This is a genomic window from Mycoplana rhizolycopersici, from assembly GCF_013378445.1.
In the GTDB taxonomy this organism is placed as follows: domain Bacteria; phylum Pseudomonadota; class Alphaproteobacteria; order Rhizobiales; family Rhizobiaceae; genus Mycoplana; species Mycoplana rhizolycopersici.
This window is the reverse complement of record NZ_JABXYK010000001.1, coordinates 55848-111723: the sequence shown is the minus strand read 5'-3', so window position 1 is coordinate 111723 and position 55876 is coordinate 55848. Positions and strand designations below refer to the sequence as shown.

Annotated in this window: 53 protein-coding genes, 1 tRNA gene and 1 pseudogene (2 of these 55 only partly in view); 26 read left to right on the top strand and 29 right to left on the bottom strand. The window is 63.8% G+C overall.

The features are described from left to right. On the bottom strand, positions 1 to 536 hold the 5' portion of the coding sequence (gene rocD, locus HV823_RS00555; RefSeq protein ID WP_176947800.1) for an ornithine--oxo-acid transaminase. The gene continues 670 nt to the left of window position 1, outside the view; 536 of the gene's 1206 nt are visible here — the first part of the coding sequence; it begins with the start codon at positions 534 to 536; the stop codon falls past the left edge of the window. 55 nt (positions 537 to 591) lie between these two features. Then, positions 592 to 1527: an arginase gene (gene rocF / locus HV823_RS00550; protein ID WP_176947799.1), complete on the bottom strand. Its 936-nt coding sequence runs from the start codon at positions 1525 to 1527 to the stop codon at positions 592 to 594. Here rocF and HV823_RS00545 point away from each other — a divergent pair. Together HV823_RS00545 and HV823_RS00540 are read left to right on the top strand one after the other, a co-directional pair. Next, positions 1505 to 1678: a hypothetical protein gene (locus HV823_RS00545; protein WP_176947798.1), complete on the top strand. Its 174-nt coding sequence runs from the start codon at positions 1505 to 1507 to the stop codon at positions 1676 to 1678. The two genes, rocF and HV823_RS00545, sit on opposite strands and share 23 nt — an antisense overlap. Continuing rightward, positions 1675 to 2115 (top strand): Lrp/AsnC family transcriptional regulator, encoded by a 441-nt coding sequence (locus HV823_RS00540; RefSeq protein ID WP_176947797.1) that lies wholly within the window; start codon positions 1675 to 1677, stop codon positions 2113 to 2115. The genes HV823_RS00545 and HV823_RS00540 overlap by 4 nt, the downstream gene beginning before the upstream one ends. Positions 2116 to 2151: 36 nt before the next feature. Here HV823_RS00540 and HV823_RS00535 read toward each other — a convergent pair whose 3' ends face one another. The 3 genes from HV823_RS00535 to HV823_RS00525 all read right to left on the bottom strand — a co-directional run bounded on the left by HV823_RS00535 (position 2152) and on the right by HV823_RS00525 (position 10424). Continuing rightward, positions 2152 to 7902 (bottom strand): translocation/assembly module TamB domain-containing protein, encoded by a 5751-nt coding sequence (locus tag HV823_RS00535; RefSeq protein ID WP_176947796.1) that lies wholly within the window; start codon positions 7900 to 7902, stop codon positions 2152 to 2154. A gap of 71 nt (positions 7903 to 7973) precedes the next feature. Next, a complete protein-coding gene (locus tag HV823_RS00530; RefSeq protein WP_176947795.1) occupies positions 7974 to 9896 on the bottom strand; it encodes an autotransporter assembly complex protein TamA in 1923 nt (640 codons plus the stop codon). A 276-nt stretch (positions 9897 to 10172) separates the two neighbouring features. Further along, positions 10173 to 10424 (bottom strand): glycine zipper domain-containing protein, encoded by a 252-nt coding sequence (locus HV823_RS00525; protein ID WP_176947794.1) that lies wholly within the window; start codon positions 10422 to 10424, stop codon positions 10173 to 10175. 427 nt (positions 10425 to 10851) lie between these two features. On the opposite strand from HV823_RS00525, the gene HV823_RS00520 reads away from it, so the two are divergent. The 4 genes from HV823_RS00520 (at position 10852) to hemA (ending at position 16094) form a co-directional block, all read left to right on the top strand. Further along, entirely contained in the window at positions 10852 to 11340 is a 489-nt protein-coding gene (locus HV823_RS00520; protein ID WP_176947793.1) for a (2Fe-2S)-binding protein, read from the top strand. Between the two features lie 134 nt (positions 11341 to 11474). After that, the gene (locus HV823_RS00515; protein WP_176947792.1) at positions 11475 to 13826 is read left to right on the top strand and encodes a xanthine dehydrogenase family protein molybdopterin-binding subunit; all 2352 of its coding nucleotides are present in this window, start codon (positions 11475 to 11477) and stop codon (positions 13824 to 13826) included. A 14-nt stretch (positions 13827 to 13840) separates the two neighbouring features. Next, complete coding sequence (locus tag HV823_RS00510; protein ID WP_176947791.1) at positions 13841 to 14638, top strand: FAD binding domain-containing protein; 798 nt, start codon at positions 13841 to 13843, stop codon at positions 14636 to 14638. A 241-nt stretch (positions 14639 to 14879) separates the two neighbouring features. Next, positions 14880 to 16094: a 5-aminolevulinate synthase gene (gene hemA, locus HV823_RS00505; protein ID WP_176947790.1), complete on the top strand. Its 1215-nt coding sequence runs from the start codon at positions 14880 to 14882 to the stop codon at positions 16092 to 16094. Positions 16095 to 16132: 38 nt separating this feature from the next. Here the strand turns inward: hemA and dxr are convergent, their stop codons facing one another. Next, positions 16133 to 17326 (bottom strand): 1-deoxy-D-xylulose-5-phosphate reductoisomerase, encoded by a 1194-nt coding sequence (dxr, locus tag HV823_RS00500; RefSeq protein WP_176947789.1) that lies wholly within the window; start codon positions 17324 to 17326, stop codon positions 16133 to 16135. A 177-nt stretch (positions 17327 to 17503) separates the two neighbouring features. Here dxr and HV823_RS00495 point away from each other — a divergent pair, with 177 nt between their 5' ends. The 3 genes from HV823_RS00495 (at position 17504) to HV823_RS00485 (ending at position 19961) form a co-directional block, all read left to right on the top strand. Continuing rightward, the gene (locus HV823_RS00495; RefSeq protein WP_246300608.1) at positions 17504 to 18226 is read left to right on the top strand and encodes an META domain-containing protein; all 723 of its coding nucleotides are present in this window, start codon (positions 17504 to 17506) and stop codon (positions 18224 to 18226) included. Between the two features lie 48 nt (positions 18227 to 18274). Beyond that, a complete protein-coding gene (locus tag HV823_RS00490; protein WP_176947787.1) occupies positions 18275 to 18655 on the top strand; it encodes a CAP-Gly domain protein in 381 nt (126 codons plus the stop codon). A gap of 127 nt (positions 18656 to 18782) precedes the next feature. Further along, on the top strand, positions 18783 to 19961 hold the full coding sequence (locus HV823_RS00485) for a GGDEF domain-containing protein (protein ID WP_176947786.1): 1179 nt from the start codon (positions 18783 to 18785) through the stop codon (positions 19959 to 19961). 292 nt (positions 19962 to 20253) lie between these two features. Here HV823_RS00485 and HV823_RS00480 read toward each other — a convergent pair whose 3' ends face one another. The 3 genes from HV823_RS00480 to HV823_RS00470 form a co-directional block, all read right to left on the bottom strand. Continuing rightward, positions 20254 to 21225 carry a calcium-binding protein gene (locus HV823_RS00480; RefSeq protein WP_176947785.1) on the bottom strand — a complete coding sequence of 324 codons (972 nt, stop codon included), beginning with the start codon at positions 21223 to 21225 and terminating at the stop codon, positions 20254 to 20256. A gap of 333 nt (positions 21226 to 21558) precedes the next feature. Next, a tRNA-Arg gene (locus HV823_RS00475) sits at positions 21559 to 21635 on the bottom strand. A 117-nt stretch (positions 21636 to 21752) separates the two neighbouring features. Continuing rightward, the gene (locus HV823_RS00470) at positions 21753 to 22925 is read right to left on the bottom strand and encodes a M20 aminoacylase family protein (RefSeq protein WP_176947784.1); all 1173 of its coding nucleotides are present in this window, start codon (positions 22923 to 22925) and stop codon (positions 21753 to 21755) included. A gap of 148 nt (positions 22926 to 23073) precedes the next feature. Between HV823_RS00470 and HV823_RS00465 the strand changes: the two genes are divergently transcribed. Continuing rightward, positions 23074 to 24168 carry a D-alanyl-D-alanine carboxypeptidase family protein gene (locus HV823_RS00465; RefSeq protein ID WP_176948168.1) on the top strand — a complete coding sequence of 365 codons (1095 nt, stop codon included), beginning with the start codon at positions 23074 to 23076 and terminating at the stop codon, positions 24166 to 24168. A gap of 115 nt (positions 24169 to 24283) precedes the next feature. Further along, positions 24284 to 25486: a CobW family GTP-binding protein gene (locus HV823_RS00460; RefSeq protein WP_176947783.1), complete on the top strand. Its 1203-nt coding sequence runs from the start codon at positions 24284 to 24286 to the stop codon at positions 25484 to 25486. A 48-nt stretch (positions 25487 to 25534) separates the two neighbouring features. Here HV823_RS00460 and HV823_RS00455 read toward each other — a convergent pair whose 3' ends face one another. The 8 genes from HV823_RS00455 to HV823_RS00420 all read right to left on the bottom strand — a co-directional run bounded on the left by HV823_RS00455 (position 25535) and on the right by HV823_RS00420 (position 32713). Next, the gene (locus HV823_RS00455) at positions 25535 to 26575 is read right to left on the bottom strand and encodes a histidine kinase dimerization/phosphoacceptor domain -containing protein (RefSeq protein WP_176947782.1); all 1041 of its coding nucleotides are present in this window, start codon (positions 26573 to 26575) and stop codon (positions 25535 to 25537) included. After that, positions 26572 to 27009, bottom strand: a complete 438-nt coding sequence (locus HV823_RS00450) for a response regulator (RefSeq protein ID WP_176947781.1) — start codon at positions 27007 to 27009, stop codon at positions 26572 to 26574. The genes HV823_RS00455 and HV823_RS00450 overlap by 4 nt, the downstream gene beginning before the upstream one ends. After that, positions 27009 to 28499 (bottom strand): sensor histidine kinase, encoded by a 1491-nt coding sequence (locus HV823_RS00445; RefSeq protein ID WP_246300599.1) that lies wholly within the window; start codon positions 28497 to 28499, stop codon positions 27009 to 27011. The genes HV823_RS00450 and HV823_RS00445 overlap by 1 nt, the downstream gene beginning before the upstream one ends. Positions 28500 to 28586: 87 nt before the next feature. Next, on the bottom strand, positions 28587 to 28838 hold the full coding sequence (locus HV823_RS00440; RefSeq protein ID WP_176947780.1) for a sulfurtransferase TusA family protein: 252 nt from the start codon (positions 28836 to 28838) through the stop codon (positions 28587 to 28589). Then, the gene (locus tag HV823_RS00435; RefSeq protein ID WP_176947779.1) at positions 28835 to 30379 is read right to left on the bottom strand and encodes a L,D-transpeptidase family protein; all 1545 of its coding nucleotides are present in this window, start codon (positions 30377 to 30379) and stop codon (positions 28835 to 28837) included. Before HV823_RS00435 ends, HV823_RS00440 begins: the two co-directional genes overlap by 4 nt. 203 nt (positions 30380 to 30582) lie before the next feature. Beyond that, positions 30583 to 31536: an acetyl-CoA carboxylase carboxyltransferase subunit alpha gene (locus HV823_RS00430; protein ID WP_176947778.1), complete on the bottom strand. Its 954-nt coding sequence runs from the start codon at positions 31534 to 31536 to the stop codon at positions 30583 to 30585. A 77-nt stretch (positions 31537 to 31613) separates the two neighbouring features. Then, positions 31614 to 32567, bottom strand: coding sequence for a site-specific tyrosine recombinase XerD (gene xerD, locus HV823_RS00425; RefSeq protein ID WP_176947777.1), 954 nt, complete (start codon positions 32565 to 32567; stop codon positions 31614 to 31616). Then, positions 32564 to 32713, bottom strand: coding sequence for a hypothetical protein (locus HV823_RS00420; protein WP_176947776.1), 150 nt, complete (start codon positions 32711 to 32713; stop codon positions 32564 to 32566). The genes xerD and HV823_RS00420 overlap by 4 nt, the downstream gene beginning before the upstream one ends. Positions 32714 to 32837: 124 nt before the next feature. Here HV823_RS00420 and HV823_RS00415 point away from each other — a divergent pair, with 124 nt between their 5' ends. The 3 genes and pseudogenes from HV823_RS00415 to HV823_RS00405 form a co-directional block, all read left to right on the top strand. Further along, positions 32838 to 33422, top strand: coding sequence for a shikimate kinase (locus HV823_RS00415; RefSeq protein WP_176947775.1), 585 nt, complete (start codon positions 32838 to 32840; stop codon positions 33420 to 33422). A gap of 8 nt (positions 33423 to 33430) precedes the next feature. Then, entirely contained in the window at positions 33431 to 34564 is a 1134-nt protein-coding gene (aroB, locus tag HV823_RS00410; RefSeq protein ID WP_176947774.1) for a 3-dehydroquinate synthase, read from the top strand. Continuing rightward, positions 34546 to 35415: pseudogene (locus HV823_RS00405) on the top strand (transporter associated domain-containing protein); the annotation flags it as partial. The gene aroB and the pseudogene HV823_RS00405, both read left to right, overlap by 19 nt. A 14-nt stretch (positions 35416 to 35429) precedes the next feature. Here the strand turns inward: HV823_RS00405 and HV823_RS00400 are convergent. Beyond that, positions 35430 to 35711 (bottom strand): BolA family protein, encoded by a 282-nt coding sequence (locus HV823_RS00400; RefSeq protein ID WP_176947772.1) that lies wholly within the window; start codon positions 35709 to 35711, stop codon positions 35430 to 35432. Positions 35712 to 35835: 124 nt separating this feature from the next. Between HV823_RS00400 and HV823_RS00395 the strand changes: the two genes are divergently transcribed. From HV823_RS00395 to HV823_RS00380, 4 genes are read left to right on the top strand one after another with little or no spacing between them, the layout of a single operon-like run. Next, positions 35836 to 36459, top strand: coding sequence for a J domain-containing protein (locus HV823_RS00395; protein WP_210270651.1), 624 nt, complete (start codon positions 35836 to 35838; stop codon positions 36457 to 36459). 60 nt (positions 36460 to 36519) lie between these two features. Continuing rightward, complete coding sequence (gene cobS / locus HV823_RS00390) at positions 36520 to 37518, top strand: cobaltochelatase subunit CobS (RefSeq protein WP_176947771.1); 999 nt, start codon at positions 36520 to 36522, stop codon at positions 37516 to 37518. 18 nt (positions 37519 to 37536) lie between these two features. After that, entirely contained in the window at positions 37537 to 39441 is a 1905-nt protein-coding gene (cobT, locus tag HV823_RS00385) for a cobaltochelatase subunit CobT (RefSeq protein ID WP_176947770.1), read from the top strand. A 52-nt stretch (positions 39442 to 39493) separates the two neighbouring features. Next, the gene (locus HV823_RS00380; RefSeq protein WP_176947769.1) at positions 39494 to 40495 is read left to right on the top strand and encodes an esterase-like activity of phytase family protein; all 1002 of its coding nucleotides are present in this window, start codon (positions 39494 to 39496) and stop codon (positions 40493 to 40495) included. A gap of 56 nt (positions 40496 to 40551) precedes the next feature. Here HV823_RS00380 and HV823_RS00375 read toward each other — a convergent pair whose 3' ends face one another. After that, complete coding sequence (locus HV823_RS00375; RefSeq protein ID WP_176947768.1) at positions 40552 to 41193, bottom strand: queuosine precursor transporter; 642 nt, start codon at positions 41191 to 41193, stop codon at positions 40552 to 40554. 116 nt (positions 41194 to 41309) lie between these two features. Further along, positions 41310 to 41594 (bottom strand): 50S ribosomal protein L28, encoded by a 285-nt coding sequence (gene rpmB / locus HV823_RS00370; protein ID WP_176947767.1) that lies wholly within the window; start codon positions 41592 to 41594, stop codon positions 41310 to 41312. A 280-nt stretch (positions 41595 to 41874) separates the two neighbouring features. On the opposite strand from rpmB, the gene HV823_RS00365 reads away from it, so the two are divergent. Then, the gene (locus HV823_RS00365; protein ID WP_176947766.1) at positions 41875 to 42645 is read left to right on the top strand and encodes a DUF3108 domain-containing protein; all 771 of its coding nucleotides are present in this window, start codon (positions 41875 to 41877) and stop codon (positions 42643 to 42645) included. A gap of 33 nt (positions 42646 to 42678) precedes the next feature. Next, a complete protein-coding gene (gene yddG / locus HV823_RS00360; protein ID WP_176947765.1) occupies positions 42679 to 43569 on the top strand; it encodes an aromatic amino acid exporter YddG in 891 nt (296 codons plus the stop codon). Positions 43570 to 43672: 103 nt separating this feature from the next. On the opposite strand, the gene HV823_RS00355 is transcribed toward yddG, so the two are convergent. Together HV823_RS00355 and gloB are read right to left on the bottom strand one after the other, a co-directional pair. Continuing rightward, entirely contained in the window at positions 43673 to 44098 is a 426-nt protein-coding gene (locus tag HV823_RS00355) for a cupin domain-containing protein (protein ID WP_176947764.1), read from the bottom strand. Next, positions 44098 to 44868, bottom strand: coding sequence for a hydroxyacylglutathione hydrolase (gene gloB, locus HV823_RS00350; RefSeq protein WP_176947763.1), 771 nt, complete (start codon positions 44866 to 44868; stop codon positions 44098 to 44100). The genes HV823_RS00355 and gloB overlap by 1 nt, the downstream gene beginning before the upstream one ends. 88 nt (positions 44869 to 44956) lie before the next feature. Here gloB and HV823_RS00345 point away from each other — a divergent pair, with 88 nt between their 5' ends. Next, positions 44957 to 45736, top strand: a complete 780-nt coding sequence (locus HV823_RS00345) for a class I SAM-dependent methyltransferase (RefSeq protein WP_176947762.1) — start codon at positions 44957 to 44959, stop codon at positions 45734 to 45736. Positions 45737 to 45797: 61 nt separating this feature from the next. Further along, on the top strand, positions 45798 to 46727 hold the full coding sequence (locus HV823_RS00340) for a prephenate/arogenate dehydrogenase family protein (RefSeq protein WP_176947761.1): 930 nt from the start codon (positions 45798 to 45800) through the stop codon (positions 46725 to 46727). Between the two features lie 6 nt (positions 46728 to 46733). Here the strand turns inward: HV823_RS00340 and HV823_RS00335 are convergent, their stop codons facing one another. After that, a complete protein-coding gene (locus tag HV823_RS00335; RefSeq protein ID WP_176947760.1) occupies positions 46734 to 47729 on the bottom strand; it encodes a DUF2125 domain-containing protein in 996 nt (331 codons plus the stop codon). A gap of 200 nt (positions 47730 to 47929) precedes the next feature. Between HV823_RS00335 and HV823_RS00330 the strand changes: the two genes are divergently transcribed. Next, the gene (locus tag HV823_RS00330) at positions 47930 to 48469 is read left to right on the top strand and encodes a gamma-glutamylcyclotransferase (protein WP_343051674.1); all 540 of its coding nucleotides are present in this window, start codon (positions 47930 to 47932) and stop codon (positions 48467 to 48469) included. A 58-nt stretch (positions 48470 to 48527) separates the two neighbouring features. Here the strand turns inward: HV823_RS00330 and HV823_RS00325 are convergent, their stop codons facing one another. The 4 genes from HV823_RS00325 to ftsE all read right to left on the bottom strand — a co-directional run bounded on the left by HV823_RS00325 (position 48528) and on the right by ftsE (position 51835). Beyond that, positions 48528 to 49319: a lysophospholipid acyltransferase family protein gene (locus HV823_RS00325; protein WP_176947759.1), complete on the bottom strand. Its 792-nt coding sequence runs from the start codon at positions 49317 to 49319 to the stop codon at positions 48528 to 48530. Between the two features lie 68 nt (positions 49320 to 49387). Then, positions 49388 to 50110: a YdcF family protein gene (locus HV823_RS00320; RefSeq protein WP_176947758.1), complete on the bottom strand. Its 723-nt coding sequence runs from the start codon at positions 50108 to 50110 to the stop codon at positions 49388 to 49390. 65 nt (positions 50111 to 50175) lie between these two features. After that, positions 50176 to 51183: a cell division protein FtsX gene (locus HV823_RS00315; RefSeq protein ID WP_176947757.1), complete on the bottom strand. Its 1008-nt coding sequence runs from the start codon at positions 51181 to 51183 to the stop codon at positions 50176 to 50178. Continuing rightward, entirely contained in the window at positions 51176 to 51835 is a 660-nt protein-coding gene (gene ftsE, locus HV823_RS00310; RefSeq protein WP_176526802.1) for a cell division ATP-binding protein FtsE, read from the bottom strand. The genes HV823_RS00315 and ftsE overlap by 8 nt, the downstream gene beginning before the upstream one ends. Before the next feature lie 192 nt (positions 51836 to 52027). Between ftsE and HV823_RS00305 the strand changes: the two genes are divergently transcribed. The 3 genes from HV823_RS00305 to HV823_RS00295 all read left to right on the top strand — a co-directional run bounded on the left by HV823_RS00305 (position 52028) and on the right by HV823_RS00295 (position 53828). Next, positions 52028 to 52720, top strand: coding sequence for a hypothetical protein (locus HV823_RS00305; RefSeq protein ID WP_176947756.1), 693 nt, complete (start codon positions 52028 to 52030; stop codon positions 52718 to 52720). A 66-nt stretch (positions 52721 to 52786) separates the two neighbouring features. Beyond that, a complete protein-coding gene (gene hpt / locus HV823_RS00300; RefSeq protein WP_176947755.1) occupies positions 52787 to 53332 on the top strand; it encodes a hypoxanthine phosphoribosyltransferase in 546 nt (181 codons plus the stop codon). Between the two features lie 136 nt (positions 53333 to 53468). Next, positions 53469 to 53828, top strand: coding sequence for a response regulator (locus HV823_RS00295; RefSeq protein WP_176947754.1), 360 nt, complete (start codon positions 53469 to 53471; stop codon positions 53826 to 53828). Positions 53829 to 53830: 2 nt separating this feature from the next. Here the strand turns inward: HV823_RS00295 and HV823_RS00290 are convergent, their stop codons facing one another. Then, positions 53831 to 54403 (bottom strand): DUF1349 domain-containing protein, encoded by a 573-nt coding sequence (locus HV823_RS00290; RefSeq protein WP_246300585.1) that lies wholly within the window; start codon positions 54401 to 54403, stop codon positions 53831 to 53833. Positions 54404 to 54520: 117 nt separating this feature from the next. Beyond that, positions 54521 to 55876 carry the 3' portion of a TIGR02302 family protein gene (locus tag HV823_RS00285; protein ID WP_425487617.1) on the bottom strand. 1272 nt of this gene lie beyond the right edge of the window, so 1356 of the gene's 2628 nt are visible here — the last part of the coding sequence; its start codon lies off the right edge, out of view; its stop codon occupies positions 54521 to 54523.

Sequence of the window (55876 nt, the reverse complement as noted above, 5' to 3'; positions counted from 1 at the left end):
GCTTCGATGTCGCCGAACGGCACATGTCTGAAACCGGGGGCGAACGGGCCGAAGCCCTCGCGCGCATCGGGATCGGTGGAGAAGCCGACGATGCCCATCGTGCGGCCGTGGAAGTTGTTGTTGCAGACGATGATCTCGGCCTTGTCGCGCTCGACCCCCTTGACCTCGTAACCCCATTTGCGCACGGCCTTGATCGCCGTCTCGACCGCCTCGGCGCCGGAGTTCATCGGCAGCACCTTGTGCGAGCCGGTGAGGGCGGCGATCTCTTCGTAGAAGTGGGCGAGCTGGTCGTTGCGGAAAGCGCGCGAGGTCAGCGTCAGCTTCTGGGCCTGCTCCGTCATCGCGGCGAGGATCTTGGGGTGGCAATGACCCTGGTTGACGGCGGAGTAGGCGGAGAGGCAGTCGAGATAGCGGTTGCCGTCGACATCCCAGACATGGACGCCCTCGCCGCGCGACAGGACCACGTCGAGCGGTTTGTAGTTATGGGCGCCGAGGCGGTGTTCGGTCTCGATGAGGCGTTCGGTGGTCGAGGTCATCGTTTTCTCCGGATGTGTCAGGCTCGCGTATCAGGCCCGCGTGCCAGGCTGCATTTCAGGCGCTGCGGGTCGGCCGGTCAAGGATGCGGCGGCCAAACAGGCTCGCCGTCAGTTCCACCAGGATGCGGGCGCTCTTGCCGCGATCGTCGAGGAACGGATTGAGTTCGACGAGGTCGAGCGATGAGACAAGGCCACTGTCGCAGAGCATTTCCATGATCAGGTGTGCTTCCCGGAAGGTCGCGCCGCCGGGTACGGTCGTGCCTACGCCGGGCGCAATTTCGGGGTCGAGGAAATCGACGTCGAAGCTGACATGCAGCAGGCCGTCGGCATGGCTGACGGTATCGAGGATCTCGTGAATGATGCGTGCCATGCCGGTCTCGTCGACGGCGCGCATATCGTAGACGTTGACCCCATGCTCGGCGATCTCCACGCGTTCCCGCTCGTCTACCGAGCGGATGCCAACCTGGAAGACCTTCCTGGGATCCACCAGCGGGCGATCCTTGTTAAGGATCGGGGCAAACTCGGCCTGGCCGCAGAAGAACGCGACCGGCATGCCGTGCATGTTTCCGGACGGAGAGGTGTCGGGCGAATTGAAATCCGCATGCGCATCGAGCCAGAGCACGAACAGCGGCCGGCCGACCTCGGCGGCGTAGCGCGCCATGCCGGAAACGCTGCCCATGGCAAGCGCATGGTCGCCGCCGAGCGTGATCGGCAGGCGGCCTGCGCGCGCGGCTTCGTGTACGGCGCTGTCTAGCGCCCGGGTGAAGGCGGCAACGGCCTGCAGGTTGTTGGCGCGGGGATGATTGGCGAGGTCGCGGGCCGGCGCTGGCCGGAGGTCACCCTCATCCACGACCATGTAGCCGAGGTCGGCCAAGATGGTATCGATGCCGGCGATCCGCAGCGCGGTCGGCCCCATGGCGGCGCCGCGACGTCCGGATCCTTCCTCGATCGGTGCGCCGATCAGCGAGATGGTCTTCCTGCCTGCCTTCATTCTTGTCGGTTTCCCCGCAGAGCGTATTTTCAGGGCGGCTTGCGCCGGTGTTCGTGTGATTATCGTCGGTCTGCCTGTTGGCAAAAAGATGAAATACTGGCAATTAGCTTCATCAATTGCGCAAAATGATAAATTGGATTTTGCAAAATGATAACTCTGGACGATCTCGATCACGCGCTTATCGGCGCGCTTCGCCACAATGCGCGTATGCCCGTATCGTCGCTGGCGGCAATGACCGGGGCGGCGCGCGCTACCGTTTCGGCGCGCATCGATCGGCTTGTGCAAACGGGGACGATCGCTGCTTTCACGATCCGGACCGGCGCCGAACTCAGCGGCAGTGGCGTGCGCGCCATTGTCATGATCGAGGTTCTGGGCAGGATGGCCGACCGCGTGGCCCTGCAACTGCGAGGGTTGCCTCAGGTGCGCGCGCTTCACTCCACCAATGGCAGGTGGGATTTCATCGCCGAGCTGGAGGACAAGGATCTCGCCACCTTCGACGAGACGCTCCGCCGCATCCGTCTGATCGATGGAATCAACTCGACCGAGACGAACATCTTGCTGAAGACCACGAAGAACGTGCTTGCCTGAAGGCGGTGCGCTTCGGGAACGCGAACGCTCGCGGCCTCAGTATTCCTTTTCGTAGAAGATGCCCGCAGCGCCGGCGCCATTGCTGCCGGCTTCGCCACGCAGCTTGACGCCGCGCCCGATGTCCAGGTTGATCGCCGCCTTGCCGCCGCCGGTCTCCGGGTCTTGCTTCAGTTCGAGGTAGGTGCGGTCGTTCAAGTACTTGCCTGCCGACACGGCCGCACGCCCCTGCGAATCGGTGGTGATGTCGAGATCGTCGATGCCGAGCTTGCTGCGCAGGCTGTTCAGCAGCGAGCCACCGCCGCCGCCCGCCAGATCGGCCACTGCGGATGCGAGCTGGGCGATCTGGAACGCAGACAGGTTGTTCATCGAGCGGCCGAAGATCAGGCGCGCCAGGATTTCGTCCTGGGGCAGGGACGGGGAGGAGGTGAAGCTGACCGCAGGGTTGTTGGCGGGGCCCGCGATCGTGATGTTGATCGTGGTCGCATTGGCGCTCGTCGTCGCCACGAAATTGATCGTCGGTATCAGATCGCCGGTGAAGCCGATGCGGCCGCTCGTGAAGTCGAGCCGTTTGGCAAGGATTTCAACGCGGCCGCGACGAAGGTCAAAACCACCGGATATCACAGGGTTCATCGACGTGCCGCGCAGGGTAAGTTCGCCACCCAGCTCGGCGTTGATCCCGCGGCCGCGCACGAAGATGCGGCTGGGCGCCTGGATCTGCAGATCGAGGCCGATGCCGCGGGCATTGCCGCTCGTGCCGGTACTCTCGTCGGCCTGCAGGATGGCGGCCATTTCCTTCACGTCGGCCGGGGCATTCCTGTGCTTGATGTCGATTTCGGCGAGCGACCCCGGCAATTTCTGCGGAATGGTGATGTTGGCGTTGCGAATGTCGATCCGGCCGCCGAGCACGGGACCCGCAAGAAGGGGGCCTCTTACGGTCAGGTTGCCGCCGACTTTGGCATTCACCAGCCGGCCGTCGACATAGGTGACTTCATTCAGGCGGATCGAGATGTCGGCGGGGAAATTAGATCCTGGGACGATGCCGATGGTTCCGGTCGCCGTAACCTCCCCACCCGTGGCCACGCGGCCGCTGAACTGCTGGATCACCGCCTGGCGGCCGTCCAGCGAAATGCGTGCCGTCAGGTTTTCCAGTGCGACGTTGCGCCGGACATCGACGAGACGGCTGCCGGAGGTCGCGATGGTTCCGGTGATCGCGGGGCTGCGTGCGGCCCCCCTGACGGCCACGTTCACCGCGGCGTTGCCGGTCAGCACGAAGCCCTGTGCTCCGAGCTGTGCCTGGACAAGGGCAAACGGCAGGGTGCCGGAGAAGGTCAGATTAAGCGGCATGTTTCCGGCCACACCGGCGGTGCCGCCGCCGCTGAACGCTAGTCCGCTCGGTCCCGAAAGCCGCGTCTGCACGCGGAGCGAATTGTTGGCGAACTGCCCGTCCGCCGCGATCGTCAGCGCGCCGACGCCGGCTGCCCGGGTCTGGCTCGTGGCGGCGTTGTTCCAGGTCAGTGCGTAGGTTACCTGGGGTGCTGCAGCCTTGCCCTTGACATTGACCGTGCCGCCGATCGTGCCCTCGGCGCCAAGTCCGGCGGAGAACACCTTTGCAAGGCTCGCCGGTACGGCGTTGATGCGGATCGCGAGGCCGAGATTGTCGCCGGCGGTGCCGCTGACGGCGATGTTGCCGGTGCCGGTCTGGATGGTGAATTCGTTCAATGCGACGGCGCCGTCGCGCAGCGTCAGCGCTGCCGGCCGCGCAAGGCGGATGGCAATGCCGCGCGGCGTCGCCTGAAGCGCGTCGAGACCGATCTTCATCCCGCCCTGCTGCTGTTCGACCGAACCCTTGACCGTGAGCGGGGCGCCGTCGAAGCGCCCGCCGACAGTGAACAGGGTGCGCGCGCCCTGCTGGTTGAAGTTCAAGGCCAGCGCATCGAGCCGGTTCGCCCCGGAGGCGAAGGCCTCCGCGCGAACGCTGCCAGTGATGGCGAGCGAACGAAGATCGGCGGTCTTCAGGTCGATATGCGGCCGGACGATGCGCAACTGGTCGCGGGTGATGCCGGAGCCGGATGCCTGGAGGGTGATTGCGGTCTTGCCGTCGACCGTGTTGATCGCGGCCTGGCCAGCAAGGTCGCCCTTTGCCTGCTGGCCGGCCAAAGCTGCGAGAAGCGCGATGTCGGGGAGGTTGAATTTGACGTTGCCCTCAGGAAGGAAGCCTTCGTCGAGGGTGAGGGCCCCTGTCAGGACGTTTTCTCCGACGCGCGCGTCGATGGCCGGGATGGAGATCCGTCCATCCTGCGAGGCGATGGTGGACTTCACGTTGATCGCCTGGCCGCCGATTGCGCCGGTTGCGGACAGGTTGCCGGAGGGTGCGTTGCGGTCTGCCGTGCCGTCGACCGCGACGACCAGGTCGCTCAGCGTGCGGCCGGCGAGTTCGGCGCCGCTGGAATTCAGCTCTGCCTTGACCCCAAGCGCATTAAGCGGACCGGAAGCGGACGCCGTGAAGGTTGCACGGCCCCTGGCGTCCGCCAGAAGCTTGCCAAGTTCGGGCAAGGTGCCCGAAACGGTGGCCTCCAGGTTCTCGCCCGCAAGCCGGGCCGTTCCTTCCGCGTTGATCGTGCCGGAGGCGACGTCGAAGGATTGCAGGCTGACCGTACCGTCGGCGCCGCGGACGACATCGGCCGTCAGCCGCAAGGGCGTGTCGAAGCGCGGGGAAAGGGTGGCGGGCAGCGCTGTCGCTGCAACCGTGGCCTCGATCCTGGCGCCCGCGGAGCCATCGTCGGCCACAAAGTGGCCCTCGGCGCGGCCGTTCAATCCGGTGCCGCTGATGGCGACGTCGCTGAAATCGATGCGCTGCGGTGTGACCGCGAGGGCGGCGGTGACATTCAGCGGCGCCTGAAGCAGACGATTGGCGTCGTCATTGCGGACGTCTATCGCGCCGGCGGACAGGGCCACGCCGAGATTGCCGCGCCGGGCGATGATGTCGAAAGCATCGCTGCGAATGGTGACGTCGGCCCCCGAGAGCGACGCTTGCGGGGTTTCTATGGCGCTGACCTTGGCCGCGAGCGAAAGGGCGGCGGCCGAAAGCTCGCCCGAAAGCGTCAGCTGGGCGTTGTCGATCCGGGCGACGGCGGTGCCGTCTCCCATCGGCAGGCGATATTCGGCCGGACCGCCGTCCGGTCCCGTCAGGTTCACGGCCAGGCTGCTGTTGCCGGACGGATTGGCGGAGCCGGATAGGGAAATCACCCCCTGGCCGGCGCCGATCGACAGACTTTCGAAGGTTATGTTGCCCTCGAGCATCGAGATCGAGGCGGGTTCCAGAAGCTTCAGAGGGAAACCGGCAACGACGGCGTCGAGTGCTTTCAGTGCGATCACGGTCGTCGCATCATGGCGTGCGACATTGCCGTCGATCGCCAGCGGCGCCCCTTCATAGCGTCCTGCCACGTCGAAGCCGGTGAGGGCGCCGGAATGGCTGAAGTTGACGATCGGCGCCTCCAGATCGTTTTCGCCGACGCGCGCGACGTCGGCGCGAAGCGTTCCGGTGACGGCACCCGTCGAGAGGTCTTCGATTTCGGCCTGCAGGACGGGCTTGAGGATCGCGGCCGTGTCGCGACGGATCTCGGTTCCCTCCGCCGCTACCGTCAGCGAGCCCTTGCCGCCATTGTTGGTAAAGGTCAGCGCGCCGGTGAGGTCGCCGGTCGCCTCCTGCCCCGCGAGCGTCGCAAGCGTCGCCAGTTCGGGAAACTCGAAGCGGATGGTGCCGTCCGGCATGAAGTTGTCGCCAAGCGTCAGCGATCCCTCAAGCTTGTTGTTGCCGACGACGCCTTCGATGGTGGGGATGGAGATGCCGCCTTCGCCGGACAGGACGCTGGAGCGCAGGTCGATCGCCTGGCCGTTCATCGAAGCCGTCAGCGCGAAATCGCCCGCCGGCTGTGCGGCGGATGCCCGTCCGGTAAGATCGATCGAGAGATTGTCCAGCGTGCGGCCCGACAGGGCCAGTTGTTCCGACGTCACCTTTGCCTGGACATTCGGCGCATCGGCGGGGCCGCTTGCGGTGGCATCGAAGGCGACAGCGCCGCTGCTGCCAGCGACAAAAACGCCTGCGTCGATGAGCCTGCCGGCGAGCTTCGCGTCCAGCGTGCCGCCGGAAAGCTCGACGCTGCCCGAGGCCTCGGCCACGTTCGATTTCAACTGGAGTTCCGTCAGCGAGATCGCGCCGGCGGGGCCGATGGCCGCCTGGCCGTCCAGGGCGATGGTGCCCTCGACCTTTGCGGCCATCGCGTCGGGCAGCACCGAGGGCACGGCGAACAGGCGGAAGGCTGCCGTACCGGTGCCGGCTCCCAGGTGATAGCCGCCGGTGATCTGGCCGCCGAGGCTGCTGCTTTCGATCTCTACGGGGTCGAAGGCGATCTGCTGCGGCGAGACGGCAAGTGCCGCGGTCACCTTGAGCGGCGTGCCGACAAGACGGTCGATATTGGGATCGTGCATCGACGAGCCTTCCGCCGTCAGCGTGACCGTCGCATGGCCCGAGCGCGTCGCAACGTTGAAGTCGGCGCTGGTGGCCGTCAGCAGAATGCTGTCGAGCCGGCCCTGTGGCAGGCTTGCTTCGGCGAGGTTGACGTTGATGCTGATTTTCGTGGCTTGCGCCGGTCCGGACGCGACGGCCTGCACGCCATGGAGGGTCGCCGCGAACTCACCGTTTGCGAGCGGCCAGCGGATCGGGATCGGCGTGGTGCCGTCCTTGCCCTTCAGCAGGATGCTGAGATTGTTCTCACCGGTCGCCTGAAGCGCGCCGGAGGCGGTGAGCGCGATCGCATCTGAGGTGACGTGTCCACGCTCGACGCGCAACAGGTCCTTGCCATTGGTGTCGACCGCCACGTCGATCTCGGTGGTGCCGGCAAAGAGCGGGCGCAGATGTGGCGGCAGGAGATCTTCGAACGTGCCGCCGCCGTTCAGCGCCACTGTATGCAGGCCGGCGGTGGACAGGTCGTGCCTGGCGTCGAGCTCAAGGACGCGGGTGCCCGCGAGCGCCGCCGTCAGCTTGCCGGTCCATTGCGAGAGCGGACCGTCGCCGGTGAGGTTGATGGTGACGGCGGGTTCGCCTGGAATGTGAAGCGCCCGCGCGAGCATGCCGCCGGCCGGCTCCGATATGGCAGCGTTCAGGCGGAGCTCGTTCTGATTGGGGTTGAAGAGGATGTCGGCTATGGCCGAGGCGCCGCTCCTGTCCTTCTCCGTCAATGCCAGGTTGAGCGCGACGCTGCTGCGATCGACGCCGCCGCTACCCGTCAGTCGCAGCCGCTGCTCCTGGCCTGCCACCGCCTCGGCGATGAGGATGTTCGGGATGTCTAGGCTGTCGACCTGGACTGTGACCGGCAGCGAGAAGGGCTCGCTGGACGGCGGCGATGTCGTTTCGGGACCGGGTACCGGCCTGCGGTTCACCGTCAGCGATTCTGCCGCCACGCGGGTGGCGTTGAACTGAAACAGTGCCAGGTCCAGGGGAGACCAATCGACCGCCACGTCCCTGATCTCGGCAAAGACGCCCTCGCTGTCGCTCAAGGTGACGGCGCCCGCACGCAGGCGACCGGTAAGCAGGCCGGAGGGGTCGGATATGGCGATCCGGGTGCCGGAACCCGAGGTTGCATCCTCGATCAGCGAGGCGGCAAGCCGCGCCCCGGCATCGGTGAATCCGACAAAACCGATCGCGCCGAGAAGAACGACAACGAGCAGGGCTACGACGTAGCCCAGATAGCGAAGCGATTGCTGCAGGATTTCGACGAACCGGGTCATGATTCAAGTCCTAAAGCAAAATACGGCACAGGGGAATCCATCGCTGTCGGCGGGCGAGCCGCCCCTCGCGTTCAGAAGGCCTGCCCTATGCCGGCGTAGATGCCGAAGGAATCCCCGGCATCGTAACGGTGCAGCGGTACCGCCACGTCGAGGCGGATCGGGCCGAATGGCGTGGCGTATCTCAGGCCCACGCCGGCGCCGGCGCGGATGTCGCTGAAATCGGGGAGCGCGTCACGCGAGACGGTGCCGACGTCGAGGAAGGGCACGATACCGATCGTCTCGGTAATGTTGACGCGGACTTCGGCGGAGGCGAGGACGTAGGATCGGCCGCCCACCAGTTCCCCGTCGCTGTTGCGCGGCGAGATGTCCTGAAACCCGTAGCCGCGAACCGATCCGCCACCGCCGAGATAGAATCGGCGCGGAGCCGGGATATCGGCAAGCGTCGGCGCGCCGACGATCGTGCCGACGCCGAGCCTGCCGGCTAGCACGACGCGTTCCTCGGCGCCGAGCGCGCGATAGGCCGATCCCGATGCCTCGAAGCTGGAGAAGAACGTGCTGCGCTCGAACTCGTAGGTCGGCTTGGCGTTGATCATGGCGCGGTAGCCGGTTGTCGGGTTGAGCTTGTTGTCGCGGGTGTCGCGGACATACTCCAACGGGATCGCCGCCGTCAGGTAGAAGTTGTCGCCGAAGGCGTCGTCCACCTGCATCGCCGCCACCTCGCCGCCTCCCGATACGGTATCGAAGTCGCTGAGCTCGAACGTCGCTCCCGCGGCGGCCGTGGCCGTGGTCGCGTAGAAGGCGTCCGTGTCGTTGATCGCTGCCTTCAGGCTCGCAGTGAAGGTGGAGGCAGGCCCGAAGGCGCCGGGCTTGGCGAAGACGGCGCCGAGCGAATAGCCGATATCGTTGACGCCGTTGCCTTCGCCGATGCCGTTGATCGTACCCTCGATGCGTAGCGATTCCGCCCGGCCGAACAGGTTGCGATGGCCCCAGTAGCCTTGCAGGCCGAGACCGTCGATCGTGGAGATCTGGGCGCCAGCGCCGAAGTAGCGCATCTTGCCCTCAGAGACCTCGATGGTCATCGGCAGCGACCCGTCGGGCGCAAGCTTGTCTGACTCGCGGATGGTGACGCTGGAGAAGACGCCGAGCTGGCGGAGGCGATCGGCCGCCTTCGTCAACTGTTCCGGCGAATAGGGCTGACCTGCATTGATACGCGAGTAGTATTTCACGAAGCCGGCATCGACATCCTTCGTGCCTGTCACCTTCACGTCGCCGAGGTCGGCGACCGGCCCGCCTTCCGCGGCAATCACCACATCGACGGTGTTTGTCTTGTGATCGGCGATGGCCTGGCGATCGGTCAGGCGGGCGAGCGGCCGGCTCTGCGATTTCAGGTCGGCCACGACCTTTTCGCCGGCCCGGATGATCACCGTCGAGTCTGCCCGTGCCCCATGGACGAGGCCGTAATCCGCAGGGTTGCGGCCGGCGGCATCACCTTTCAGCGTCACGGAATCGAACGTGAAGGCTGGACCGGGCCTCACGGTGACGCTGACCGGTACGGCGCCAGCAGGAAATTGCGGGATCGGCGGGAGCGAATCGATCGGGGTGCCGTTGATGCTGATATCGACCACGCCGCCATAACGGGCGCTCTCGTAGAGCGCGGCGAGAATGCGGTCGCGATCGTCGCGCGCCTTGATGACAAGCCCGAGATTGCCCGAAACCGGCTGCCCTTCGTCCTGCTTCAGCAGGGCGCTCGATTCTATCGCATTCTTGAGATTGTCGTCATCCGTTCCGGCGTCGAAGGTCAGCGTGTACTTCACCGGGTCGATGACGTCGGGCTCTTCTTCTTTGCTTTCGAAGAAGCGCATACCGAAAATCTTGAAGGCAAAGGCCGGGGAGGCGGCGACGGGCAGGAAGGTAAGCGTCGACGCGAGTGCGAGGCTCGTGCCTGCCCGCCAGAACGCAAAACCCAATCTCGGCCGGTCGATACGCTGCCGCATACGCTGTTGCTGCCTCTCCATTTCCGCAGGAAAGCCGCTGAAACACGGCTTTCCCCGGATTGTGCGCACTTGCAGCCCGATCACGGTCTGGAAGGCCACGCAGGCTTCAATTGACTCTAGCCTGTTAGCATTTCCCTAAGATTAATGGCGGTTCTAGCGCGCCTGCGGCAAAAACGGAAGCGACCGGTGGTTTTCCGCGACGACCGTTGCAAGGATGCAAAAGGCCCCGGACGATGCCGGGGCCAGATGATAGCGCAGAATACTGTTCGAAAAGGATCAGCAGGCGTCGATATAGCGGCGGCCGTAGCGGTCGCGATAGTAGCACTGGCCCGGCTGGTCGCGGACATGGCCGATGAGGGCGCCGCTGACGCCGCCGATGGCTGCACCCACGGCAGCACCGCGGACGTTGCCGGTTACCGCGCCGCCGATGATCGCACCGGTGGCTGCACCGATGCCGGCCCCCTTTTCCGTCTGCGTGCAGCTTGCGACCGACAGGCCGATCAGCACGAGTGCGATGGCTTTCTTCATTGAAATCTCTCCAAAGTTGAGCGGAGCGCGACCGCGACCGCTTTATCACGTCTGCGTAAACCGGCTGTGACCGGTTTGCTTCGCTTGCAATGTCACAAAAGCGAAGAATAAGGCGGAAAATGGGGAAGTCTATGGGTTTAAAGTATTTTTTTGGATCGTGAATAAAGCCGAACGACCCCACGTCCTGATTTGTTCGCAGGATAAAAATTTCGCGTCGGAGGAAAAGAAGCAGTTGATCACAAATTGAAAACGGCGAATGATGCCGGCGACTGTGCGTGAGATGCGGAGGGGTGTCGTCGCGCAACGGATTGCTCATTGCAATCCGGCAGCTTTAGGATTGCGGGCATTTCGGTTTCTTCGAATTCGCCGCTCAAGGGAGCTTTCGGACCCGGAATGCCTCGCCGTGCGACCCACGAGGGAGGAGTGAATGACGAAAGTTACGATGACGGTTAACGGCCGGCAGGTCAGCGGCGACGTCGAGGATCGGACCTTGCTGGTCCAGTTCATCCGGGAGAAGCTGGGGCTGACTGGCACGCATGTGGGCTGCGACACCTCGCAGTGCGGTACCTGCGTCGTGCATATGGACGGCAGGTCGATCAAGAGCTGTTCCACCTTGGCGGTCCAGGCCGCCGGCTCCGAAATCCTTACGATCGAAGGGCTTGCGCGCGACGGCGAACTGCATCCGGTGCAGGCCGCGTTCAAGGCGCATCACGGCCTTCAGTGCGGTTTCTGCACGCCGGGCATGGTGATGACGGCGGTCGACATGATCAATCGCTATGGCGGCGCGCTGGATGAGAAAACGGTGCGCGAAAACCTCGAAGGCAACATCTGTCGCTGCACGGGCTACCATAACATCGTCAAGGCCATCCTTGCCGCGGCTGCGGAAATGAGCGCGGGCCGGCAGGCGGCGGAGTAGCCGCAGGTCCTGGTTCGCAGGACGCCGGCGTGTTCGAATTTTGCGGGCGCCGGCGGCCGGATCGAGGTTTCCTGACAGTGAAATCCGGCTGGCTGCCTTTCGTTCGCGTGACGTTTTCCGGGAGGAGATGACTGATGGGTGTGGAAGGTATCGGCGCGCGGGTGGCGCGAAAGGAAGACAAGCGGTTTCTGACGGGCAAGGGGCGCTATACGGACGACATGGTCGTGCCGGGTATGAAATATGCCGCGTTTGTGCGCTCGCCCCATGCACATGCGAAAATCAAGCGCATCGACGCTTCCGCAGCGGAAAAGATGCCGGGCGTGATCGCGGTATTGAACGGCCAGCAGATGCTCGATGATGGCATCGGCAACCTGATCTGCGGCTGGATGATCCATTCGAAGGATGGCAGCCCGATGAAGATGGGTGCCTGGCGCCCGCTCGCGCACGAGACGGTCCGGTACGTGGGCGATGCGGTCGCCGTGGTCGTTGCCGACAGCGTCGGCGAGGCGCGGGATGCGGCCGAGCAGGTCGTGGTGGATTATGAGGAGCTGCCAGCCGTCACGGATGCAGCGACTGCTCTCACGGCCGGCCAGCCGCAGCTTCATCCGGAAGCTGCGGGCAACCTCATCTACGACTGGGCGATCGGCACCAGCGAGGCGGAGACGGATGCGGCGATCGCCGCCGCCGCGCACGTCACCGAAATGACGATCCTCAACAACCGGCTGGCGCCAAACCCCATGGAGCCGCGCGCGGCGCTGGGTGTCTATGACAGCGCGGAAGATCACTACACCTGCTACACGACCAGCCAGAACCCGCATGTGGCGCGGCTGGTGATGAGCGCCTTCTACAATGTGGCGCCGGAAAACAAGCTGCGCGTGATCGCGCCGGACGTCGGTGGTGGCTTCGGGTCGAAGATCTTCATCTATCCGGAAGAAATCGTCTGTCTCTGGGCGTCAAAGCGTGCGGGCGTGCCGGTGAAATGGACTTCCGACCGGACGGAAGCTTTTCTCACGGACGCGCATGGCCGCGATCATCGTTCGACGGTCAAGATGGCCTTCGACAAAGACAATCGCATCACCGCGCTCAAGGTCGACACGATCGCCAACTTCGGCGCCTACATGTCGCTGTTCTCCTCTTCGGTGCCGACCTATCTCTACGCGACGCTGTTGTCCGGCCAGTACGCGATCCCGGCGATCCATGCGAATGTGCGGGCGGTCTATACGAACACCACGCCCGTCGACGCCTATCGCGGTGCAGGGCGGCCGGAGGCCACCTATCTCCTGGAACGGACGATCGAGACGGCGGCGCGCGAACTCGGGGTGTCGCCGGCGGAACTGCGGCGGAAGAACTTCATCCGCTCGTTCCCCTACCAGACGCCCGTCATCATGAACTACGACGCCGGCAACTACGAGGCTTCGCTGGAAGCTTCCATGAAGCAGGCCGACTGGGCGGGCTTTCCCGCGCGAAAGGCCGAGGCGGAAAAGCGCGGCAAGAAGCGCGGCATCGGCATGAGCTGCTACATCGAGGCCTGCGGCATCGCGCCGTCGGCCGCCGTAGGCTCGCTCGGGGCGGGCGTTGGCCTGTGGGAATCGGCGGAGGTGCGGGTCAACGCAGTTGGCACGATCGAAGTCCTCACCGGCTCGCACAGCCACGGCCAGGGGCACGAGACCACCTTCGCCCAGCTCGTCGCCGACCGTTTCGGGGTGCCGATCGACAGCGTTTCGGTTGTTCATGGCGATACCGACAAAGTGCAGATGGGCATGGGAACCTATGGTTCTCGTTCGGGCGCCGTCGGCATGTCGGCGATCGTGAAGGCGCTCGACAAGGTCGAGGCGAAGGCGAAGAAGATCGCTGCCCACCTGATGGAGGCGGACGAAAGCGACATCGTCATCGAGAACGGCGAGGCCAAGGTCGCCGGCACCGACAAGACGGTGCCGTGGTTCCAGGTGGCGCTCTCCGCCTATACCGCGCACAACCTGCCGGGCGGCATGGAGCCGGGGCTGAAGGAGGGAGCGTTCTACGATCCGACCAACTTCACCTTCCCGGCCGGCTGCTACATCTGCGAGGTGGAGATCGACCAGGAAACGGGCAAGACCGACATCATCCAGTTCGTCGCGGCCGACGACTTCGGTAACATCATCAATCCGATGATTGTGGAGGGGCAAGTGCATGGCGGCATCGCCCAGGGCATCGGCCAGGCGCTGCTCGAAGGCGTCCATTATGACGCACAGTCGGGGCAGCTTCTGACGGCGAGCTACATGGACTACGCCATGCCGCGGGCGGACGATCTGCCGTCCTTCCAGGTCTCGCACCAGAACACGCCGTGCCCGGGCAATCCGCTCGGCATCAAAGGGTGCGGCGAGGCCGGCGCCATCGGTTCGCCGCCGGCGCTGATCAACGCGATCACCGACGCCATCGGCAACAACGACCTGTCCATGCCCGCCACGCCGCAAAAGGTCTGGGCGGCGATCCATGCAGCGCACTGAGGGAGCGAACGGCCATGTACGCAACGAACTATCATCGCGCATCCTCGGTCGCCGACGCTGTTCGGCTGAAAGGGACTGGTGAAGAGACCAAGTATGTATCGGGCGGGATGACGCTCATCCCGACGATGAAGCAGCGGCTCGCTGCGCCGTCCGATCTCGTCGACCTCAGGCACGTCGCCGAGATGAAAGGGATCACCGTCTCCGGCGGGACGGTGCGAATAGGAGCGGCGACGACGCATGCCGAGGTGGCTTCCTCGGCCGAGATCAAGGCGGCCTGTCCCGCGCTGTCCCATCTCGCATCGCTGATCGGCGATCCGCATGTGCGCCACATGGGAACGGTCGGCGGGTCGGTGGCCAACAACGATCCGGCCGCCGATTACCCATCCGCCATGCTCGCCCTCGGCGCCATGATCGTCACTGACAGGCGGCGCATTGCCGCGGACGACTTCTTCACCGGCCTGTTCGAGACGGCGCTCAATGAAGACGAAATCATCGTGGCCGTGGAATTCGCAGCACCGGAGAAAGCCGGCTACAGCAAATTCCCGAATCCGGCGTCGCGCTACGCGATGACGGGCGTCTTCGTGGCCAAGAGCGCCAGCGGCGTTCGGGTGGGCGTGACGGGCGCAGGCTCGGACGGCGTCTTCCGGCACAGCGGGATGGAGCAGGCGCTTGCGGGCAATTTTTCGCCCGATGCCCTTTCAGGCGTGACGACCGATCCGGCGGACATGCTGTCGGACCTGCACGGCAGCGCGGAGTATCGGGCCAATCTCGTCAACGTGATGGCCCGGCGCGCCGTTGCCGCGGCAACCTGAACTCCGGCACCGATCGCACATCCTTTGGGGCGGCACGGCCGCCCCGAATTCGTTTCGACTTGACATAAATCATCATGCGGCAGTTGTTTCTGCGCTTGTATGAAGCCTTGGAATGGTTCAAAGGTGGGTGCGGATTTGCCGCAGTTCCTTTGCATTGCAGCAATGGCTACCGCCGTGTAGTCGAGGAACAAGACAGGCACCCTTCGCCTGAGCATGCCGGGTTACCGGTCTGGAGACAGTGATGGATTTCGAGGCTTTCTTCAAAAACGAATTGGACGGGCTGCACCAGGAAGGCCGCTATCGCGTCTTCGCCGAACTGGAGCGCCACAGCGGCGGGTTCCCCAAGGCGACGCGCTACACCGATTCGGGCACGCAGGAAGTCACGGTCTGGTGCTCCAACGACTATCTCGGCATGGGGCAGCATCCTAAGGTCACCGAGGCGATGAAGCTCGCCATCGACCAGTGTGGCGCGGGTGCTGGCGGCACCCGCAACATTTCGGGCACCAACCACTATCACGTCCTTCTGGAGCGCGAGCTGGCCGACCTGCACGGCAAGGAAGCAGCACTGCTCTTCACCTCCGGCTACGTTTCGAACTGGGCGGCGCTCGGTACTCTCTGTTCCAAGATCCCCGGCGTCATCATGTTCTCCGATGCCGGCAACCACGCCTCCATGATCGAAGGCATCCGCCATTCGAAGTGCGAGCGGGTAATCTGGAAGCACAACGACCTGAAGGACCTCGAGGCGAAGCTCGCGGCTGCCGATCCGAAGGCGCCGAAGATCATCGCCTTCGAATCGGTTTATTCGATGGACGGCGATATCGCGCCGATCAAGGAGATCTGCGATCTCGCCGACAAGTATGGCGCGATGACCTATCTCGACGAGGTTCACGCCGTCGGCATGTACGGTCCGCGCGGCGGCGGGATTGCCGAGCGCGAGGGCCTGATGCATCGCCTGACGGTGATCGAAGGTACGCTCGGCAAGGCGTTCGGCGTCATGGGCGGCTACATTGCCGCGTCGGCGGCACTTTGCGATTTCATCCGCTCGTTCGCCTCCGGCTTCATCTTCACCACCGCATTGCCGCCGGCACTTGCCGCCGGCGCGCTGGCTTCGATCCGTCATCTGAAGGAAAGCCAGATCGAGCGTTTCGCGCACCAGGAGCGTGTTCGCCGCCTGCGCTCGCTGCTCGACCGCAACGGCATCCCGCACATGCCCAATCCGAGCCACATCGTTCCGGTGCTCGTCGGTGACGCCGCCAAGTGCAAGTGGATCTCCGATCTGCTGCTCGACAATTTCGGGGTCTACGTCCAGCCGATCAACTATCCGACGGTGCCGAAGAAGACCGAGCGCCTGCGCATTACGCCGACGCCGATGCATTCGGATGCGGATATCGACCATCTCATCGGCGCGCTGCACTCGCTCTGGTCGCGATGCGCGCTTGCCCGCGCGGTCGCGTGACGTTCCTGCAAATCTAGATTGGATGCGATGGCCGCGACTTACGCGGCCATTTCCATTTTTGCGATGACCTCGCCTGCCTGTCGGCGCGCTTCGGCGTCGGTGGCGAAGACGTCCTCCATGGTCGTGGCGGCCGGCCAGCCGGCCATGGCATCCATTACCAACTCCGCAATGTCGGCCATGTTCAGGAAGCCGATCCGGCCATCGACGAAAGCGTTGAAGGCGGTTTCCTCGGCAGCGTTCATGATCGCGCCCTGCGCGCCGCCGCGTTCGAGCGCCGTCCTGGCAAGGCGCAACGCGGGAAAGCGTTCCTCGTCCGGCGCCTCGAAATCCAGCCGTGCCAGCTTGGCGAAATCCAGCCTGTCGACGTTAAGGCGTGGACGGGCAGGGTAGGTCAGCGCGTAGCCGATCGCCGTGCGCATGTCCGGGCAGCCAAGCTGTGCAAGCACCGAGCCGTCGGTGTAGCCGACCATGGAGTGGATCACCGACTGCGGATGCACGACGACCTCGATCTGGTCGGGCCGCACATCGAACAGGTGCTTGGCCTCGATCATCTCCAGCGCCTTGTTGAACATCGAGGCGCTGCCGATGGAAATCTTCAAGCCCATCGACCAGTTCGGGTGCGCGCGGGCGATCGCGGCGGTGACGCCGGCCATCTGCTCGCGCGTCCAGGTGCGGAACGGCCCGCCCGAGGCGGTGAGCACGATCCGCTCGACGGCGTGGCGCTGGTCGTCCTCCAGCGCCTGGAAGATTGCGCTGTGCTCGCTGTCCACGGGGATCAGCCGTCCGCCACCTGCGGCCACGGCTTCGACGAACAGGCTGCCGGCGGAAACGAGGCATTCCTTGTTGGCAAGGGCAATGTCGGCGCCGCGCCGGGCGGCCGCGAGCGTCGGCGCCAGACCGGCCGTGCCGACGATCGCCGCCATGACCCAGTCGGAGGGCATGGCGGCTGCCTCGAGCAAGGCAGCGCGGCCGGCGGCTGCAGCGATGCCGCTGCCCGCCAGTGCCTGCTTCAGGTCGTCGTAGCGGCGCTCATCGGCCGTGACCGCCAGCGATGCGCCTGCGGCCTTCGCCTGTTCCGCCAGAAGTGCGACATTGGCGTTTCCGGTGACGGCAACGACATCGAAGGTGTCCTGGCCGCCGAGCTGCTGGATCACGTCCAGGGTATTCGTGCCAATCGAGCCGGTGGATCCGAGGATGGTAACGCGGCGCTTGTTCGTGTCGCTGGGGGCCATGATAGTTTCCGCGATCTTTTTATTGTCTTGAAGAGGCTCTACAGCCGATTGCTGCGCGCAACAAGGTGTCGAGTTTCGGCACCGTCCGTTGAAGCAACGCGTACAGCGCTTGACGTTTTCATCGGAGCGGCCATAACGTCGCCGCTGGCGACCGGTTCGCCCTATTCGTTTTGGAGGATGCCCGTGCGGTTATCTGTGAATGCGCTGGCAGCTGTGCTGCTGTCCCTCGGCTCTGCATCGAGCCTTTTCGCTGCAGAAGCGCTTCCGCCGGGACTGAGCGCAACCTGGGTCGTCGAGGACCTCAGCGGCAAGGGCGTCATTGACAACCTCCAGACCACGCTCGAAATCCGCACGGACGGCTCCTATGGCGGTAACGGCGGCTGCAACACCTATCGCGGCAACCTGAAGTTCGAGGCCGATGGCTCGGTGACCTTCGCGCCGGCCGCGGCCACGCGCAAGATGTGTGCCCCGGCCGTGATGGACCAGGAGCAGCGCTTTTTCGATGCGCTGGGCACGGTGAAGTCCTGGAAGCTGGAAAACGGCCTGCTGCTCCTTGCCGACAAGGACGGCGGACATGCGATGCGGCTTGCGATGTTGCGGAACACCACGGACATCGTGCTGCAGATACCCAATACCGTCACGGTCGACCGCCAGACGGTTTCCTATGACTGCGACGGCAACCTCAAGGTCAAGGCGGACTACATCAACGCCGAGTCCGTTTCCCTTGCGATCCTGACTTTCGGAGAAAACTTCGTCATCGCGAGCAACGTGATCGCCGGTTCCGGTGCCCGCTATGCCGGCGGCCAGTTCGAATGGTGGACCAAGGGCGACGAAGGCACCCTGCGCGATATGACCAGCGGGGCCGTCGTCCCGGGTATCGCCTGCCGAAAGGCGCCCTGAAAGTCCCCAGGCGACGCAGCCGCGCCCGCCTCCTTTTCGGAGATCGCAATGCCCACATTTCACGTCGGACAGAAAGTCGTCTGCATCAACGACAAGTTCAAGAACGTCTCGATCGACCAGGGCATCCGCAAGGGCACGATCTATACCGTGCGCTGGGTCGGCCATTACCGTCACTATGTGGACGGCGACTTCTACGGCATCAAGCTGATGGAACTCTATCGCGGCAATGACGACGGCCCGGAAGGCTATGGCGCCGTCGACATGCCCTTTCGCGCCAACCGCTTTCGTCCGCTCGTGTCCGACCGCATCAAATCCATGCTCGGCATGAAGGCGCCCGCACCGAAGGTCGAGGCGCGCCCTTCGATCGTTCCTTCCGTCAAGCCGAAACCGCGCGTGACGACGCCGGAGCGGGAGAAGGAAGACGTCTGAGCAGCGCATGTGCGTCTGCCTTCGGGCTGCTTCGGCCTTAGCGGTTGGGAACCCTTTGCCGTTGCCAGATCGTTAGACCTTGCGGGCTACGGTTCGGTTCTGCGATGATGGCCGGCAAGAGAGGCGCATGAACGAAGACTTCGCATTTCTTCTGCCGGTGGTGATGGGGCTGTTCGGGGCCGCGTTCCTGATCGTAGCCCGTTTCGGGATCAGGTCTTCCGCCTACTGGGGCGCCGGGATCCTGTCGGCAGCCCTCGGCTTCGTCGTTCCCTTGTCCATCCCTGCACTGCCGGTGAAGCCGGTGGCGATGACTGCCGAAGCGCTGTTCTTCGCGGCCTTCTTCCTCTACGGGCAGGCCCTCCTCGTCCATTTCGGGCGCTCGACGCTGTTCTGGCAGAGGTTGTCGCTGGCACTCCTCGCCTATGTCGTCATCGCCTATGTGGTGATCGTCGCAGAGAACCTGCAGCTGGAACTGTTCGTCAGCGACCTCACCTGCGTCATCCTGCTTGCCACTGCTGTCGCTGCCGTCCGTCACCGGGCCCGTCGCCCGATCGATAAGCTCCTATTCTGGGTGATGGTGTTCGTGTGCGCGGAAAATCTTCTGCGCGTCATCGTCTTCCTGTTTCTCGCCAGCCCGATCACCATGGATCAGTTCGCCGGCTCGGACTATTCCTTCGTCATGCAGATTACGGCGACGGTGGGCGCGATGGTCATGGCGATGACAGCGCTTGCGGTCATGACCGTCAATGTCGTCGAGCGCCATCGAAACGATGCGGATTCGGACTCGCTCACCGGCCTCCTGAACAGGCGCGGCTTTGACCGCGCAGCCGCAGGGCTGCTCGCGGGCGAGGCGCAGGACGTGGCGTTGATCCTGTTCGATATCGATCATTTCAAGCGAATCAACGACGACTACGGCCATGCCGTCGGTGACGAGGTGATCCGGTCGATCGCGGAAGTAGCGGCGGCGGTCCTGCCCGGCGGGTCGATCCTCGCCCGCTTTGGCGGGGAGGAATTCGTGGCTCTGCTTCCCAATCATACGGCGGCGCGTGCGCTCGACGTCGCCGGCCGCATGCAGGCGGCGATCAGGAAGAAAAACTGGCGCAATCTGGGGCTGGAAGGCGGCGTCACGGCGAGCTTCGGGATCGATGCGCTGGGTCGCGGCGACCATTCCATCTACGAATCGATCGGCCGCGCCGACGGCGCGATGTACGAGGCGAAGCGCACCGGCCGGGACCGCATCGTCTCCGCCGGCGGAACCACAAGCCCGGCAGCGCATCCGCACCTGCGGATCATCAGGAAACAGTAAGGCGCGGGCAGTCTCTTAGCGAACTCATCTGAATGGTAATTCCACGCGATTGGAGGGATCACCCTTGGGAGGCAGCTCCAGACCCTGAGTTCGCAGGCTTTTCGGCGGCCATCTTGCATCCATCGCGCAAGCAGATCACAGCAGATATGCGGCGCCAGTCGCTCGTACGCGGCATTCCCGAAGTCGCGGGCGCTGAACGGTAGCGACTTCCCTCATTCTCACCTCGGTGCCGTCCCCGCCACTTCGCTTCGAAGCGGCGGGAGCGCTCGTATTCGATGAGAAGCCCGAGGCGTCACAGAATAAAATCGCTTTCCCCCGGCCTCATGCCGTAGACGAGAACGGAGAAATCTGCCTTCCCGTCGCCGTTAATATCGCCTTCGACAGAATAAAAGTCACCGCGCTTGTTGACGTGGAGTTGGCCTGCCTCTTGGCTGAATGCGCTTTTGCCGATGAAGTCGAACGCCTGATTTTCCTTCACTTTTGTATTGGCGTCGATGGCGCTGATATCCAGCACATCACCACCCTTGCGCGAGAAATCCCAAACTATGTCACGTTCGCCCAAGGCGTAGGGGGAGTCTTTTGCGGATTTGAACACGAACCTATCAGCGCCCGAACCACCATAGAGATTGTCGGCACCAGTTCCGCCGATCAGCGCATCTTTTCCATTCTCGCCATAGATGTAATCATCTCCGGATCCACCGGAAAGCAAGTCCTTACCGGATCCACCGCGCAGTTCGTCGTTTCCGGCGCCACCATAGAACCTATCGTTGCCCTTATCGCCGAAGATTCCATCATCGCCGGCTTCACCATAGACTATGTCTGAGCCTGGGAAATCATAGTATGGCTTCACGCGCGGATCGTCTTGGCTCCAAGAAATTCCAACACTCAAGAACAGGTCGCCACCCTGCCCAAGATACGCTTTGTCATCTCCAAGGTCTCCGTAAACGAGATCGTCGCCTGCTCCTGCCCAAATCAAATCATCATATTTTCCTGCCGCCACAGCTTTTGCGATGGAGCTGTGTGACGGTGCACCGTTGTAGAAAATGAACCCTTCGCCGGAGATGTTATCATTCCCGTTGCCGCCGTAGAGCTTGTCACGCCCGGCCCACCCGTAGAGATTGTCATGGCCAGATCCTCCCTTGAGGATGTCATTTCCGCCGTAGCCGTCCAACTGATCGTTCGTCTTGCCGCCGATAACAATGTCGCCCTTTGCGGTGCCAGGGAATTGCTTTAGATCGTAGTAGTCAATGAGGTGTCCAGCCATTACGCTCTCCATGCATGTGCACGAACTGCGTAAGGCGAAAAGATTAAGGTTCCCGGCAATTTTCTGTTCAAATACAGCGGGTTCGCAGTCATCGATGGCTCGACTCGGGTGCGCCGCGAGCGGCGCTGCGAACCGGCCTACTCACGGCTTTGAGGCACTCGTACACAGAAGTACAAGACGGTTAACGCTTGATCTGCTTGCTCTCTCTTTTGTCACGCGCCGTAGCCGAACGCGCCAAGAGAGAGCTCGAAGATCGCGCTCGATCCGTGCTATCTCGACACTCCGCCGCAATGTGATTGGCGGGTCTGCCTATGCCTAAGATATTGATTTGAATGGTGATCCCGCCGCGATTCGAACGCGGGACCCCCAGATTAGGAATCTGGTGCTCTATCCTGCTGAGCTACGGGACCACTGTAAGAACCCATACAAAAGCCTGCGCCGGAAGCCAAGTCCTTTTCGGCTTCCGATGGTTTCAGGGCTAAAGCCGGGTGGCCCGCGATCGACCGGTCGGTCGGTCGGTGGTGGAGTCACGCGGGCAGGCGGGCCTCCGCCAGCTTCACCCAGTAGCTGACGCCGTGGGGGATGGCATCGTCGTTGAAGTCATAGGCCGGGTGATGGAGGCCGGCGGTGTCGCCGTTGCCCATGAAGACGAAGGCGCCAGGGCGCGCCTCGAGCATATAGGCGAAATCCTCGCCGCCCATCATCGGGTCGATCGTCGCGTTCACGCTGCCGCTGCCGGCGATGTCGGCAGCAACGGAGACGGCGTGACCGGTCTCAGCGGGGTGGTTGACCACGACAGGGTAGTTGCGCTGGTAACGGACCGTGATGTCGGCGCCGTTTGCAGCACCGATCCCGGCGCAGAGTTGGCGGATGCGCTCTTCCGCCTCTTCGCGGACCGTGCCGCTCAGGGTGCGTACCGTGCCGCACAAGGTCGCCTGCTCCGGAATGACGTTGTAGGCGAAGCCGGCATTGAACTTGGTCACCGACACCACGAGCGAGGCGATCGGATCGGTGTTGCGCGAGGTGATCGTCTGCAGGGCGCTGACGATCTGGGCACCGATGACGATGGTATCGACGGTGCGGTGCGGCTGCGCTGCGTGGCCGCCGCGTCCGTTGATGACGATGTCGAACTCGTCGGTGGCCGCCATGATCGCGCCGATGCGGGTGCCGAACTGGCCAACGGGCATGCCCGGCATGTTGTGCATGCCGTAGACCTCGGTGATGGCGAAGCGCTCCATCATCCCGTCCTTGACCATTTCGCGCCCGCCGCCGCCGCCTTCCTCCGCCGGCTGGAAGATGACGGCGACGTTGCCGGCAAAGTTGCGCGTTTCGGCGAGATACTTGGCGGCGCCCAGCAGCATGGCGGTGTGCCCGTCGTGGCCGCAGGCATGCATCTTGCCGGGAACGGTCGAGGCCCAGGGCTTGCCGGAGGTCTCGGTAATCGGCAGGGCGTCCATGTCGGCGCGCAGGCCGATGGTGCGGACATGGCCTTCTGCGGTGCCGTGTCCTCTGATCAGGCCGACGACGCCGGTGCGGCCGATGCCGGTCACCACTTCGTCCACGCCGAACTCCTTCAGCTTGTCGGCGACGAAGGCCGCCGTCTTCTCGACGGCGAACATCGTTTCCGGGTGCTGGTGGATCTGGCGACGCCAGGCGGCGATCTCATCTTGAAGTTCTGCGGCGCGGTTCAAAACGGGCATGCGCTTTTCCTGTCACTGTTGCAGCCGAAATCGGCGTATCTTTTGCCGGGGCTTTGCCATCAGCATGCCATATAGGCTAAATAGGCGGAGCGAACGAGACAACTCCCGATTTTCCGAGGATAGGCCATTGCAGATTACTGGACGGTTCATGCGCCGCGCGTCGGCAAGCATTGGAGCAGCCACGGTGTTCGCTGCCTCCTTCCTGGCGAATGCGGCACATGCCGATAGCGGGCCGCGCCTGCTCGTCGACGTCAACACGCTGAAGGTGATCGAGCACCGCGATGCGTTTCGCAAGTGGTATCCGGCCTCGCTGACCAAGCTGATGACGGCCTACACCGTGTTCCGGGCGATCAAGGCTGGCGAGATCACGCTCGATACGCCCGTCGTGATGACGAAGAACGCGGCGGCGGAACCGCCGAGCAAGATGTATTTCAAGCCGGGGCAGTCACTGACGCTGGACAGCGCGCTCAAGATCATGCTGGTCAAGTCGGCGAACGACGTGTCGGTGGCGATCGCCGAGGCGGTTGCGGGCTCCGAGCAGGCCTTTATCGGTCGCATGAACGCGGAAGCGGCCCGCATCGGCATGAGCTCCTCGCATTTCATCAATCCGAACGGCCTGCCGGGCAAGGGGCAGTACACGACCGCGCGCGACCTTGCGGTGCTGGCGGTGATGCTGAAGCGCGAATTCCCGCAATATGCGTCTTATTTTTCGCTGGAAGGCTTCACCACGGGCAAGAAGCAATATCCCAACTACAACATGCTGATTGGCCGTTTCGACGGTGCCGATGGCATGAAGACGGGCTTCATCTGCGCCTCCGGCTTCAATCAGGTTTCCTCGGCGGTTCGAAACGGCCGCAGCGTGGTCTCGGTCGTGCTCGGCGAGGAAAGCCTCGGGGCGCGGGCGGACGAATCCGCGAGAATGCTGCAGAAGGGCCTGACGGAGCGGGGCGGCGGACCGACGCTTGCCGGGCTTGCACCCTATGGCGATACCGTGCAAGTCGCCGACATCTCGCAGCAGATCTGCAACAAGCATGCCGCCAAGGTGCGCAGTGAAGGCCGCGACGAGGCGGGCCGCCAGAAGCTGCTGTCGCCGTATATCCATGAGATGGACCGCCCGCCGCGCTTTGTCTTTGCGGGCCTGATCGCCGGCGGCACCGCCAAGCCCGGTGTAAACGAGCAGGCTGCGGCGGATATCGGGGATGGCGGCAATGTTCCGATCCCGGTTCCGCGGCCAACCTTCTAGAGTTTGCCTGGTTCATTCTGAATCAGGCAGCCTCCAAGGCTATTTAGTTCGTTTGTATCTTCGGGAAAACCCGGATTCGGCTTTTCCCTGACAAACTCAAAGACAGGGTTTCGACATGTCTGCTGCCGATCGCACCGTGCCGGTCACGATCCTGACCGGGTTTCTCGGCGCGGGAAAGACGACGCTCCTGAACCGGCTGCTCAAGCATCCGGACCTGACCGATACCGCCGTCATCATCAACGAGTTCGGCGAGGTCGGCATCGATCATCTTCTGGTCGAACGCTCAAGCGACGGTATCATCGAGCTGGCCGACGGCTGCCTGTGCTGCACCATTCGCGGCGAACTGGTTGATACGCTGGCCGACCTGATGGACCGGATGCAGACCGGCAAGATCAAGCCGCTGAAGCGGGTGGTGATCGAGACCACCGGCCTTGCCGATCCGGCGCCGGTGATCCAGGCCGTGATCGGCAACCCGGTGATCGCGCATTCGTTCCGGCTCGACGGGGTCATCACGCTGGTCGATGCCGTGAACGGGCTTTCGACGCTCGCCAATCATCCGGAATCGGTCAAGCAGGCCGCGGTCGCCGACCGCCTGGTGCTGAGCAAGGCGACACTTTCCGACGGGGAAACGGTTTCTGCGCTGAAACGTGCGCTCTTAGACCTCAATCCGCGGGCTGTGATCGTCGACGGCGATGATCCCGCCGCAACCGGCCCATCGCTTCTCGCCTGTGGGCTCTACGATCCCGGCTCGAAGATTGCCGATGTCGGCCGCTGGCTCAACGACGAGGTTGGCCGCGACGGGCACGACCACCATCACCATCACCGTCACCATCACCACGATCATGACCATTCCCACGAGCACGAGCATGCGCATTCGCACGATGACGGGCATGGCGGCGGGCACAGCCACCAGCACGCTCATGATCTGAACCGCCACAGCGCCTCGATCCGATCCTATGCGATCGTGCACGATCGGCCGATCGAACCCATGGCGCTCGACATGTTCGTCGATCTTTTGCGTTCCGCGCATGGTGAGAAGCTTCTGCGGATGAAGGCGATCGTGGCGCTGTCGGACAATCCCGAACGGCCGGTGATCCTGCATGGCGTTCAGGCCGTGTTCCATCCGCCGCACCGTCTTGCCGCCTGGCCCGACCCGGCCGATCGACGTACGCGCATGGTGCTGATCACAGACGACCTGCCCGAAGCGTTTGTGCGCGATCTCTTCGATGCGTTTGTCGGGACGCCGCGCGTAGATCGGCCGGATCGAGCGGCACTCGAGGACAATCCGCTCGCGGTGCCGGGCATGCGCATGCGCTGAGCCGGCCGCGCCATGGCGCGCGACCCGCAGCCTTCATGTTCCGATGGGTTACTGCTTCCAGATGACGCCGACAAACGTTCCGGACGTCTTGCCCGGCCGCTCGTTTGCGACCGTCGCCCCGAGGGTGAGCGCCATGGCGTTGATCAGGCGGGTGCCGAGGCCGGTGCCCTTCGGACGCTCCTTGCGATCATGGCCGACACCGTCGTCCTCGACGGAAAGATGGTGGCTATCCTCGCCGCTCGTCCCCAGCACGACGCGCACCTCGCCGCAGCCGTCGGGATAGGCGTATTTCGCCGCGTTGGTCAGAAGTTCCGTCAGGATCACGCCAAGCGACACGGCCTTGTCGGCTGTCGTGGTGATATTGGCGATATCGGAGCGGACCGTGATGGCGTTTGCAAAGCCGCTGGTGCGCTGGAATTCGGCGATGATTGAGCTCATGTAGGCGCCCAGTTCCACCGCCTCCACCTTATCGGAAGTGTAGAGGCTGCGGTGAACGCCGGCGATCGCTGAAATTCGGCTCTGCGTCTCCGAGAGCGCCGTCCTGGTCTCCTCGCTCGTTGCGATCTGCACCTGCATGCGGATCATCGCCGACACCAGGGACAGGCTGTTTGCGATGCGATGGTTCATCTCCGACAGCAGTAGCTCGGCCCGCTCCTTGGCGATCAGGAGCTGCCGATCTGCTTCTTCCTTGGCGTTGCGAAGCCGCGCATTCTCCAAGGCCTGCTCCAGTGCGCTGGCAAGCAGCGGGAAGAAATCGTCGGTAGCCGACTTCATCACATAGTCGGCCGCCCCGCCCTTCAGCGCCTTGATCGCGACTTCGGCGTCGCTGGAGCCGGTCACGTAGAGGATCGGTGCCTTGGAAGGACTTCCGGCGACGGCTTCGAGGAAGTTCAATCCGGTCTGATTCTCGAAATGATGGTCGAGGACGACGGCTGCGAATTCCTCCGTGCCGAACAGGTCGAGGCCAGCCGATATCGAGGGGGCATGCACGACCTCGAAGTCGCTGCGGGCAAGCACCTTGCTCGCCAGCCGCGCCAGCGCCGGGTCGTCGTCCACGTAGAGAACACGAACTTTGCGGCTTGCGGTCATGGAACCTGTATCACCGAGAAAAAGAGCCCGAGATTGCGGATCGCGGTTGCGAAACCCTCATAGTCGACGGGCTTGGTTATGTAGACGTTGGCGCCGAGATCGTAGCATTTCTGGATCTCGCGCTCGTCGTCGGTCGTGGTCAGGACGACGACGGGCAGGCGACGCGAATGCTCGTTGCTCTTGATCTGCTGAAGGATGTCGATGCCGGACATGTCCGGCAGGTTCAGGTCGAGAAGGACGAGCAGGTAGCGGTCCTTGTTGGCCAGACCGTCGCGCTTCTCGCCGAGAATGAAGTCCAGCGCCTTGCTGCCAAGTGTGAACGGCACGATTTCGTTGTGAACGCCGGCGCGGCGGACGTTCTTTTCGATGAGGCGCGCATGGCCCTCGTCGTCCTCGATCATGACGATGGTGACTTCCTGACCCGTGGCTTTCATTATTCGGTGCTCCTGAAGACTTTGGTGAGATCGGTCGGCAGCGTCAGTATGAACGTGCTGCCGCGGCCCAGTTCGGACTCCACCGTAACGTCTCCACCCAAATTCCGTATTAACGAACGCACATGCGCAAGTCCGATGCCTTCGCCCGGCTGGTCCTGCTCGCCCGCGCGGCGAAAGAGCTCGAAAACCCGTTCGCGATCCTGATCGCCGATGCCGCGGCCATTGTCCGTCACGGCGATCCTGACCTGTCGCGGACCATGCGGGCGAAGTGCGATCGAAAGCGTCAGCGGCCGGCCGGGCATCTGGTACTTCACCGCATTGTCGAACAGATTGCCGAAAATCTGCTCCAGGGAAAAGCGGTCTGTCACGATGGCGCCGAGATGGCCGGAGATCGTCGCCTTGCCGCCCTGTTCGGCCAGTTGGTGCTGGACGGAGGCGACGCTGGCTTCGATCAGCGACTTCACGTCGATGCGCTCGGGCTGCAGCTTGCGCCGGCCGTCGCGCGAGATCTTCAGGATCGCGTTGATCAGCGCATCCATCTTCCGCGTCGAGGAGCGGATGAAGCCCATCGCCTCCGGCAGGTCCTCGGTGACGGCGAGCCTAGCCTCGCGGATATCATCTTCGCTGGGCGCATGCTCGTCCGCCATCACGTATGCCGTAAGGGGTTTCAGCGACGTTTCAAGCTCGCTCAGGAAGCCCATGATGTTGACCAAAGGCGCGCGCAGGTCATGGGTGACGATGTAGGCGAAACGCTGGATCTCCTGGTTGGCCCGGATGAGGTCCTGCGTCCGCTCGTTCACTCGTTCCTCCAGTCCCGCATTGAGCGCGATGACTTCCTCCCGTGCCCGGGCCAGGTCGCGTACGTGCTGGAAAATAACCAGAATTGCACCACCGAGCACGGTGATAATCGCAATCGCACCGCCGATCGTGACCCATTGCAGATTGTCTGCCGCCGCAAGCTGCCTCTCGATCACCACGCGTAGCTGGTCGTCGGTGTGCTCCAGAAATCCGTTGAGGATTTCCCGGATGTGGTTCATCAGCCGCAGACCGGCATCCGTCCCTAAAAGCGCATAGGCCTCATCGAACCTGCCCTGCTTCGCCAGGCTTACGCTATTGGCCAGCTCGGTCATCTTGCCGTCGACAGAGCGCTTCAGTTCGTCCAGTTGAGACGCGTAGTCCGGCCGGGGACCGAGATTTTCCTCCAGCGCCTTCCACCGTGCGGGCAGGTCTGCGACGGCCTTGTCGTAGGGCGCGAGATAGGATCTTTCCCGGGAGAGAAGGTAACCGCGCTGCCCCGTCTCGGCGTCCTGTACCGTCGTCAGTACGCCGATGATGGCGCTTCGGACGCGGCGAAGGGAGGCAGTCTCGTCGGAGTAGGACCGGTTGACTTCGACGAGCCACAGGGAATAGCCGACGATGCCCAGGAGAAGGAGGATGCCCAGGCCCAGCATGAGCAGGCTTGAGCGGAGAAATGCGGCCGATGAGGTCATGAAGGTTCCAGCATGTGTCGTGGGCGACTGTACACAGGCACGGCAGGATCGGATACCGGCAATGCAATGGTTACACAGGGACCTGCGTCAGGCCGCGTTCCCCTTACGGATCAGGAAGCGGTGCCCGCCGTCGATAGGCTCGTCCGCCATGAGGGTGTGGCCGTACTCGTTGCAAAAATGCGGAATGTCGATCACCGCCAGCGGGTCCGTGGTCTCGATCCAGAGCGAGGCGCCGGCAGGCAGTTGCTCCAGGCGCTTGCGCGTCCTTAGAACCGGCAACGGGCATTTCAGCCCCTTGAGGTCGTAGACTTCGTTCGCGCCGCTCGCGGCCGCGGTCATTGCTTCTTCCAGAATTTCCAGAAGGGCACCTCTTGCGATCCGCTCGCGTCCGCCGTCGTTTCCGCAGGTGCAACGCTTTCGCTACTTTCGGCGCCAGCACCAGCATCCGCGGCCGCAGCCTCAGCTGGCTGAGGCGCGACCGGCTGTTCCTGTTGCCGGGGTGTATCCGCAACGGCGCCGGTGGTCACGGGAGCGTCGGCGGCGTTGCTTTGAGTCGGAGCTGGGACGGAAGCGCTCGTCGTCGCAGTCGCAGTCGCTTCGCCGGAGGCGCCCGACGCTGCGGTACCCTTGCTGGACCAGAGCTTCCAGAACGGCTTCCTCGCCGCCTCTGTTTCCGCCTGGACGGAGGCTATGCCGGGATTGGCGCTCGGGACGGCGACGTCGGCGCCAGCCGTTTGCTGTGCCTTCTGCGCGGCGACGTCGTCTGCGAGCTTCTTAAGCTCGGCTGCCTTGCGCGCTTCCTCCTGCTGCTTGGCCCTCTCGGCCATCTCGATCTTGCGCTGCGCTTCCTCTTCGGCCCTCTTCTTCTGGGCTTCGATCTCGCGCACCGTCATGAGCTTGCCGGCGTCGATCGAGTTGCCGGTCGGTGCATAGGCGAGTTCGCGGCCCTTGCGCTTGTCGGCGACGATCGCCTTGCGCTGGGCTTCCGAGGGCTCCAGCCAGACGGTGCCGTCGTACTTCTTCATGGCCTTGGCATATTCGGCAGCATAGGATTTTTCATTGGCTGCCAGGGCTGCCTGCAATTGTGGCGCGTTAGAAATCCCGTCGCACTGGCCGCCGGCAAACGGGGTCCCGTCGGCCTTGACCTGATTGAAGACATACTTCTTGTCGCAGACGGCGACTTCCGGCGGGCGCTTGGTCAGCTGGAAATGGTCGTAGCCGACCTTCAGCATCTTCCAGAATTCGATATTGGGATTGTCGCGGTGACGCGCCATGTTCTCCGCGGTCATGCGGAAGGGGTACGCCTGGAGCTGGATCGCCTTCTGTCCGCCCTTGAAGGCGTCGCGGGCGAACGCGAAGATCTCGATGATCTGCTCGTCGGTCATGGAGTAGCAGCCGGATGACGAGCATGCACCATGGATCATCAGGTTGGTGCCGAAGAAGCCGTTGGACTGGTCGAAGCGGTTCGGGAAACCCGTATTGATCGCCAGGTAATACTGGGAGTTCGGGTTCAGGTGCTGGGGGCCGAGCGGATAGAAGCCCTCCGGCGCCTGCCGGTCGCCTTCCTTGATCTTCGGGCCCAGTTTGCCCGACCAGGCACAGATCTGGTAGCTCTTGATCATCTGGAACCGGTTGGAGCGGTCGGCCTTCCAGACCTCGAGCCTGCCCTCCTCCTTGAAGATGCGGAACGTGACCGGCGCATTGCGGTCGATGTTCATCGACGCCATCTTCGAAAGAACCTGGCCAGAAAGCTGGTATTGCGTCTTGTTGGAAACCTTGCGCACGTCGACGCCGTTGCCGACATCGTCCAGCGTGTCGTTGGTGCAGCCCGCGACGGTCAGGGCGATCAATGAAACAGCGGCGAGTACCTTGAGGCGCATGCGTCAGTTCCAAAATAGCTGGTAAGGCAGTTCGTCACACCGGCGCGGCGGACGCGGAATCATGCCCGCTTATACTTAATGCAGTGTAAACGGGAAATCTTCGCGCGGGCCGCGATCTGTGGATATGCTGAAAACACGGGAATATGTCCAAGATTTGGCCATATTCCCGCAACCGTCGCAAATTCCTTCGGCGTGCCTACCCGTCAGAGCTGCCGACCGATGTCCAGATAGCGCTGGCGGCGGTCGCGGCGCAGCTGGTCGCCCGGCTTTGCGGAGAGATCGCGCAGCGCATCGGCGATCACGTTTCCGGTCGCAGCGATCACAGCTTCAGGATCGCGATGGGCGCCGCCGACCGGTTCCTGGATGATGCCGTCGATGATGCCCAGCGCCTTCAGGTCGTCGGCGGTGATCTTCATGTTGCTTGCCGCTTCCTTCGCGCGCGTGGAGTCGCGCCACAGGATCGAGGCGGCGCCCTCCGGCGAGATCACGCTGTAGATCGCGTGCTGCAGCATGTAGACGCGGTCGCCGGTCGCGATCGCGATGGCTCCGCCCGAGCCGCCTTCGCCGAGGATGATCGAGACGATCGGTACCTTCACGTTCAGACACATCTCGGTCGAGCGGGCGATCGCTTCGGCCTGTCCGCGCTCTTCGGCGCCGATGCCGGGATAGGCGCCGGCAGTGTCGACGAGCGTGACGATCGGCAGGCCGAAGCGGTCTGCCATCTCCATCACGCGGATCGCCTTGCGGTAACCTTCCGGTCGCGCGCTGCCGAAATTGTGACGCAGGCGCGACTTGGTGTCGTTGCCCTTCTCCTGGCCGATGATGGCGACCGACTGGCCGCGAAAACGGCCGAGACCTGCCTGGATCGCCTCGTCCTCGGCAAACTTTCGGTCGCCGGCAAGCGGGGTGAACTCTTCGAAGAGCTTCGCCGAGTAGTCGAGAAAGTGCGGGCGCTGCGGATGGCGCGCGACCTGCGTCTTCTGCCAGGGCGTCAGCTTTGAGTAGATGTCGACCATCGCCTCGCGCGAGCGAGCCTCAAGCCGACCAACCTCGTCCGACGTGTCGATGCTCTCGTCCTCTTCGGCGAGCTTGCGCAGCTCGTGGATCTTGCCTTCGAGGTCCGAGATTGGTTTTTCGAAGTCGAGGTAATTGTGCATGAGATGCGTTTCCGATCGTTTGCTCCAACTCTTCCGTCGCGCGACCTATCACAGGCGATAGCGGCGGAATGGCGGCTCTATTCCCGGTTTTTTGCCTGTTTGGCAAGGGGGTGGTGTTCCTGCACCAGCTGATGAAGGCGCTCTTCCAACACATGTGTGTATATCTGCGTGGTTGAAATGTCTGAATGGCCGAGCAGTTCCTGCACCGCCCGAAGGTCGGCGCCGTTCTGCAAAAGATGGCTGGCGAAGGCGTGGCGGATCACATGAGGGGAGAGCGTGGCGGCCCGGATGCCGGCGCGCGATGCGAGCGCCTTCAGGTCGCGGGCAAACACCTGGCGGGGCAAATGACCCTCCTTGCCTGCCGAAGGAAAGAGAAAGCCGCTCTCCTTCTGATCCCCCCCTCCTTCGCGGTCGGCCGCAAGCGCCGCCCCATAGGCCTGCAGCGCCGCGATTGCCGAGCGCGACAACGGCACGAGGCGTTCCTTGCTGCCCTTGCCCTTGATGACCAGGAAGCGCCCGCTCTGGGCCAGCACGGTTGCCGGCAGCGAGACGAGTTCGCTCACCCGCATTCCAGTCGCATACAAAAGCTCCACCAGCGCGCACATGCGCAGACGCTGCAGATGGTTATCTCCGGGCGCGGCCGCTTCCTGCTCCGCGAGACCGATCAATCTCGTTACATCGTCGGTTGAGAGCGTCTTCGGCAGCGAGCGCTCTTTTCGCGGTGCGTCGAGAATGCCGGTGGGGTCGTCTCCGCGCATGCCTTCGGCATAGAGGAACTTGTAGAACTGACGCAGTGCAGAGAGCCGGCGGGCCTGCGAGGATGCCTTGAACCCCTGGCGCGCGAGATGGGCCAGATAGGCCCGCAGGTCGTCCGGCGCAGCGTCGATCATCCGCACGGACCGTTCCATCAGGAACGAGCGGACGTCCTCAAGGTCGCGTTCGTAGGAGGTGAGCGTGTTCGCGGCAGCCCCGCGCTCGGCGCTCATCATCTCCAGAAAGGCTTCGATCCGGACGGCGGACGGGTCGTTCATGGCTGCGTGTTGACCCGCTCTGAGGGAATTCGAATGGTAACGTCGCGCGGGCGGGGTTCCACGAAGGTGACCAGTGCGACCATGATGCCGTAGACGATGCCCGCGATGACCGCGCAAAAGAACAGAAAGCGGAATAGGGTGGGCATTGCGCACTCCGTGGAACCGTCTCCCTATATCGCCCCGCGAGGCAGCAAGCGCAAGGCGCCGCTGCCACTTGACGCTTCCGCCGGTTTTGCAGATACCGGTTCGAGCAACAATCGGAACCGCTTGATGAACGGCCTGCTGGAAACCGCCCACCCAGACCTCGTGCAGAGAGCGCGCATTGCGCTCGGCAGCCGCAATCTCGTTCTGGTCGGATTGATGGGCGCTGGAAAATCAGCCATCGGCAGGCTTTTGGCCCATTCGCTTTCCGTTCCCTTCATCGATTCCGACCACGAGATCGAACGCGTTTCGCGCATGTCGATCACCGACCTGTTCGCAGCCTATGGCGAAGACGAGTTCCGGGCGCTGGAAGGGCGGGTGCTGAAGCGCCTTTTGAAGACCGGGCCCCGCGTCGTCTCTACGGGTGGTGGCGCTTTCATCAACGAGCGGACGCGCCGGCACATCAAGCGTGGTGGTCTCACCGTCTGGCTGAAGGCCGATATCGACGTGTTGTGGGAGCGCGTCAACAAGCGCGACACGCGGCCGCTCCTGAAGACCGAAAACCCCCGGCAGACCCTGGAAAACCTGATGAACACGCGCTATCCGATCTATGCGGAGGCGGATCTCACGGTCCAGTCGCGCGACGTCCGGAAGGAAATCATAGCAGAGGCCGTTCTGGCAGCTATCGCCGCCAGCGCCGACAAACAGACGTGACGGAACCCATGACCGAAGCCCCTTCCTCCCCCGCCCGGCGCAGCGTTCGCGTCGATCTTGGTGACCGCTCTTATGACATCCTGATCGGTCCCGGGCTTATCGCCGCGGCGGGCGCGGAAATCAGCAGCCGGATGAAGGGGCGGCGGGTCGCGGTGATCACCGACGAACATGTTGCTCCGATCTATCTCGAGCCGTTCATGCGCTCTCTCGCGGGAGGCGGAATTCAGGCCGTCTCGCTGGTGCTGCCGGCGGGCGAAAAGACCAAGAGCTTTCCGCATCTGATGGACGTCTGCGACAGCGTGCTCGGCGCGCGCATCGAGCGCAACGATGCGGTGGTGGCGCTCGGCGGCGGCGTCATCGGCGACCTCACGGGCTTCGCTGCCGGCATCGTACGCCGCGGCTCGCGCTTCATCCAGGTGCCGACTTCGCTTCTCGCCCAGGTCGATTCTTCCGTCGGCGGCAAGACCGGCATCAACTCCCGCCACGGCAAGAACCTGATCGGCGTCTTCCACCAGCCCGACCTCGTGCTTGCCGATACCGACGTTCTGGACACGCTTTCGCCGCGCGAGTTTGCCGCCGGCTATGCCGAGGTCGCCAAATACGGCTTGATCGACAAGCCGGAGTTCTTTGCGTGGCTCGAAAAGAACTGGCGCGACATTTTTGCCGGAGGCGATGCCCGGATAGAGGCGATCGCGACCAGTTGCCAGGCGAAGGCCGATGTCGTCGCCGCCGACGAGCGCGAGAACGGCCTGCGCGCCCTGCTCAATCTCGGCCACACCTTCGGCCATGCGCTGGAGGCGGCAACGGAATACGACAGCCGTCGTCTGGTGCACGGCGAAGGGGTATCGATCGGCATGGTGCTGGCGCATCAGTTTTCCGCGCGGATGAACCTTGCAAGCCCCGACGACGCCCGCCGTGTCGAGGCGCATCTGGGCGAGGTCGGCTTGCCGATATCGATGGCCCAGATTCCGGGCAGCCTGCCGCCGGCCGAAACCCTGATGGATGCGATCGCGCAGGACAAGAAAGTCAAGTCCGGCAAGCTGACCTTCATCCTCACGCGCGGTATCGGGCAGTCCTTCGTCGCCGATGACGTGCCGCCCTCAGAAGTCCTGGCGTTCCTCAAGGACAAATATCCGAAATGATCTCGCGAACCGACATCCTGCAGCGGCTATTCGGGTTGTTCGGCCTGACGGCCGGGCGGGACGCGGCCCCGCTTTCGTTCGCCGACGGACGCGCCGGCGAGGCTGCCGGGCGGGAAGGTATCACTTCAAGGGTGGAGCGGGACAAGGGGCAGGGGATGTCCGAACTCGATGAGCTCGAAGTCTCCGACGTCATGGTGCACCGGACCGCCATGCGCGGCCTGAACGCCGACGAAGCACCCGAAGCCATCGTGCGGGCGGTGCTCGACGGTCCCTTTACGCGGCTTCCGCTCTGGCGTGGTTCGGCCGACAACATCATCGGCGTCGTCCATCGCACAAACCTGTTGCGCGCGCTGGTGGAGCCGGGTGCGGAGCCTGCCACGATCGACATCGTCAGGATCGCGGAAAAGCCGTGGTTCGTGCCGGATACGACCAGCCTGCGCGAGCAGTTGAACGCGTTCCTGCGGCGGAACAGGCACCTTGCCGTCGTGGTCGACGAATATGGCGAGGTGCAGGGTCTCGTGACGCTCAGCGACATTCTGGAGGAAATCGTCGGCGACGTCTCGGACGAACGCGACATCGACATCCAGGGCGTGCGCCAGGAGGCGGACGGCTCGATCGTCGTCGAGGGCAGCGTTGCCATCCGCGACCTCAATCGCGCGCTGGATTGGTCGCTGCCGGACGAGGAGGCGACGACGATCGCAGGCCTCGTGATCCACGAATCGAAGTCGATTCCCGAGGAGCGGCAGGCCTTCACCTTCCACGGCAAGCGCTTCATCGTGATGAAGCGCGTGAAAAACCGGATCACGCGCCTGCGTATTCGTACGGCCGACGCTGCCGAGCGGCAGCCCTGACTAACCGCGCACCACTACCAGCGCACCGGCTCGCCCGGTGCCGCAGCCTCGATCGCCAATGCGTGCAGGCCCGCGTCGAATTCCGGCTTGACGAGTTCGTTGACCATTCGGTGGCGTGCAACGCGACTGAGGCCGGCAAAGCTCGCCGATACGATGCGGATGCGCATATGGGTTTCGCCGCCGCCATCGAACGCCGGCTGGTGGCCGGCGTGCAGGTGGCTCTCGTTGATCACTTCGAGCCGATCTGGTGAAAGCGCCTGCGCCAACCTATATTCAATCCGGGATTTCACTGACATTCGTCTGCCTTCGAAGCGCGTGTTGGAACGCGAGCTTTCTGCACGAAAATGGTCCCAAAAAGCCAGCAACAATCCGCTTTGTCAATTCTTGTTGTGCTCGTCTGCGAGCCCCATAATTGGACCCATGAAACTCGATTCCAAATACTTCGACCGGATCCGGACGCGCCGGCGTGTCGAGCGACCGGAGCCCGTCGCGCCGACGTGCCAATGGGACGGTTGCGACAAGCCCGGGGCCCACCGTGCGCCGGTCGGCCGCAATGCCGAGGGCCAGTTCTTCCTGTTCTGCTTCGAGCACGTCAAGGAATACAACAAGGGCTACAACTACTTCTCCGGCCTGTCGGATACGGAGATCGCCCGCTACCAGAAGGAGGCGATCACCGGTCATCGCCCGACCTGGACCATCGGCGTCAACAAGTCCTCCAAGAACGGCCCGGCGCATGGCAACGTGCGCTCGGGCACGGCCGGCGCAAACCAGCGCATTCGCGACCCCTTCGGCTTCGTCAACGAGGGTCGCGGGAGAGGTCCGCGCATGGAGCCGCGGACCCGCAAGCTGAAGACGCTGGAGGCCAAGGCCTTCGATACGCTCGGCCTGCATGCCAACGCGACGACCGAAGACATCAAGGCCGCCTACAAGGGGCTTGTCAAAAAACACCATCCCGACGCAAATGGCGGAGACAGAGGATCCGAGGAGCGTTTTCGGGCCGTCATTCAAGCATATCAATTGTTAAAGCAGGCCGGCTTCTGCTAGAGCAGGTCGGCAGCAACAGGACATAGGGCGGATGCGAGCGGCGTCTGCTGCGGAGACATTATGAGCAAGATGGACCTCGACATTTCCAACCTCCCGGATACCACCGTTTCGGTTCGGGAGGTCTTCGGCATCGACACGGACCTGCGCGTGCCGGCCTACTCCAAGGCCGATGCCTATGTCCCTGACCTTGACCCGGACTACCTGTTCGACCGCCAGACGACGCTTGCCATCCTTGCCGGCTTCGCCCACAACCGCCGCGTCATGGTTTCCGGCTATCACGGGACCGGAAAGTCCACCCATATCGAGCAGGTTGCAGCCCGCCTCAACTGGCCGTGCGTGCGCGTCAACCTCGACAGCCATGTCAGCCGGATCGACCTCGTCGGCAAGGACGCCATCGTTGTGAAGGACGGCCTGCAGGTCACCGAATTCAAGGACGGCATCCTGCCCTGGGCCTACCAGCACAATGTCGCGCTCGTCTTCGACGAGTACGACGCGGGCCGCCCGGACGTCATGTTCGTCATCCAGCGCGTGCTGGAATCGTCCGGCCGCCTGACGCTGCTCGATCAGAGCCGCGTCATCCGCCCGCACCCGGCCTTCCGTCTGTTCGCGACCGCCAATACCGTCGGCCTCGGCGATACGACCGGCCTCTATCACGGCACGCAGCAGATCAATCAGGCGCAGATGGACCGCTGGTCGATCGTGACAACGCTGAACTACCTGCCGCACGACAATGAAGTCGACATCGTCGCCGCGAAGGTGAAGACGCTGTCGAGCAAGAAGGATGGCCGCGATACGATCTCGCGCATGGTGCGCGTCGCCGACCTGACGCGCGCGGCCTTCATCAACGGCGATCTTTCGACGGTGATGAGCCCGCGTACGGTAATCACCTGGGCGGAGAATGCCGAGATCTTCGGCGACATCGCCTTTGCCTTCCGTGTCACCTTCCTCAACAAGTGCGACGAGCTGGAGCGGCCGCTGGTGGCCGAGCACTATCAGCGCGCCTTCGGCGTGGAGCTCAAGGAAAGTGCTGCCAACATCGTGCTGGAGGCGACGGCCTGAGGGCCGCTCGGGTGAAACATGGCAGCAGCTCGCGGTGACAATTCAAGGCCGAGACCCGGCGCTCCGGTCGATGTCGAGCCTTTTCGGCGGGCACTGACCGGCTGCATCCGCTCGGTCGCCGGCGATGCCGAGATCGAGGTGGTGTTCGCCAATGAGCGGCCAGGCCTGACCGGCGAGCGCATGCGCCTGCCGGAGCTCTCCAAGCGGCCGACGCGCGAGGAGCTTTCCGTGACGCGCGGGCTTGGCGATTCCATGGCGCTGCGCAAGGCATGCCACGACCCCCGCATCCACGCGACCATGTCGCCGCCGGGATCGGATGCGCGCGCAATCTTCGATGCGGTGGAACAGGCCCGCGTCGAGGCGATCGGTTCCAACCGCATGAGCGGCATGGCGCAGAACATCTCCTCGATGCTCAGCGAAAAATATACCCGGGCCAACTTCGGCGCGATCACCCGCCAGGCGGACGCACCGCTGGAAGAAGCGGTGGCGCTGCTCGTGCGGGAGAAGCTGACCGGCCAGCAGGCGCCGGAATCGGCCGGCCAGGTGCTGGACCTGTGGCGCGGCTTCATCGAGGACAAGGCCGGCGCCGACTTCGGCGGTCTCTCGGCTGCGATCAACGACCAGCAGGCCTTCGCCAAGATCGTCCGGCACATGCTCGCCTCCATGAACGTCGCCGAGGACATCGGCGAGGAGGATACGGAGCAGGACGACCAGGACAGCGAGACCGACGAGGACCAGCCGCGCAGCAACGAGGAAGACGAGAGCGAATCGCAGGAGGAAGCCGGCGAAGAGGCAGCACCGGCCGACGAGAACGAGACCGCCCAGGACCAGATGGAAGAAGGCGAGATGGACGGCGCGGAGATTTCCGACGACGAACTCGCCGACGAGGACAGCGAAGACAGTGAGACGCCCGGCGAGGTCCGGCGTCCGAGCATCTTCGGCGATTTCAACGAGAAGGTCGACTATTCGGTCTTCACCGAGGAATTCGACGAGACGATCGCTGCCGAGGAGCTGTGCGACGAAGCCGAGCTCGATCGGCTGCGGGCCTTCCTCGACAAGCAGCTGTCGCACCTGCAGGGCGCGGTGGGGCGGCTTGCAAACCGCCTTCAGCGCCGGCTGATGGCGCAGCAGAACCGCTCCTGGGAATTTGACCTGGAGGAGGGCTATCTCGATCCGGCCCGCCTGCAGCGCGTTATTATAGACCCCATGCAGCCGCTCTCGTTCAAGCGCGAGAAGGATACGAATTTCCGCGACACGGTGGTGACGCTTCTCATCGACAATTCCGGCTCGATGCGCGGCCGGCCGATCACGGTAGCGGCCACCTGTGCCGACATTCTGGCCCGCACGCTGGAGCGTTGCGGCGTCAAGGCGGAGATCCTCGGCTTTACGACGAAGGCCTGGAAGGGCGGACAGTCGCGCGAGAAATGGCTTGGCAGCGGCAAGCCACAGACGCCCGGCCGCCTGAACGACCTTCGCCACATCATCTACAAGTCGGCAGATGCCCCCTGGCGGCGCGCCCGGCGCAATCTCGGGCTGATGATGCGCGAAGGGCTCCTGAAGGAGAACATCGACGGCGAGGCGCTGATCTGGGCGCACAACCGGCTTTTGGCGCGGCCCGAACAACGCCGTATTCTGATGATGATCTCCGACGGCGCGCCGGTCGACGATTCCACGCTGTCCGTCAATCCCGGGAATTATCTGGAACGGCACCTGCGCGCGGTGATCGAACAGATCGAGACGCGTTCGCCCGTCGAACTGCTGGCGATCGGCATCGGCCATGACGTCACGCGCTACTATCGGCGCGCCGTCACGATCGTCGATGCGGACGAGCTTGCGGGGGCCATGACTGAACAGTTGGCTGGGCTCTTCGCCGACGAGACGACGAGCCGCAGACGGCCGGCCGGCCTGCGCCGGGCCGGCTGACGAGAAATTTCAGCCCGGGCGGCGTTGCGCGCTTGCTTGGCATGGAGAGCCAATGACGCGACTGTCCGCCCTCTTTGCCCTGGCGCTGGCCGCGAGCGTCATTGCCGCGCCCGGTTCGGCAACCAGCGTCGCGCTCGAAATCGACAGCAGCACGATCGAGCATTTCGCCGTAGGCTCCGGGCAGCGAGCCTTCGGCAAGCTGGAGTTCGTCGGCGGCATCACCTTCACATCTTCGAACAAGCTCGTGGGGGCGATGTCCTCCATCCGGTTCCGTCCTGACCAGAGGCATTTCGTCGCTGCGCTGGATACCGGGCACTGGATGACGGGGGTGATCGAACGCGACGGCGAGGGGGCGCTGTCGGGCTTTGCCGAGGTGAAGATCACGCCGATGCTCAACGCCAGGGGCGAGCCCGAGAAGGCGAAAACGCTCGTCGATGCGGAAGGGCTGGCACTGGCGCCGGGAGCGGCGATCGTCAGCTTCGAGCAGCGCCACCGGGTGGACGTCTATCCCGATCCGGGCTTCGAGACTTCGGCACCCAAAGCCAGCTATCCGCTTCCGTTCCCGCGTTCGGAACTGCGCAACAACCGCGGCTTCGAGACGCTGGTGATGGCTCCCGTCGACGGGCCGCTTGCCGGCGCGCCGGTGATCGTCGCCGAACGCAGCCTCGACAGGCAGGGTAACCTGTTTGCAGCCATTCTTGACGGGCCGGCGAAAGGCACCTTCGCCGTCGTCCGCAACGATCCCTATGACGTCACCGACGGCGCCTTTCTGCCGGATGGAGACCTGCTGCTGCTCGAACGCCGCTTCCGGCTCTCCGACGGGATCGGCATGCGCATCCGCCGCATCAAAGGCGCGGACATTCGCCCCGGCGCGGTAGTTGACGGAGAGGTGCTGATGGATGCCGACATGAGCCATCAGATCGACAACATGGAAGGGATCGACGTGATGCAACTGCCGGATGGCGACGTCCGCATCATCCTCGTTTCCGACGACAACCACTCGATCCTGCAGCGGAACCTGATGCTGGAATTCCGCCTGACAGGCGGCCTCTGAAACGCAAAACGGGCCGCCCGGTTGCCGGGCGGCCCGTTGGAAGCATCTTCAACTGGTCAGGCCGAGGCCTTCTCCGCAGCCGGCATGGGCTTCAGCGTGCTCATCAGCGCGCCATAGGGCAGGAGCATCACCAGGCCCATCAGCAACTTTACGCCGAAATCGGTGATCGCCCAGGAGATCCAGCGCTGTGCTTCTGCAGCAAAGAGGCCGAGGACCGGCGCATGCTCGATCGCGAACGGCTCGTTGGGGCCGAGCACCACGAAGGCGGGGGCAAAGGCTATGGAGAAGAAGATCAGCGTATCGAGCGCCGAGCCGACCAGGGAGCCGACCAGCGGCGCACGCCACCAGGTCTGCCGGCGCAGCTTGTTGAAGACGGAGATATCCAGCAACTGGCCGAGCAGGAAGGCCGTCCCGGATGCGATGGCGATCCTGGGGCTGGCGACGGCGAAGGAGAAGACGATCGCGACGGCAAAGCCTGCGACGACCACCTTGCGCGCGGTGCGCGGGCCGAACTGGCGATTGGTCAGATCGGTGACGAGGAAGGCTACGGGATAGGTGAAGGCGCCGAAGGTGAGGATGTCACCGAGGCTGATACCGAAAAGCGTGCCCGGCAGCGGATACTGCACGAAAATGTTCGAGGCGACGACGACGAGCGTCATCAGGAGGACATAGATGAGGGTAATGCGGTTCGCCTGCATTTTTTTATCCTGGGTGATGCCACCAGTTGGAGGAACAACGATGTTTTCAACGAAATGAGGCCTGTCCGGATGCCCGGCAAGCCTCATTACCTATCAGAGAGAATCGCGCCGATTGATCAGGCGGCGACCTTCTTGGCGATCTGGCGGCGGAGCAGGCGCGCGCGCATGGACAGCTCGTTCTCATCGGCCTTCAGTAGGAAGGCGTCGAGGCCGCCGCGGTGCTCGACCGAGCGGAGGGCTGCTGCGGAAACACGCAGGCGGAAACGCTGGCCGAGGGAGTCCGAGATGAGCGTGACGTTGCACAGGTTCGGCAGGAACTTGCGCTTGGTCTTGTTGTTGGCGTGGCTGACATTGTTGCCAGACTGGACGCCCTTGCCGGTCAATTCGCAACTACGGGACATGGATGCACCTATTCTTCTTTGGTTTCGGACAATACGATTCCGGCGCCGTGTCCGGCCGCAGTCCGTCTGGCCTTATTGGAAAAGTTGCGGTTCTATAGTCACCCGCGCTTGCGGCGTCAAGCCAAACCTTGGCGTCGGCTGGAAAACTATTGCAAATCGCTGAGAATTGCGGCCAATACCGCAAGGGTATCCGCCAGCATTCGCCGTCCGTCGAGATAGCAGCGGCGCAGAATTGCCGCAAAAGGAATTATAGTCTTTCTGACGAAGGAGCGGTTGAAAGATGGGCTTGAGGGCTTGGATCGCGGCAGGTTCCATCGCGGCGGTGACGGCAGGCGTCGCGGGCGCGACGGAGGTCGAGCACGTTACCGACTACAGCATCCGTCTCGCCGGGTTCCCGGTCGCGACCGCAAGCTTCCGTTCCGAATTCGACGGCAGGCGCTACACGATCTCCGGCCGCATGGATTCCGCCGGCCTTGCCGACATCCTCTCCAGCACGCACGGAACAACCACCGTCTCAGGCACGCTCTCCGACGGCAAGCTGCGCGCCAGCCGATACTCGATGTCCTATCGCAGCGGCAAGCGGGCACGCGCCATCGACGTGACTTTCCGCAACGGCAACGTTGCCAGCGCCTCCATCCGGCCCGAGCGCCGGCGGTCGCCGGAAAACTGGGTGCCGGTGCGCGCTGGCGACATGCGCTCGGTGATCGACCCGATCTCGGGGCTGATCATTCCCGCGACGAAGAACGTCTGCTCCAAAACGCTGCCGATCTTCGACGGGGAATCGCGGATGGACATCAGGCTGCTGGACAAGGGCACGCGCCCGTTCTCCACCAAGGGCTTCGATGGCGAAGTGAAGGTCTGCGGCGTGCGGTTCGTGCCGAAGGCCGGCTATCGCAAGGGACGCCGTGACGTCGAGTACCTGCGCAAGCTGACGACGATGGAGATCTGGTTTGCAAAGGCCGATCCCGTCGATGTATATGCCCCGGTCTTCGTCCGGATTCCGACTTCGCTCGGTCCGGTCACCGTTTCGGCCACCCGCTTCGGCGGCTGAGCCGTCGAAACATCGCATGCGGGGCAATGGCACGTGAAATTGAAAGCGACGCTCATCGGTTTTTCCGCGATCCTGATGTGGTCGCTATTGGCACTTTTCACTACCGCTTCCGGCAAGATGCCGCCTTTCCAGCTTTCCGCGATCTGCTTTCTGATCGGCAGCCTGCCCGGCCTTGTGGTGCTCGCGCTGCGGCCGGGGCGAATGGCGCTTTTGCGCCAGCCGGCGAAGGTCTGGATCGTCGGGATTGCCGGGCTTTTCGGCTATCATTTCCTTTACTTCACCGCTCTGCGCAACGCGCCCGCGGTAGAGGCGGGACTCATCGCCTATCTCTGGCCGCTGCTGATCGTCGTCGGCTCGGCAATGCTGCCGGGCGAAAAGCTGCGCTGGTACCATATAGCGGGTGCGCTCATGGGGTTGGCGGGAACCGTCCTGATCGTCGCCCGCAACGGCCTGTCCTTCGATGGCGCCTATACGATCGGCTACGCCGCCGCCTTCCTCTGCGCCTTCACCTGGTCGGGCTACTCGCTTCTGACACGCCGTTTCGAAGCGGCTTCCACCGACGTCGTGACCGGCTTCTGCCTTGCAACCTCGGTCCTTTCGTTCCTGTGTCACCTCGGCCTGGAGACGACGGTATGGCCGGAAACGGGGTTCGAATGGTTCGCCGTCGCAGGCCTTGGCCTGCTGCCGGTAGGGGCGGCGTTCTATGCGTGGGATTTTGGCGTGAAGAATGGCGATATCCAGATCCTGGGGGCTACGAGCTATGCCGCGCCCCTGCTATCGACGCTGAACCTCATCCTGATGGGATACGCCGAGCCGTCCTGGCGGATCGCCATTGCCTGCGTGCTGGTGACCGGCGGTGCGATCCTGGCGGCCAGGGACATGGTTTTTCGCAGGAAGCCTGTGGCTGCCGCCGACGCTGTCTAGGGCCTGTATGGTTCATTCTGAAGCACACAGGATCCAAGCCATTTTTTGTTTTCGTTTGTCTTTTCGGGAAAACCGGATTCCACTTTTCCCTGACAAACTCTAGCTAGTTGGCTCCCGGCCGCCAGCCGGGCGGGGCCATTTCAAACGCGTCGAAGGAAAAGCCGGGCGCTACGGTGCAGCCGACCAGCGTCCATTCGCCCAATGGTTCTGCCGATTGCCACCATCCGGCGGGCACAATGACCTGCGGGCGCTCCCCGTTTGCGAGGTGGGGGCCGAGCACCTGACTGTTGCTGGTCTGTCCATCGCCGCAGATCGACAGCCGCAGCGGGCCGCCGGCATAGTAGTGCCAGATCTCGGCTGCATCCCGCACGCGGTGCCAGTGCGAACGTTCGCCCTTTTCCAGGAGATAGTAGATCGCAGTGGAGTGACCGTGCGTGCCGCCATCGGTGTCGCGGAAGGTTTGGACGTACCAGCCGCCCTCCGGGTGGCGTTCCATGCCGAGTGTGGCGATGATCTGCTTCGGCGTCATCAGAAGCGGTCCTTGCGGCCTCGTATTTCGGCAAAGACCTCGCTGTCGGAGGCGTCCGGCATGGCAAGGACCTTGCGAATGCCCGGATCGGCGGCGCGCAGGAACGGGTTCGTCCGCTTTTCCAGCCCGATCGTCGTCGGTGCCGTGAAGCGGCCGGCGGCGCGGATGCGCTCGATTTCCGTCGCGCGCTCCTTCAGCGCGCCGTTGTCGGGATCGACCGAAAGCGCGAAGCGAGCGTTGGACAGGGTGTATTCGTGACCGAAATACACGGTCGTATCATCGGGAAGCGCGGCAAGGCGGGACAGCGACTGCCACATCTGCGCGGGGGTTCCCTCGAAAAGGCGGCCGCAGCCGAGTGCGAACAGCGTGTCGGCGGCAAAAAGCAGCCCGTCGTCCGGCAGGTGGTAGCAGACATGCCCGGCGGTGTGGCCGGGTGTCCAGATGACCTCGACGGGCCTGCCGGTGAAGTCGAAGCGGTCGCCATCGTCCACCGCCTTGTCGATCCCTGGAATCTTGTCCTTTTCCCTTGCCGGACCGATGATCGCGGCGCCGAATCGCGCTTTCAGCGCCTCGTTCGCCTCGACATGGTCCTGGTGATGATGCGTGGTCAGGATGTGCGTAAGCTTCCAGCCGCGCCGCGCGAGCGCATCGAGGATCGGCTTTTCCTCAGGCGCGTCGATGCTGGCCGTGGCGCCGCTGGCTGCATCGTGCAGAAGCACGCCGAAATTGTCGGTGCGGCAGCCAAAGAGTTCGATTTCGAGCGATGCCATGGGCATTGTTCCTTTCCCGTTGCGCGGAAACGCCGAATCTAGCGGTACGGGCCTTGAAGTCCATCGCCCGGTCGCTAACATCTCGCGAATGCATGCAGATATTGTCGATCTTCGCGAATTTTACCACTCTCCCCTCGGACACCTCGCGGAGCATTCGATCACGATGTCGCTAGGTTCGATCTGGGCGCGCCTGCCGGAAGAACGGCTGGTCGGGCTGGGCTATGCGGTGCCCTATCTCGACCGGTTTCGCGGTGACACGGAGCGTACCTTCGCTTTCATGCCGGCAGGGCAGGGGGCCGTGAACTGGCCGGTGGGCGAGGCATCGGCTACCGCGCTCGTCTTCGACGAGGAACTGCCGCTGCCTGACTCGTCCATCGACCGCATCCTGATGGTGCACTCGTTGGAATTTGCGGAAAACCCGCGCGAGACGATGAAGGAGCTCTGGCGGGTGCTGGCTCCCGGCGGCCGGCTCGTCATTGTCGTACCGAACCGACGCGGCGTGTGGGCGCGGATGGAACATACCCCCTTCGGCTCCGGCCGTCCCTATTCGCGCAGCCAGCTGACGCATCTTTTGCGTGAAACCAACTTCACGCCCGGCGCCAGCGCCGAGGCGCTGTTCTTCCCGCCGTCCAAGCACCGCAGCATCCAGAAGCTGCGCGGCGCCTTCGAGCGGCTCGGGCGCTGGCTCTGGCCGATGTTTTCCGGCGTCCTCGTCGTTGAGGCGCAGAAGCGGCTCTACCAGGGACTGCCGGTGGCGGCGCGCGCTTCGCGGCGTGTCTTCGTTCCCGTGCTTGCACCATCGGGCGTGCCATCGACGCGGTCGTCCCTGCCGCGCAGGCCCCTCGACAATCCCCCGCCACGCCGGTAATGGCTGCTGCACCATCCCGCCTCAAACAGGCGGGCTCCTATCCGGAACAAGGGCGGCAGGCATGGCGGATCAACAGTTTGACAAGATTGCGCTGATCGGTATCGGCCTCATCGGTTCGTCCATTGCGCGCGCGGTGAAGGCGCAGGGCCTGGCCCCGTCGGTGGCGATCGCAACGCGAAGCGAAGAGACGCTCGAGCGGGCGCGGGAGCTGGAGCTTGGCACCGATTATCATCTGGACGCGGCGGAAGCGGTGCGCGACGCCGATCTCGTCATCGTCTCCGTTCCGGTCGGTGCGTCGGGCAGCGTCGCCCAGCAGATCGCCCCAAACCTCAAGCCCGGTGCCATCGTCACGGATGTCGGCTCGACCAAGGCGTCCGTCGTTGCCCAGATGCTTCCGCATATCCCGAAGGGCGTACACTTCATTCCGGGCCATCCGCTTGCCGGCACCGAGCATTCCGGTCCCGATGCCGGTTTCGCCGAGCTTTTCCGCGGGCGCTGGTGCATCCTGACGCCCGTTCACGGTACCGACAAGGCCGCCAAGCGGCGTCTGGCCACCTTCTGGGAGACGCTCGGCTCCAAGGTGGACGAGATGGATACGGAGCACCACGACAAGGTGCTGGCGATCGTGTCCCACCTGCCGCACATCATTGCCTACAACATCGTCGGCACGGCGGACGACCTGGAGACGGTGACCGAATCCGAGGTCATCAAGTATTCCGCCTCGGGCTTCCGCGACTTCACCCGTCTGGCTGCGTCCGATCCGACGATGTGGCGCGACGTCTGCCTGCACAACAGGGACGCCATCCTGGAGATGCTGGCGCGTTTTTCCGAGGATCTGGCCTATCTGCAGCGTGCGATCCGCTGGGGCGACGGCGAGAAGCTGTTCGATCTCTTCACACGCACGCGCGCCATCCGCCGGTCGATCATCGATGCGGGGCAGGACACGGCCGCGGCTAACTTCGGTCGCCCGGATGCCACACCTGAAAAGTAGCCGCCATCAAAGCGGCGGGATTGCGGCGAGCGGAATGATTCCCAGATAGACGACGCCGTCCCTGACCCGGAGCCTGACGCTCGCCTCGTCCTTGCCGCCGGAAAGGCTGCGGATGGTGCTTGCAACGCTCGAGGCGGTCTCCGCAATCTCGGGAAACGCCTCGGCGATGGCATCGCGGACTTCGTCGATGCCCTTCAACTGAACCTGAAAATTGCCCGAAAGCCGCCCCTTGTCATCGACTTCATAGGGTCCGGACAGCGCGGCATTGCTGCCGTTGGCGAACACGAGACTGAAGTTGTGAAGCTCTCCCTTCGTGCCGTGCGGCGCGGTCCTGGGAGGCCCGTCGTTCAGCCAGTCGGCGGCGTTGGCGATCGTCGCATCCAGAACCACGTCGACCTGCGGTATGGTGGTGTCGGACACCTTCAGGTTAAGCCCGTCGGCGGAAAGGGCGACGTCGAGCGCTTCGTCGTTCCTGCGGGCATGCGCTTCGCCGTGGCGGGCGGAAAACGCGAGGTTGACGTCGGCCCTGCCTGCGGTGAACGTCCCTCTCAATCCGTCATGGGCGATCGACGTGCGGTCGAGACCGCCGGTGCCGGCGACCGCGCTGGCGTGCAGGAGATCCCAGTCCGCGGTGAGGGCAAGATCCGGCGAGACGCGGATCTGCGCGGGGCCGTCGATTTCGAGGACGGCATGGCCCGGACGGTAGACCTGGGCTGCCGAGCGCAAGGCGCCGAAGCTTGCGGACGTGCCCGTGCGCTTGTCGTCGATACCTACAGCGTCGCAGAAGACGCCGATGCGGAAGGGATATCCCTTCACGTCCAGCCCGGAGCAGGCAACCGACACGTCGGCATCCGACATCTGGCTTCCGACATACTTGCCGAGGCGGTCGGCGCCGTAGAACCAGGCTGCCGTGTAGGCCGCGACGAACAGGACGATGCCCAGGCCGAGAAGCCAGAATCTGCGGGCGATGCGCGATGTCGTAGCCCCGTTCGTCGTTTGCATGCTTGCTCTCCGTAAGACGGAAGGAATTGGGACCGGGACGATGGAGGGGTGCCCGGCCGATTCGCAGTTGTAGTTGTTTGTTTTATCGCGAATTCTGACCGAAAACCGCTTCGCAGTTTTCGGTATCCGCTTTAGATTGCACCGAAGGTGGCAGAGAGCCGGCAATTGCGGCGGCATTCAGGTGGAAACGGTAAGGCGCGGTGGACACGCAAGAGTTTTGGGTTTTCGGCTACGGCTCGCTGATGTGGAATCCGGGGTTCGAGATCGAGGATAGCCAGCCTGCCCGCCTGCACGGCTTTCGACGCTCGCTTTGCGTGCGCTCCTGGGTGCACAGGGGGACGCCGGAGCAGCCGGGGCTCGTCCTCGGGCTCGATCGCGGCGGTTCCTGCCGCGGCATCGCCTTTCGCGTGGCGCCGCAGCGATGGAATGCCGTGCTCGACTATCTGCGTGAGCGCGAACTCGTCACACATGTCTACAAGGAACGCACGCTCCCCGTCACGCTCCCAGGCGGCATCCGCAAGCCGGCGCTCGCCTATGTGATCGATCGGGCGCACCATCAATATGCGGGGGCGCTGTCGGTGGAAGACGCCGCGGCGACCGTCAGCACTGCGCGGGGCAAGTCCGGCCCTAATACCGAATACGTTGCCAATACGCTCGCCCATCTGCGCGAGATGGGCATCCGCGACCATTGGCTGGAAGAGGTCGGACGCTCGGTCGATCGTCTCGTGAACGGCGGCTGAGAGCGCGTCAGGCCCGGGGACGTGTCAGGCCCAGGAGCGTATCAGGTTCGGGGGCGCATCAGGCATGGCGTGCGCGCAGCTCAGCCACCCGGGAAGCTGCCGTGGGCGGCAGCGGCAGGTTCGGATTTGCCTCCACGGTTTCCAGAAGCAGCTTGTCGCTCGCCGTCTCCATCACGTCGATCAGGTGGGCCAGAAATGCGTCCGGATCCATCCCGGCGGGCACGGGCGGCAGGATACGAACCTTGAAGTGGCCGGGGTAGCGCAGGAATTTGCGCCGCGGCCAGAACAGGCCCGGATGCATGACGACCGGCAGGACAGGCACCTGCAGGTCGCGGTAGAGGCGGGCAATGCCGTATTTGTACTCCGGCGGCGCGCCCGGCGGGCGGCGCGTGCCTTCGGGATAGATGATGAGCTGGCGGCCGCTTCTCATCTCGGCCTTGGCGCGTTCCATCACCGCCGCCATCGCCTTGCCGCGCGCGCCGCGATCGACCGGCACCATGCGCTGCTTGATAAGGTACCAGCCGAACAGCGGGATCCACGTCAACTCGCGCTTGAGAATGTAGAAGGGATCGTCCTGCCAGGGCAAAAGCGCATAGGCGTCCCAGAACGACTGGTGCTTCGGCGCGAAAATGTAGCCCTGTTCCTTCGGAATGTTCTCCAGACCCTCGATCTCGAAGGTGGCGCCGACGATCTTGGCGAAGAGCCAGTGATTGCTGCGCGCCCAGTTCTTGGCGATGACATAGGCCTTCTTGCGCGGAAGCAGAAAATAGGCCGGCGTCAGCAAGACCATCTGCGCGATCAGGTTGAGATAGAAGGCGATGTTGAAAAGGATGGAGCGCAGAACGATCATCAGGCAAGGGCTCTGTTACGAAGGTAAGCCTGACTACACGATATTTTTCGCGCCGGAAACCGGGCTGCTCAGTTCTCTTCCACAAGTGCGGCATGGGTCTGGGCATCACGGCGCAGGCCGCTCGCCGTGCCCGCGCCGATCATGCCGCGTACGAGCGCGGCGGAGTATTTCACATACTCCGAAAGCATCGCCTTCATCACGTGCGGCTCGCCGAGCCAACTGCCGTGCCTCAGGTCGGAATTGATCACGGGGTAGGAGACGAATTCCGTCTCGGCATCGCTGCGCCGAAGTTCCAGCAGGCTGCGCGGCATGTGGTAGTTGTTGGTCACCACCAGAACGGTGCGATAGCCATGGTCGCTGATCCACTGCGCCGTCTCGTTGGCGTTGCCGATCGTGTCCATCGCGTCATAGCCGATGTCGACGCAGCAATCGAACAGGCTGGTCGAGCTCTGGGTGAATTTGCGGATCTGCGTGCCGGACGTGCTCGGATTGGCGCCGGAAATCAGCAGACGCTGGCCCGCGCCCTGCTTCAGAAGTCCGATCGCCTGATCGATGCGCTGGAAGCCGCCGGTCAAGACTACGATCGCGTCCGCGCGCGGGTTTCTCGGCGTTTCCATGGCGGCGATGGTTTCTGCGAAATACAGGAAACCTCCAATCATGCTGCCGCAGAAGATGAGCAGGAACACCAGGAACGCGCGGACAAACCGGCGAATCGGGCGAAACCGCCAGCGCTTGCGCGCCGCGTGCCCGTCCTTCTGCGTCAGGTTTCTCGTTTCGTCTATCGTGGCCATGATTCTTCTATTTAACCCGGGATTGCGGCAAGGACGAGTCCGTAGACGTGCGATGCCGGTCCGGGTCATGTGTCCGGCAGGTCATCGGTGCGCGCGGGGTCGGAGCGGATGCGGTCGATCTCGAAGATCGTGCGCATGACGGTGAAGCGCGCCGTCAGCGTCGTCAGCAGCGCGATTACGATCATCGTGGCGGCAATGCCGAGATAGCCGCTCAGACCCACGGAGAAGTTTCCGAACAGGGCGGTGGCTTGGTCGCTTTCCGGCGTGGCCAGCGTGCGGTTCTGCCAGTATCCGGCGATGGCGAAGACGATTGCCGCCAGCGCGCCGCCCGCAAGGGAGCCTTTCAGGCTGATTTTCAGGAAATGCTTCTGGAATTCGGAGGCGACGAACCCGGCTTCAGCGCCGACGAAGTGCAGCACCTCGATGATGTGGCGGTTGCCTGACAAAGCGCCGCGGGTGGCGAAGACGACCGTCAGAATCATGGCGGAGAAGACGAGAATCAAGACGCCGATGCCGATCCAGGCCGTCGTCCTCGCCATGGTGACCAGCCTGTTCACCCAGGTGCGGTGATCATCGAGAAAGGCCTGCGGGATGGTTTCCATTAGCGCCTGCCGCATCGCGCCGAAATCGGGCGGGTTCTGCTCGTCGATGGTGACGATGACCAGCCGCGGCACCGGCAGTTCGTCCAGGTCGAGACCCTCGCCGAGCCAAGGCTCAAGCAGCCTGGCGGTTGCGGCGCGGTCGACGATCTGGCCGTCCTTCGTGCCGGTGAAGGTGAGCGCCAGATCGCGGGCGTCGCGCAGCGCCGCCTCCATGTCCAGGCCGTCGTCCGGCTTGATCTGGATGGTAATCTCGCGGGAAATCTGGCTTTGCCAGCTTGCAGCCGTCGCCCGCACCATGCTCACCGCCCCATAGGTCAGGCAGGCGAGGAAGGCCATGATGGCGATCACGAACATCAGCGCATTGCCGGAGACATTGGCCGGCGGCACGATGGGCGCGGTCGGGCGCACGCGCATCTCCGGGCGCTTCTGGTTGCCCTCTTGCGGTTGCGGGCGTGCGGCTGCCTCACTCATAGATGTCAAGCCGCCCTTGCGAGAGGATCATGCGCCGCGCATCCACCTGATCCATCAGCGACAGGTCGTGCGTGGCAATGACGACGGCGGTTCCGAGACGGTTCAGCTCCATGAACAGGCTCAGCAACCGTCGGGCCATCGGCGGATCGACGTTGCCGGTCGGTTCGTCGGCCAGCAGCAGTTCCGGGCGGTCGATCAGGGCGCGGGCGATGGCCGCGCGCTGCTTCTCCCCACCGGAAAGCACCGGCGGCAGGACGTTGATCCGCTCGCCGAGGCCGACCCATTTCAAAAGATCGAGCACGTCGGCGCGATAGCTCGCCTCCTCCTTGCCGCGCACGCGCAACGGCAGAGCGACGTTCTCGTAGGTCGTCAGATGGTCCAGCAGGCGGAAGTCCTGGAAGACGATGCCGATCCGGCGCCGCAGCATCGGCAGCTCGTCGCGCGGGATCGTGGCGATGTCGCGATCGAAGGTTCGCACCAGCCCGCGCGTGGGCTGCAGCGACAGGAACAGGAGCTTCAGGAGCGTCGATTTTCCCGCCCCCGAGGGCCCGGTCAGAAACTGGAAGGAACGGCGCGGAATGTCGAAAGTGAGGTCGCGGAGCACTTCCGGACCCATCCCGTATCTCAGGCCGACATTCTCGAAGTGTATCAAAGGGACAATCCGGTTTTCGTCTTCGCGCGCGTGACGCGCCATTCGCATCTTGCCGATGGCACGGAATCAAGGCCCATCCAAGGCCGGTTTCCGAAGCATTAACCAGTATGGTTTACGTTTGGTAAGCAATCGATTCAATGCCCGACTTTTAGCGGGTGAAACTCGTCGGACGAGCACGACAGGAGCACCGCCATGACAGCATTCGGCGCAAGGCGCGAGAGAAGCGTCCCGATCGATCTCCTGCCGCCGGAGCCCGGCAGGCGAAGGAAAAACCCCGCTCCGCCCCGGCATGTGCCTGAGATCGTCGATGCCGATTTCGTCGTCGTGATGGATTCTCCAGCGTCACCGCGGGGTTTTGCGCGCAACGACAATTCTCGGCGCGGAAAATCGGCGCTGCAGGGCTTCGCTTCATGTGCTGCAAAGATGGCGGCGAAGGGGCTGATTCGGGCGGTCCGGCTTATGGAACAGGCTCTGCAGATCCTGCCGGCGCGCGCGTTCGGAACGGTCGTGGCCGGCAGCGTCGCCGGCGCGTTCTTCTTTGCGGGCGGGCTTTCGGCGCTGGCAACCGTCTTTTCCGTCGGCGGCGAGGCCGGCCGGCTCCAGATTGGCGGCGTCACCTACACGCTTGATGACCGGGACGGGATGAAGGTGCTTTCCATCTACGGAACGCTGGAAAACCTGTCGCGCGAGGAACGCGCCGTGCCGCCGATCGTCGTGGACATCATCGGCGGCGGCAAGGGGGCCGCGCGGCACCGGATCGAGATCGCCGAAGGTAGCATGCCGGCCGGGGCGAGCCGCCCCTTTGCGCTGAAGATCCCGCATACCGGCGCAGGACTGCCGAAAGTCGCGGTTTCGCTTATGTCCGAGGATGCGTTGCAACGGTGATTGTGCTATGCGGCAGCGGGAGCGGCTGATGCCGCAAGCCGAAACGCCGTAGGGAGCCAGGTCGCGATGCAAGTAGTGCGCGGGAAGAAAATCGAAACGCTCTATAGCGCCGAGGAAATCGCGCGGCGCAATTCGGAGATGGCCGCGCAGATCAAATCGGGTCCGACGAAGGACCTGCTGGTGATCTCGATCCTGAAGGGCTCCTTTATCTTCGCGGCCGACCTGATCCGCGCCATGCATGCGACAGGGCTTGCGCCCGAGGTCGAGTTCATCACCCTTTCCAGCTACGGCAAGGGGACGACGTCGCAGACCGTCAAGATCGTCAAGGACATCGACAGCGACGTCCACGGCCGCGACATCCTGCTGATCGACGACATTCTGGAATCCGGTCGTACCCTGCAGTTTGCGAAGGAACTTCTGCTTGAACGCGGTGCCAATCACGTCACGATCGCCGTGCTGCTCGACAAGCGCGTCAAGCGCCAGGCGGACCTGGAGGCGGACTATGTGGGCTTCGAGTGCCCGGATCATTTCGTCGTCGGATACGGCATGGACGTGGCCTATGCCTTCCGCGAACTGCCCTTCGTCGGGGTAGTGACGGGCGACGCCGAATAGCCGGCCCCCGATTTCCCTTCGCGCCGTTTACCGATCGCAAACGAAACTCTGGTCTTTTCTGGCACGGGGCAGCGCTAACAGCGGCGCGTTTTGCGCCCGACGGACAGGGCCGGATGGACGGCTCGAAGGGAAGACCATGGCGAGAATTCTGATCACGGAAGACGAGGATTCGCTTCGTATCTTCGTTGCGCGGGCGCTGCGGCTCGACGGGCACGAGACAGTCGAAGCGGCCGACGGTGCACAGGGCCTGGAAACGCTGGCGGAGAGCCGGTTCGACCTGCTTCTATCCGATATCCGCATGCCGGTCATGGACGGCATCGAGCTTGCCCATCGCGCCGCACAGGCGCATCCCGACCTGAAGATCCTGCTGATGACCGGGTATGCCGAGCAGCGCGAGCGCGCGGAGGATCTTGCCGAGAAGATCGTCGACGTGCTCGCCAAGCCCTTCAGCCTGCCGGATATTCGTACCGCCGTCGCCCGCGCGTTGGCTGCATGAATTCAACTGAGGTCGTGCAGGTCCTTCCCGAGCGGAGCTGACAGGCTGAACTCGGAAAACTCGACCTTGAGCCCGGCGCGCTCCGGCGTGCAGCACATCGGGCCGACGAGGTAGGATGGTGCGACCGGAAAGGGTGCCAGACGGAGGAGCGGCCACCGCTTGCCATCGACCGAGACCTGCAAGCGCAAGATGCCGTCCAGCACGGTTGCCCGCATTCGAAAATCTGACGGGTCGAAGGGGCAGGCAGCCGTCGCCCAGTCGGATTGCCCATCGGTCAGGACGCTGCTGAGCATCGCCTGCCCATCCGACAGCTCGACGCCCGCCTTGACCCAGCGTGCCTCGTCTACTCGAACCATGATGCCTGCCTGGTCGTAGAGCGCCTCGTATCCCGCTCGCACGCGCACCTGCGCAGTGAAGGCGCTGCCCGTTCGAAAGCCGAGAAAATGCCCGCTGTCGCGCGTGAAGCCGTAGTGCGTCTCGCGCCAGAAATCGCTTCCGCGATCCGTGATCACTTCGACAACGCCCTTGTTCTCGCTCCATCTCGCGGGCTCGTTGAGCCAGACGCCGCCCTTCATCCTTGATCCTTTCATAGGGGGAATGTGCCGAAGAAATGGTCGTCAACTTCGGACCGGCGGCGCTCAATCCCGGTGTCGAGGCAAAGTCGCCGGCACCGGGATGGACTTGAGTTGCCGTCATTCGATTCCGAGCAGACGTTCCAGGTAGTTGCGCTCCATCACCGGTGCGCTGCCTGTGCCAAGACGGCGACGGATCTCTTCGAGAATCTCGCGGGCGCGCTGGATGTCGATCTCTTCGGGAACGCGGGTGCGACCGTCGTAATCGGGCCCTTCCGCGGTATCGGGACGTTCGCGTCCGAGGGGATCGCGGCCGTTTCGCCCCATCTGCGGCTGGCCTTGGCCTTCGCCGGCCTGCCCCATGGCCTGCATCTGGTTCATCATGTCCTGGGCGCCCTGGCGAAGGGCCTCCAGCGCCCGTCCCTGGCTGCCGACGGCCGCTTCGCCCTGGCCCTTGCCGAGCGACTGCGCGGCACCATCCATCTCGCGGCCAGCCTGGCCGAAGCCCTCGCCGGGTTCGATACCCATGTCCTTCAGGCCCTTCTGCAGTTCGCCAAGCTGTTTGGACAGCGCCTCCTGCTGGGCCTTGAGATCCTTCAGGGCCTGACGCAGTTCCTCTTCCGTCATCTCGTCGGTCGGTGACTGCCCCTGCTGCTGCTGGCCCTCGTCACCGGGGTCGCCGAACATATCCTCTTCGCCCGGCAGCGGATCGCCACGCTGCATGCGGTCGCGCAGCGCCTGATCGAAGTTGAACGTCTGGTCCATCAGCTTCTGCTGCTCCTGCATCAGCTTGCCGAGCTTGTCCATCTGCTGACGCATCGCATCCGACTGCTGACCCTGCTGCTGCGGACGCCGTCCCGCCTGCAGGTTGTTGAGCATGCGCTGCATTTCGGAAAGCATCTGCTGGGCCTGGTCCCTCGCGCCGGAGCGTGCGAGGTTCTCGATCTGGTCCATCATGCGTTCCAGATCCTGCTGGCGCAGGATCTGGCCTTGCTGCGCGTTCTGCTGCATCTGGCCGTTCTTCTGCGCCTGGCGGGCCAGTTCCTGCATGTAGGCCTGCATGGCCTCGCGCAGTTCCTGCATCAGCTTGGCGATTTCCTCGTCGGAGGCGTTGCGGTCCAGCGCTTCGGAGAGTGCCTGCTGCGCCTCGCGCAGGCGGCGGTCGGCGAGCGAGAGGTTGCCGTCCTCGATGCCGAGCGCGATTTCCCATAGATAATCGGCGGTCTCGCGCAACTGATCGTCGTTGCGGGCAAGCCGCATGCGTTCCTGCGCCGACTTGATCAGCAGGAAATGAACCGGGTTGGGGATCGTCTCCTCCGGGCGCAGCATCAGCGCTTCGTTGAGCGCAATCGCGCGCGGCAGCTGATTGGCATCGAGCGCGAAGGTCTGGCGCTGTTCGGCCACGGCGGCTGCCAGCGGTTCGAAGAAGGCTCTCGCCGGCAGAACCATCTCCTGCGGCTGGCTGCGACCTTCCTG

Coding starts and splice junctions, on each gene's coding strand:
- HV823_RS00455 (WP_176947782.1), bottom strand. CDS start 26,575: ATGACCGCAAGCCGCAAAGTTCGTGTTCTCTACGTGGACGACGACCCG.
- HV823_RS00485 (WP_176947786.1), top strand. CDS start 18,783: ATGAACGAAGACTTCGCATTTCTTCTGCCGGTGGTGATGGGGCTGTTC.
- gloB (WP_176947763.1), bottom strand. CDS start 44,868: ATGGCATCGCTCGAAATCGAACTCTTTGGCTGCCGCACCGACAATTTC.
- HV823_RS00510 (WP_176947791.1), top strand. CDS start 13,841: ATGTACGCAACGAACTATCATCGCGCATCCTCGGTCGCCGACGCTGTT.
- HV823_RS00445 (WP_246300599.1), bottom strand. CDS start 28,499: ATGACCTCATCGGCCGCATTTCTCCGCTCAAGCCTGCTCATGCTGGGC.
- rpmB (WP_176947767.1), bottom strand. CDS start 41,594: ATGTCCCGTAGTTGCGAATTGACCGGCAAGGGCGTCCAGTCTGGCAAC.
- HV823_RS00545 (WP_176947798.1), top strand. CDS start 1,505: ATGGTCTTCCTGCCTGCCTTCATTCTTGTCGGTTTCCCCGCAGAGCGT.
- HV823_RS00400 (WP_176947772.1), bottom strand. CDS start 35,711: ATGTCAGTGAAATCCCGGATTGAATATAGGTTGGCGCAGGCGCTTTCA.
- HV823_RS00325 (WP_176947759.1), bottom strand. CDS start 49,319: ATGATCGTTCTGCGCTCCATCCTTTTCAACATCGCCTTCTATCTCAAC.
- HV823_RS00355 (WP_176947764.1), bottom strand. CDS start 44,098: ATGACGCCGAAGCAGATCATCGCCACACTCGGCATGGAACGCCACCCG.
- HV823_RS00515 (WP_176947792.1), top strand. CDS start 11,475: ATGGGTGTGGAAGGTATCGGCGCGCGGGTGGCGCGAAAGGAAGACAAG.
- HV823_RS00380 (WP_176947769.1), top strand. CDS start 39,494: ATGACGCGACTGTCCGCCCTCTTTGCCCTGGCGCTGGCCGCGAGCGTC.
- cobS (WP_176947771.1), top strand. CDS start 36,520: ATGAGCAAGATGGACCTCGACATTTCCAACCTCCCGGATACCACCGTT.
- hemA (WP_176947790.1), top strand. CDS start 14,880: ATGGATTTCGAGGCTTTCTTCAAAAACGAATTGGACGGGCTGCACCAG.
- HV823_RS00530 (WP_176947795.1), bottom strand. CDS start 9,896: ATGCGGCAGCGTATCGACCGGCCGAGATTGGGTTTTGCGTTCTGGCGG.
- xerD (WP_176947777.1), bottom strand. CDS start 32,567: ATGAACGACCCGTCCGCCGTCCGGATCGAAGCCTTTCTGGAGATGATG.
- cobT (WP_176947770.1), top strand. CDS start 37,537: ATGGCAGCAGCTCGCGGTGACAATTCAAGGCCGAGACCCGGCGCTCCG.
- HV823_RS00335 (WP_176947760.1), bottom strand. CDS start 47,729: ATGCAAACGACGAACGGGGCTACGACATCGCGCATCGCCCGCAGATTC.
- HV823_RS00320 (WP_176947758.1), bottom strand. CDS start 50,110: ATGGCCACGATAGACGAAACGAGAAACCTGACGCAGAAGGACGGGCAC.
- HV823_RS00435 (WP_176947779.1), bottom strand. CDS start 30,379: ATGCGCCTCAAGGTACTCGCCGCTGTTTCATTGATCGCCCTGACCGTC.
- HV823_RS00395 (WP_210270651.1), top strand. CDS start 35,836: ATGAAACTCGATTCCAAATACTTCGACCGGATCCGGACGCGCCGGCGT.
- HV823_RS00450 (WP_176947781.1), bottom strand. CDS start 27,009: ATGAAAGCCACGGGTCAGGAAGTCACCATCGTCATGATCGAGGACGAC.
- HV823_RS00315 (WP_176947757.1), bottom strand. CDS start 51,183: ATGAGTGAGGCAGCCGCACGCCCGCAACCGCAAGAGGGCAACCAGAAG.
- HV823_RS00340 (WP_176947761.1), top strand. CDS start 45,798: ATGGCGGATCAACAGTTTGACAAGATTGCGCTGATCGGTATCGGCCTC.
- HV823_RS00295 (WP_176947754.1), top strand. CDS start 53,469: ATGGCGAGAATTCTGATCACGGAAGACGAGGATTCGCTTCGTATCTTC.
- rocF (WP_176947799.1), bottom strand. CDS start 1,527: ATGAAGGCAGGCAGGAAGACCATCTCGCTGATCGGCGCACCGATCGAG.
- HV823_RS00470 (WP_176947784.1), bottom strand. CDS start 22,925: ATGCCCGTTTTGAACCGCGCCGCAGAACTTCAAGATGAGATCGCCGCC.
- HV823_RS00420 (WP_176947776.1), bottom strand. CDS start 32,713: ATGCCCACCCTATTCCGCTTTCTGTTCTTTTGCGCGGTCATCGCGGGC.
- aroB (WP_176947774.1), top strand. CDS start 33,431: ATGACCGAAGCCCCTTCCTCCCCCGCCCGGCGCAGCGTTCGCGTCGAT.
- HV823_RS00460 (WP_176947783.1), top strand. CDS start 24,284: ATGTCTGCTGCCGATCGCACCGTGCCGGTCACGATCCTGACCGGGTTT.
- HV823_RS00290 (WP_246300585.1), bottom strand. CDS start 54,403: ATGAAGGGCGGCGTCTGGCTCAACGAGCCCGCGAGATGGAGCGAGAAC.
- HV823_RS00480 (WP_176947785.1), bottom strand. CDS start 21,225: ATGGCTGGACACCTCATTGACTACTACGATCTAAAGCAATTCCCTGGC.
- HV823_RS00525 (WP_176947794.1), bottom strand. CDS start 10,424: ATGAAGAAAGCCATCGCACTCGTGCTGATCGGCCTGTCGGTCGCAAGC.
- HV823_RS00305 (WP_176947756.1), top strand. CDS start 52,028: ATGACAGCATTCGGCGCAAGGCGCGAGAGAAGCGTCCCGATCGATCTC.
- dxr (WP_176947789.1), bottom strand. CDS start 17,326: ATGGCCCCCAGCGACACGAACAAGCGCCGCGTTACCATCCTCGGATCC.
- HV823_RS00440 (WP_176947780.1), bottom strand. CDS start 28,838: ATGACCGCGGCCGCGAGCGGCGCGAACGAAGTCTACGACCTCAAGGGG.
- HV823_RS00415 (WP_176947775.1), top strand. CDS start 32,838: ATGAACGGCCTGCTGGAAACCGCCCACCCAGACCTCGTGCAGAGAGCG.
- HV823_RS00540 (WP_176947797.1), top strand. CDS start 1,675: ATGATAACTCTGGACGATCTCGATCACGCGCTTATCGGCGCGCTTCGC.
- HV823_RS00490 (WP_176947787.1), top strand. CDS start 18,275: ATGCCCACATTTCACGTCGGACAGAAAGTCGTCTGCATCAACGACAAG.
- HV823_RS00495 (WP_246300608.1), top strand. CDS start 17,504: ATGCCCGTGCGGTTATCTGTGAATGCGCTGGCAGCTGTGCTGCTGTCC.
- HV823_RS00465 (WP_176948168.1), top strand. CDS start 23,074: ATGCGCCGCGCGTCGGCAAGCATTGGAGCAGCCACGGTGTTCGCTGCC.
- hpt (WP_176947755.1), top strand. CDS start 52,787: ATGCAAGTAGTGCGCGGGAAGAAAATCGAAACGCTCTATAGCGCCGAG.
- HV823_RS00375 (WP_176947768.1), bottom strand. CDS start 41,193: ATGCAGGCGAACCGCATTACCCTCATCTATGTCCTCCTGATGACGCTC.
- HV823_RS00365 (WP_176947766.1), top strand. CDS start 41,875: ATGGGCTTGAGGGCTTGGATCGCGGCAGGTTCCATCGCGGCGGTGACG.
- HV823_RS00520 (WP_176947793.1), top strand. CDS start 10,852: ATGACGAAAGTTACGATGACGGTTAACGGCCGGCAGGTCAGCGGCGAC.
- HV823_RS00535 (WP_176947796.1), bottom strand. CDS start 7,902: ATGACCCGGTTCGTCGAAATCCTGCAGCAATCGCTTCGCTATCTGGGC.
- HV823_RS00345 (WP_176947762.1), top strand. CDS start 44,957: ATGCATGCAGATATTGTCGATCTTCGCGAATTTTACCACTCTCCCCTC.
- HV823_RS00430 (WP_176947778.1), bottom strand. CDS start 31,536: ATGCACAATTACCTCGACTTCGAAAAACCAATCTCGGACCTCGAAGGC.